Source organism: Shimazuella sp. NTD250 (assembly GCF_059510375.1).
Genome location: NZ_JCAJZS010000002.1, coordinates 461,371 through 519,041, shown reverse-complemented (window position 1 = coordinate 519,041; position 57,671 = coordinate 461,371). Strand labels below are relative to the sequence as shown.

Genomic DNA, 57,671 nt, shown 5'->3' with positions numbered 1-57,671 from the left:
TTTTGGCTTAAGAGAGAAATTCCAGTCGCAATCACTACAAATAACTCTCCTAGAGCAGTAGAAACATTTCTTAGGAGACCAGATGAGAACAGCTACCATCTGTTTGAGCAGAGGATTTTTGGTCGAACAGAAGAGACATTCGATAGGATGAAACCCGATCCGTGTATTCTAAAGATCGCATTGGAGGCTCTCAATGTGGCTCCAAAAGATACACTGATGATCGGGAATGCGGTAACAGACTTTCAGGCTGCGCAAAGGGCGGGAACTGCTTTTCTCGGGTATGCACAAACAGATACGGAGTATGTAGACCTGAAGGAAGCAGGGGCTCCAGTCATCATTCCTAGCTATGCTTGGGTGTTCCAAGCGCTTGGCATGTCATATCCAAGTATGCTAATTTTGGATGATGTCGAGAAGTATTACTAGGGTTGATTGGACACCATTTGAAAATAAAATGGTGTCCAATTCATTTTTGGTTACAAAAAAGCATACCTCTAAAGAGAGATATGCTTTCAGGATTAAAAGGACAACCATTTTTTAAACATATGTTTTGTTGCTTCACGATTCATCGTTGCGATCGCTGTGGTTAAAGGAATACCTTTTGGACAAGCTTGAACACAGTTTTGGGAGTTTCCGCATTGTTGCAATCCACCATCAGAGATCAATGCTTCTGTACGTTCTCCTTTATTGAGAGAACCAGTTGGGTGAGCATTAAATAAGGTTACTTGTCCTACTGCAAATGGACCTATGAAGGCAGAGTTATCATTTACGTTTGGACAAGCTTCTAGGCAGACACCACAAGTCATACATTTGGAAAGCTCATAACGCCATTGTTGCTCGGTAGCAGATTGGCGAGGTGCAGGACCTAGGTCGTGAGTACCATCTACAGGAATCCATGCTTTTACTTTCTTCAAAGCATCGAACATCCGACCGCGATTGACGACAAGGTCACGTATAACAGGGAAAGTGCTCATGGGACCGATACGAATAGGTTGTTCAAGTTTGTCAACTAGAGCAGTACATGCTTGTCGTGGCTTTCCATTGATAACCATTGAGCAAGCTCCGCAAACTTCTTCTAGACAGTTGGATTCCCACTGGATTGGTGCAACTTTTTCCCCTTTTGCATTTACTGGATTACGCTGAATTTCCATCATTGCAGAGATGACGTTCATGTTTTTCCGATAAGGGACATGGAATTCTTCATTGTATGGCTTGCTATCTGGACCATCTTGTCGAGTAAAAATCAAGTGAACCGTTTTTTGTTGTTCCGTTGTAGCTGTTTGTTCACTCATTTCTTGTCACTTCCTTTCGCGACATCATAACGACGAGGGCGTGGTTTGATTAATGAAGTATCGACATCTTCATAGGATAATTCTGGTCCTTCTGGGGTAAAGCGAGCTTTTGTTGTTTTTAGGAAATCTTCATCGTTACGATCAGGAAACTCTGGCTTGTAGTGGGCTCCACGGCTTTCATTACGATTTAACGCTCCTAAAGTGATGACACGAGCCAGTTGCAGCATGTTCCACAAATGGCGAGTAAATGGTGCAGCAGAGTTACTCCATCTGCTGGTGTCTACCATGTCGATTTTTTTGTAGCGTTCTATTAGTTCTTGGATTTTTTCATCTGTTTGTTGGAGACGATCGTTGTAACGTACAACTGTTACGTTATCGGTCATCCATTCCCCAAGCTCACGATGGATGACATAAGCATTTTCTGTCCCCTCCATTTTGAGCGTGTTTTCATATTTGTCTTCTTGTACTTTTCGTTGGGATTCAGTGAAGTCAGGATCAAAATCTACTACAGATTTATCTAATCCACGAATATATTCAATTGCTTTTGGTCCTGTGATCAATCCACCATAAATACAGGAAAGCAGAGAATTAGCACCGAGTCGATTGGCGCCATGATATTGATACTCACATTCTCCAGCAGCAAATAATCCAGGAATATTTGTCATTTGATCAAAGTCTACCCATAGTCCACCCATCGAATAGTGCACAGCAGGGAAGATTTTCATTGGAACTTTGCGTGGGTCTTCGCCGATAAATTTCTCATATATCTCGATGATTCCACCAAGTTTGATGTCCAATTCTTTGGGGTCTTTATGAGATAGATCAAGGTAAACCATGTTTTCTCCGTTAACCCCAAGTTTTAAGTCTACACATACTTTGAAAATCTCACGAGTTGCGATGTCACGAGGAACGAGGTTTCCGTATGCAGGATATTTTTCTTCTAAGAAATACCAAGGTTTTCCATCTTTGTATGTCCAAACTCGTCCACCTTCACCACGTGCAGATTCGGACATGAGTCGAAGTTTATCGTCTCCAGGAATCGCAGTTGGGTGAACTTGAATAAATTCACCATTTGCATAGTAAGCTCCTTGCTGATAAACCGCACTTGCAGCAGTACCCGTGTTGATCATAGAGTTGGTAGATTTACCAAATATAATACCAGGACCACCAGTAGCTAAAATAACAGCATCAGCAGAAAAAGCTTTAATTTCTGTACTGCGCATATCTTGTGCTACGATACCACGGCATTTTCCTTCATCATCTTGCACGATGGAAAGGAATTCCCATTGTTCATACTTGACTACTTTTCCTTCTACTTCATAGCGACGAACTTGTTCATCTAAAGCATAAAGAAGCTGCTGTCCGGTGGTAGCACCAGCGAACGCAGTACGGTGGTGTTTGGTTCCACCAAAGCGGCGGAAATCAATCAAACCTTCTGGTGTACGGTTGAATGGTACTCCCATACGGTCCATCAAATAAATGATTCCAGGAGCTGCTTCACACATTGCTTTTACTGGAGGTTGGTTTGCGAGGAAGTCTCCTCCATAGATGGTGTCATCAAAGTGTTCCCAAGGAGAATCTCCTTCTCCTTTGGTATTTACCGCTCCATTGATCCCGCCTTGTGCACATACGGAGTGGGAGCGTTTTACAGGTACGATGGAGAAAAGTTCTACCGTAGCTCCTGCTTCAGCAGAACGCAGTGCAGCAGCAAGTCCTGCCAAACCGCCCCCAACGATAATTATTTTTTCGTTCATTCGGTATAGCTCCCTTCTATTGCAACGCTGACACGTTATTTGCAAAGTTTGGATCGTGGAATGCAACAATAGAACTGATGCCAAAGTAGGAAATGACAACAAAAGCTACAATCCATACCCATGTTGAGACAAGTTGAGCGCGTGGTCCGATTGTGACACCCCAACTGACGAGGAATGACCACATACCATTACAGAAGTGGAATACGGTGGAAATAACACCAATTCCATATAAAATAGCTGTTACATCATTTGATAGGAGACTAGCGGTATGAGCAGCTAACTCATTTGCTGTTGGTGTAGGATCAAATAATACTTGTACTCGAGTTTCCCATACATGCCAAAGAATAAAAATAAGTGTAATAACGCCTGTAATTCGTTGAATTACAAACATGTAGTTCCGGAAGGTACCAAATTGACTGACATTATTTTTCGCACGAAAAACAATGTATAGGCCATAAAATGCGTGGTACAGCAGAGGAATAAAGATAAAAAAGATTTCAAGGACAGGCAAAATAGGGATACCCCATAGAAAATTTACTGCTTCTACAAATGCGTCTGCGCCTTGGGTTGCATGATAGTTCGTATAAAAGTGTTCGAGCAAAAAAAAGCCAACCGGTATCACACCTAGTAGGGAGTGAAGCCGCCGGTTGAGAAAATCAGTCTGATTGCTCACAACTAAGCCTCCATTTCTCATTACCGTTATTGAATGTTTTCACAGGGTCTTTAACGTTTCTTATTGTACTCTCATAACTATGGAGCGTCAAGAAATCGACAGAGTTACTTATGCACATAAGAGAGTGATTTGCTAAAAATATTTTGATAGATAGGCTGGAATGCTTCACCTGTGAGTACCGTAATTCGGTTTTTTAAAAAAGATAAGTAAAATTAAAAAATGAAAGGAATATACAGAAAAAGTGTATGAATTACGATCGATGGATTTTCCTTTAGATCTGATATAATAAAAGAAAGATAAATTCGCCCTATTTCATATGTGAGGACATCATGACCCGTGATTTTCCAGACAATCTGCATAATCTCCATCTCTCATCAGACAATGGCAGAATTGTGTTGAAGGTCTACTCTCTTGAATATCTTCCAGAAATCACAAAGGTACTTCAAGAAAGGGGAGAAGAACCTACTTTCCCTTTCAATGGAGTGAGAGCTAAGCTGTCAGAAGAGGCTGATGTTCGCAGTCGCGTTGAGAATTCACTAGAAGGTATAACAAAAAAAGAGAAAATTCCTTTCGTAATTTTCGTTGACGGTCATCTTAGAGGAGTTGTTCAACTTGGGGGAGTAGACCTCATTGATAGTCGTGCTACCATTGAGGGATTGGTTATTGATCCTGAATTTCAAGGTCAGGGTATTGCACCACAAGCAGTCCGGCTTTTGGTGGGTTGGGCAATGAGTACCATAGGATTTGACATTCTTTTGGTACAAATTGCAAAAGGGAACGAGCCGAGTCGCAAGGTATTTCGGAGGTGTAATTTCCGATACGCAGGAGAAACAGATGACTTTTATTTGGATGTTTGTGGTCGGAAAAATACACTGGTGAATTATCAAGTCACTCAGCAGACTTGGAATAAGCGACCACCTTGGTATGAAATTCTCAGGGAATATCTCATTTCCTACGTTCTCAACTGAGAATGTAAATTAGGTCAGGCATTTCATGCCTGACCTGACTGACGTTTAAAGGTATTAAGAAATTTATAGATTTTGTCTCTCCGGAACAACCGTTTCCCGTTCGCTTTTCGTAATGCGGTGGAGTAACGATATCGAAGCAGGTAGAACCATCGGCAGCAGGACAAAAGCTAACAATAGCAATGCAATAATCACTACTGTAGCAATTTGTACTAAGGTAGTAACCCCTGAGGGATACATAGCAGCAAAAGTACCGGCTAAAATGATCGCCGCAGATATTACGACACTCCCTGTTCGTTCAACAGCTTTTAAAATTGCTACGACCATTCCTAGGTGTTTGTACTCTTTGTATCGCATCATGACAAATATACTGTAGTCTACTCCTAGAGCGATGACCATGATAAACGAGAAAAATGGAATGGTCCAAGACAAGCCAGTAACATCAAAATACCCGATAAAAATGTTCTCTGATATCGTGAGTGAGAAATAATAAGCGAGGATCAAAATTCCAAGTATCGTAACGGTAATCCATACAGATCGATACAAAATCAGTAATAGGACGCCGATTCCAGCCAACATAAGGATGATAGTAAGAGAGAAATCTTTATCTGAAATATGTTGGAGGTCATAGTTGGCAGAAGATACACCACCAGTACCGATTTGCAAATTGTTATATGGCGTATGGGAAATTGTTTCCCGAATCGTTGTGTCGATCTCATGAGCGATCTTCATCGCATCTTTGGAATAAGGGTCCACAGATAAAGGTATTGTCCATGTTACAATCTTACGATCTTTGGACATGTAAAGATTCAGAGCAGTTTGAAACGGTTTGCTGTTTCTCACTTCTTTAGGAACAAAGAAAGTACCATATGGCGATCCTTCCCCTGTGACTTCTGTTAAGTAATTATTTGCAGTTGATAAGCCATTATTGATCTTATTTAGACCCGTAGCACTTTGCGACAATCCTTGTTGCAGCTCTTTCATCTTGGACTCAAAGTCATTTAATCCAGCTAATACTTGTCTTTGACCATTGGTAATAGCTGAAAGTCCATCATTCATCGAAGGGATAGACGAAATTACTTCTGATTGACCGGATGCCCCTTGTTGCAATCCTTTTTCTAACTGACCTGCTCCTATTTTTAACTTGGTCGTACCTGTTGCTATTTGCGTCTGTGCATTTGATATTTGAGACAGGCCTTTGTTAGCAGAGGAAAGACTGCTGTTTAATGTAGCTAAAGAGCTATTTAATTGTGTGATCGTTTGCTGCATAGTAGGCAGTGCTTTGGCCATATTATCACTTGTATTTTTTATGGTTGTATAGTTCTCATCATCTGCAAGTTCTGGATGGCTAGTGCCCAACGCTTCTATCGCTGTTTGCATTGTACTATTTAGAGTACTCAAGCTCGAGATTCCTGAAGCAATCCCTTGATATCCAGTAGATAATTTTCCAAAACTAGTGCTAATTTTTGCATATCCAGTCAGTAACTGTTTGGTAGAAGTATTCAACTTCTCTAAGGAACTCTCTAAGCTGGCTAAACCAGATTTGATTTGTCCAGCTCCTCCAGCCCCTTGTTTGATACCTGAGTTAATTTGGGATAACGCAGTTTGTACTTGCCCTAGACCGGAACGAACAGTAACAGTTCCCTCAATTAGTTTGTTGATATCAGTTAAATCACCAGATGTTGAAGTTTTAATTTTATCCGATGCAGTAGATAAACCTTGAGATATTTTCCCCAGTCCATTACTAGACTGATCAATCCCCGAACTTACCCCTTTCGTTTGTTTGTTGAGGTATAGGTCGTTGATATATTCTCCATTTGGTCTAGTTGGGCCATATACATCTTTTACCCCTTTTATTTGGGTTAATCGCTCATGTAATTGATCTAAAAAAGCAAGACCATCAGCCGTATCCATTGGTGTTTTAGATTTAATTACCAAAGTGGTAGGCAGGGTTTGACCTGATCCAAACGATTGAGCCACAATATTAAATCCTTTCACAGAAGGAGAATCTGGGCCAATTTCTTTTAAATTATCGAATGAAAGTTGATTTTTATAAAATAAAAAGATAGGGACAGAGAGGACTACGACTAACAGGATACTGATGGATACACGGATTACAGAAAAATGCCCCAATCGAGACCATAGTCGATTTTGCCCATGTCCTTCAAATTTCTTTAACGGCCAGAACAAGCGATTTGCTAGAATGAACATCACGATAGGATTGAGTGTAAACAGAGCAGCCAGTAAGAAGATAACACCGATTGCTACTGCGACAGCAGATTGATAAACCGAGAAGTTGGAAAAACCGATCATGGTAAACCCGATTAATACAGCTAAACCACTGAATAATACTGTTTTTCCAGCTGTTTTGTATGTTTCCACAATAGCGGTGAGCAATGGTTTTCCTTGGCCTAATTCTTCTTTAAATCGCATAAAAAGCAAGATATTATAGTCAGTACCTACTCCAAAGAGCACTAAGATAAGGAATATTTGTGTTGTATTGGCAAACGGAAAATTAAAGTATTCTACCAATAATCCAACTGTACCTTGGGCGATAAGATAGGCAACAGCCACAATGAGTAGAGAGATAACTGGTGTGATAGGAGAGCGAAAGACTAGGATAAGAACCAGTACGATAAATATTACTGTAAATAGTTCCGTCTTTTTTACCCCATCAATCGAGTTTTGTGCATAATCTTCTTCAATGTAACCATCACCAGTTAAATAGGTTTGGATTCCATCCATCTTCATTTGTTGTTCGAATTGAGCTCGAATTTGTGGAATGGTTTGTGTTGTTTTTTCTACACTAGCAATTGCCATTATCGTTTTTTGATCAGCTGAGAACAGTCTCTTTTCTGCGTCTTTGCTGTCAAATGGACTCAAAATGGATTGTATATGTAAATTTTTGTTTTGTTCCATCTGATCGATTTTCAGCTTGATTTGCTTTTTTTCCTCTGCTTGAAATCCTTTTGGATCATGGAATACTAAGATGGTATCGAGATTTTTACCACCTTTATCACTCTTATGGAATTCAGCTAGTAATTTGGAAGCAGTACTAGATGAATAAGTGCCATTCAGATTAGGCTGGCCTTTTTCACGTATTAATGTATCCATGGAAGGCATGGTAAGTAGGATCACTCCTAAGATCGCAATCCAAATCACTAGCCAAAACCATTTCAATCGAATAATACTGCGCATAACTGTATATCACCGCCAGTAGGATGTATTTTGAGTACGAATAAAATTATTATACCATTGCTTTTGGTTGCAAAAAGTAAAAACACAAGAATGGTACAAGCAGTATAGTTGATGAAAAATTATTTTTTGTAATACGCTCTTCGTTTTTAAAAGAATTGCCGTGCATTCAAGTCAGACAATTTTTTTATTGCTAGTAATAAAGTCGCAAGACCGGAAGCAATTTTTTCGGATGGGACATTGGAAATTTTCACTTGCAGTAGATGATCCTTGGGATGGTGATGCAGATAGTATTTTTCACCCGAACTGATGAGTATATGATGTAGCTGCATGATTTGTTGAAGTTTTTCGATCGAGACAGGTCTTTTAAGCAAGAGATGTGTATGTGTTCCTGTTTGAACAGCAGGAAAAGTAATGTACTCTTCCATATCCATTGATATAAGAGTTTCATACATGATCTGCATTCGTTTGCTATAGGAGGATCGTATTTTTTTTAGGTGGTAGTTGTACATGCCGTTATTAATATAAATTTCTAAGCCTGCCTGAGATAATATGGAGCTGTCAATATCTTGGGTTTTTTTGTAACGCCGAAAGAGAGAGATCAATTCAGTTGGTAGAATCGTCACCCCCACTCTTAGTCCGGGAAATATAACTTTCGAAAAGCTTTTGAGATAAATGATATGACCATTTTGATTGGAGTAAATCGGATCTGCTTTTGTGTCCATTTCCAAATCTAGCAAGTAATCATCTTCTACAATATATACATCATATCGCTTCGCTAACTCTGCTATTGATTTTTTCTCTTTTTGATGGAGCGATGTTCCTAAAGGATTTTGAAAACGGGGCATGGTATAAAAAAATTTAATCTGCTTTGTGCGAAAGAGCTGTTCAAGTAAGTTCAGATCAAGTCCGTCTTCTGTTCGGCGAATCCCGATGACGGGTTTTTGAAGTAACTCAAGCATTTGAATAAATAGGTGATAACTTGGTTGCTCAATAAGAATGGTTTCTTTTCCATTTGGAAAAGGCATCAATGTTAGTATGGATAACGCCTGTTGTACACCAGAAGTAATAACAAATTGTTCACTGTGTGCGAATACTTGATGATCTGCTAGTTGTTTTTGTAACACATTAATCAATGAAGGCAGCCCTTGTGGTATGCCATAGAGGAATAATTCATTTTGATAACGATCGATCGCTTGATTTAGACAGTGTTGAAAATCTCGATAGGGAAATAAAGCTGGGTCTGGGGAGGCCGAAGCGAAGTCGATGATAGGATTTGCATTTTGAATCTGTTGATTTGAGTGTTTCACTACATAATAACCGCTTTGAGGTATCGCATAAATCAAATGCTGCCGTTCTAATTCTGCATATGCGCGAATGATTGTACTCTTGCTGCATTGATATTGCTCAGCTAGTTGTCGGATAGATGGTAAGCTTTGTCCCTCTCTGAAGATGCCATTGATTAATTTTTCTTGTAGATTTTGTATTACTTCTTCATATTTATACATATCGATCATCCTTTTTGTACCGGTACAGTATAGAGAACATAATATTTTCATTAAAAATTTATTTGCGTATAGTAATCTTGAACGGCTGGCCAGCCAAATAATTTATTAGAATGATAGGAGGTTCCCGTAATGAGAACAGGAACCAAAATGGCGTATGCCGCTGCTATTACCTATTCGATACTCATTGGGTTTTCGTTTATGTTTGTGAAATTAATCGTTCATACTGCTTCAGCCTTTGATATTCTGGCTGCTAGGTTTCTACTTGCTTTGGTGATGCTGACTATCCCTATTTTATTTGGATGGATAAAGCTCCAAATAAAGTTTAAAGATATCTTTCAGCTCATTCCGTTAGCAATTTTGTATCCCATTCTTTTTTTTACTTTTCAGACATGGGGATTGTTAGGAGCAACTTCTGCTGAAGGTGGTATCATTCAAGCAACTGCACCAATCTTTACCGCTATTCTAGCCGCTTTTGTTCTAAAAGAAAAAACTAACTTATGGCAGAAATTGTTTTTATTTCTCTCTGTAGGAGGAGTAATTTTTATCTTTGTCATGCAAGGAAACTCGCTTTCGATCGAACATCTCGGCAGTATTGGATTTTTGCTTTTGTCTATTTTTTCTTTTGCAGTATACACCATATTGGTGCGTCGTACTGGTCAAACCTACAATTCATACGATTTGAGTTATGTGATCATCATGCTAGCTTCTATCTGTTTTATCATCATTAGTATTGTGGGGCACGTTTTAAGTGGAACAGTGGATGAGCTAGTCAAGCCATTATATCAGCCTATATATCTATACAGCATTTTTTACTTAGCAGTTTTTAGCAGTGTTTTCTCAATTTTGCTTTCCAATTATGCCCTTTCCAAATTAGAAGCTTACAAAGTGAGTGTGTTTAATAACTTGAGTACATTAGTCTCCATTTTAGCAGGAGTTGTATTTCTCGATGAACCGATCACTTCTGTTCATGTAATTGGTGCCATCATGATCATAGTAGGGGTTATTGGAACCAATTTAGCAGGTCAATGGACTAGGTTATCGAAAAAAAAAGGTTCATATGTATAGATAGAAAAAGAACCATCCTTGATTTTCTCTAGGATGGTTCTTTTTCTATCTGTAATTATTGCCGAGAAGAAGAAGAGGTAAAGAAATTACCAATTGTACTAAAGAGACTTCCAAGCCATTCAAAGATGGTATCAAAGAATCCTTGAGGGTTAACACTCAATACATCACTAAGACTACCGCGTAGTTTGGAAATCTGATCGCTCAATTGGCTATAGTCGATATCAAGGGTAGAAAATGCTTGCCCGTATTGAACCAATTGGTTGATGGTAGTTTGATTTAGGTTAATATTTAAGTCACCTGCAACATTGACAATAATATCTCTATATTCTTGTGGAGTTGATGGTTTTTGTGTTGCAATTTCTTGTTTTAAGTTGTTCATGAACTGAGCAGCTTGGTTACCTGCAGTTTGTGAATTACCACCGATATCTTTTGCGACATCTTGGGTTCTTACAATCTCTTGGTTTGCTACTTGTTTCTGATTTTCACTGATTTGTTTGCCGGTTGCTTTTTCAAATGCTTTAATGATTCCAGTAAGAGCAGCAGTACCAGACACTCGGATTGGAGCAGTTACATAAATGTCTGCATCTTTTACTCCAGCTGTAATCGCAGCATTTGCGTACATCGCATCGGTGATCGAAGTAATATTATTTGTTTTTACGGATATTCCTGACCCGTTAGCAGCGATTGTAATTTTCGCTGAGGATAAGGCACGTGTTCCAATGGTTGCAGCAGACATATATTTTCCAAGGTATTGGTGTTCTTCTTGGTTTGTAACATAAATTTTGCTTACATTGCTAGGTACTTGCATTTCCGCCAAAATACTATCCTGTTGTTGTAAAGTTAGGTCTTTCCCTAATGTTACAACCGTATCTCCTTCAACTGCATCGGCAAAGGCTCCAGTAGGAAGAGCAATCGTAAATGCGGTCAAAACAGAAAGTGTTACCAAAGAAAGCTTTGATAAAAGTTTCAAAGTCAAACCTCCTTAAAAAGTAAGAGACAAGTACAAAAAGGGCTTACAGTCCCTCTTCATTTTACCGTTTTGTGTCTCGGAAGTGAACAGAAATTTATTTAAATACAGGTTCTTTGTACTGTGCTAGTTTTTCAAGAGATGTCTTATCAACATCAGCGTGCAAACTATTGCCATGAGAATCCATCGTCACAATAGCAGCAAAATTTTCCACATTTAAATGCCACATTGCTTCTGGTACCCCAAAATTTAAGAAATCTGCCCCTTCTACGTCTTTGATACACTCTGCATAGTATTGTGCAGCTCCACCGATGGCATTGAGGTAAACAGCGCCATGTTCCTGTAGACCTTTTAACGTTCTTGCGCCCATTCCACCTTTTCCGATGACTACTTTCATGCCAAATTTTTTGATGAGATCCGATTGATATGGTTCTTCTCGGATACTAGTGGTTGGACCAGCCGCTTTTACATGCCATTTTCCTTCCTCATCCTTGAGCATAACAGGTCCACAGTGATAAATAACACTTCCTTCTAGATCAACAGGAGAATCATGATCCATCAAATATTTATGAAGTGCGTCTCGACCTGTATGAATCAAACCATTTATCACCACAACATCTCCAACTTTGAGATCGCGAATTTGTTCTTCGGTGATAGGGGTAGTAAGTACTACTTGGCGATTTGAACTCTTAGATTCTTCTTGGATTTTTGGCTTTCCTTGTACTTTTGGTCTTTCTTCTTTGTATAACCAGTTTTGGATTTCTCCCGTTGCCGGATCGATCGCAACTCCTTGTCGGCGAAAAGCCCAACAATTATATGCAACCGAAACAAAGAAACTCGCTGGTAGACGGTTCATAACACCGATTTTACAACCAAGTAAAGTGGTATTTCCACCAAATCCCATGGTACCAATGCCTAATGTATTTCCTTTTTCTAAAATATAATTTTCTAATTTAGCAAGGTCTTCGATTGGATTTACATCGTCCACATGTCGGAATAATTGCTGCTTTGCAAGTTCGTAACCAGTGGTACGATCCCCACCAATCCCAACTCCAATAAAACCGGCACTGCACCCTTGTCCTTGAGCTTGGTAAATACTGTGCAAGATACACTTGCGAATTCCATCTAGATCTCTTCCTGCACGACCTAATCCTTCTAATTCAGTTGGAAGGCTGTATTGAATGTTTTTATTCTCACAGCCTCCTCCTTTTAAAATAAGCCGAACATCAATGTAATCTTTTTCCCATTGATGAAAGTGAATAACAGGTGTTCCAGGTCCCAAATTGTCCCCCGTATTTGCTCCGGTTAAGGAATCAACAGAGTTAGAGCGAAGTTTTCCTTGTTTGGTAGCTGTTGCAATAGCATTTTTGATTGCTTTTTCCATCTCTAATTGATTGGCACCTATTGGTACATGAAGGATAAAAGTCGGCATACCTGTATCTTGGCAGATAGGAGACACTTTTTCCTCTGCCATTTGAATGTTTTCCGTAATTCTTGCAAGTGCCAATGCTGATCGAGTCCCACTGTCTTCTTGTGCAGTTGCTTTGTCGATTGCTTCCCTTACATCTGGTGACAATTGGGTAGATGTATCTGTGATCAGGGTAAGCATGGATTGTTCAAATGATTGCATGTCAAAAACCTCTCTTTTTTCGCCACAAAGTCAACTTTATTTTAACATACTCGTGCAAGATGTCTTTTGGAAAAACAATGATGCTTCTATAGGAAAATAAATTGATTTAAACTTTTTTTATTAAATTACAAAATTATCATATGGCTTTATGAGTTGTAATCGTTTTGAGGGTATCAGCCGGTGCGAACTTATGAATTTTGAATATATAAAAAGTATGCAGAGCGAAGATGAGAGGTGCGAGAAATGAAGAAGAGAAAAAAGTCTAATGTAGAAAACCAAATTTATTCAAATAGAGTTCTTCGATCTGAATTCGATAGAAATTGGAAGACTAGACTGACAAGAAATGGATATGTAGAATATATTGCTACTGCAAATAGAGCTAAAGTTATTGTACTTTTGGCAGGTGGATTACAAAAACAACTCATTTTCCCCAGAGGCGGGAGAATCTTAGTCGGCGGTGGAGGAACAAGCCACTATAGTAAACCACATAAAGCTGTATCCATTTAAGAGTATACAGAGGAGATGGAAAGATGAATCTACTGGTGAGACATTAAGATAACGAAAAAACTCCCTATTTAGAAAGGGAGTTTTAAATCCATTCATGTGCCCAATTTTCGATCGAGTCGAGTACGGGTTGTAAGGCTTTTCCTTTTTCCGTAAGTGTATATTCAATGCGGACAGGTGTCTCGGGATAAACTTGCCGATTGATTAGTCCAGACGCCTCTAATTCTTTTAGGCGTTCAGCTAACATCCGTTCGCTCATCTGCGGTATATGCTCCCGGATATCACGAAAACGGCGTTTTTCCTCCATGAGAACCCGCAAGATAAGACCCGTCCATTTTTTTGCTAAAATTTCAATTGCAGCTTCAAATTTAGGACAGATGCAGCTTTCCACCGAATTCCCTCCACTTCTTAACAGTTAGCGACTTATTTTTTATTTATTATAGCATAGTATGTACGCTTCGTGTCTTGAAAACACTCTCTAATTTGTGTATTGGAATATCCTTTTGTTAATAAATAACGAAATTGATCAAGAAGCAACGGGGACCAATTTAAACCAAGTGCGGTTTGTGTAAAGGAATGGGCAGCTATCTCACGTAGTCTCAAAAGAGACCGTTTTACTAAAAATGGCCCTCTCTGTTTCAGGACAACAGGTCGGAACTTTTCATCTGTTCTTCCGATTGTTGTTTCTTCCAAATGGTGAAACCATTCATGGTAAGCATGTAATGCGATTAAATCAATTTGGAGAATGTTTCCGATTTCTTTTGATATAAATTGTTGAATTTCTCTCATTGAATTTTTATAGATGAAAATGGTTTGCTTTTTTTTATGATATTGTGCTCGAATGGTAGATTGCTCAGGATGTTGATCTAGTAAACGAATACGAATATCTTCTTTTAGCACATGATTAAAAAAATCGAGATGATTCATGTCCATATATCGCTTTGCTGTTTGTTCTCCTATATGAATAGCTTTCTGAAGATAGTCTTCCAACTCTTCCTCAGGTAAAAAAGAGTAGTAAGGATCACGTTCTAACTCTAAAAAGGACAGGTAAAGAGGAGATAGATATGGCCAATATTTCTCCCAATCGAATTGAATATTACTTTTGGTTTGTAAAATAGACATAAAAACTCCCCGTTTCCTGTTTTTTTACATTTATGAACGGGGAGGCTTGGCTCATTCCTGTAACAATTTAAGAAACCATTTTTTTAAGTCAATAAGGCGTAGGTGTTCTGGTTGATGATCCATGCCTGTTACAATCATAGGTACAAGGGAATCTAAATGATGTAAGGAACCATGGGAAGCTCCTTTATGTTTAGGTGAGGCTTTTCCTATTAACTCGTAACCGGGAGATATGGTAATAATTACATTTCGACTTGCAGGGTCCATTGCTCCCGCTAAACGGGATAATGCGTCAGGATAGAGACCATACTGGATTTGATGATCATCCAGTGTCAAGTCTAAAATAGAAATATCTCCTTCAAGCTGCCATTTTTGATTATATTCATCTGTGTAATCTCCATCTGGTCGGAAGCTTAAAGCTCCATCGGTTTGTCCGCTTACTACATGGATCCATTTATCTTCTGACTGCCATGCAATTACATCTAATTTTTTTTCGGTCTTACATAAACGGACTATGTCTTGATAAGATATTTTATCATCCAAAATAGTTATATAACTCATTCGCTCATTTACACAAGTGATGAGTTGGTCTTGCGGTTTTGGTGTATCTCTTGAAAGTGGCATAATCGAATAAGGTTGTAGTGTTTTTCGTAGGTCTACATAAGTATCTTTTTTCATCATGTTGGTCTGACCACTATCCCCTAGAACGATGAAATTACATTTTTGAATAGCTTCTTCCCATGAACCAAAGGCATTTAAAATGGGACTGATCTCTTCATCGACTTTTTTTATCCCTTTTCCTTCAGATGTTCCTTTTTTATGTACAATCGTGTCATTTCCTGGGAAATAAACGAGAGAAAGGGGTGGTAATTTGTCTTCTTCGATTAGGGAGATAATTTCTATCGATGAAAAATGATCATTCATACCAAATTTAGACAATGGGGTTTTTGGAAGCGGCTTTTTTGTTATGTTGAAAAGAGAGCCGAATGAGAAATATGATGGTACAGATGCTTCCACATTTCTAGGTAGCAAACCAAACAGCCATGCTAACCAAGGCGTTTTTAGTGTTGCGGGTTGGTTGCCGCGGTAAATCATTGAATTAATAGAAGCAGTAGGCTTTTCTGTTGCTTCGTGAATAGTTTCCACATCTCTGCTTATTAATTTTTGATTTAATTGCATGATTGCAGCATGGAGCACACGTTTCAGTCCGAAAAATAAAATTTCTTTTGGGCCAGTACCAAAGTTGAACACTTTTTTTTGCTGGGAATGATAATAGGTAAGACCATAAATTCCATGTTTGTTGGGAGGTTCACCTGTTAACATGGTAGTATCAATAGACACAGACATTGTAGGAAATGTACTGACTACTCTAGGAAAATAAGTTCCATTATCACGTAGAAACTGTAGAGTGGGAGCCCGACCCGCTTGGATTTCTTCTTGTAACGGGGTGTCCATTAAGGTGTCGATTAACAAGCATATAATTGGTTTATGTATAATGAAAGTTCCCTCCTTCATCTGTTCAACCATATAATTATCTTTCCACCAAAAAATTCCTTCTATGTAAAGGGTGATTGTAATGGATTTTCTTACAAAAATTTCTAAAAAAGAAATAACTACTCGAATCGAGTGTTTACAATCGGGACTACGCAAGCATGAAATTCCGGCAGCTCTTATTACACAAAATGTAGACCTTTTCTACTACACAGGATCTATGCAAAACGGTTTACTCTATGTTCCTGATTCAGAAGATCCTGTGTTTTATGTGAAAAAAAGCGTTGTTCGTGCAACAGAGGAAAGTTCTATTGAAGTGGAGCCATTAGGGAGAATGAGAACATTAGGAGAGCGTATACAGGCTCGTTTTGGTAAACCTAATACATTAGGATTGGAACTTGATGTGTTACCTTATCAGTTAGGTGTTCGTTATCAGCAGATGCTAGATACAGAAATCAAAGACATCTCTCCTATTATTCGCTTGCAGCGTGCAGTAAAATCAAACTACGAGCTAGCGCAGATTCAGCAGGCTGCTATATTAGTAGATGAAGTTATTCAACAATTGCCTGCTTGGATATCAATAGGTATGACAGAAGTACAATTAGCAGCGAAAATGGAGCAATATTTACGAGTACGTGGAAATATAAATCTCAATCGAATGCGAGGTTACAACCAAGAGTTGTCACTGGGGATGGTAGCTTCTGGTGCGGCAGCAGCAACCCCGACTTATTTTGATGGTCCTGCTGGCGGCTTAGGATTGACAGTTGCTAGTCCACAAGGTGCAAGTTTCAAAAAATTAGCTCAAAACGAACCAATTTTACTCGACTTTAGCACAGTAGTAGAAGGCTATATGATTGATCAAACTCGAATAGCTGTCATTGGTACACTTGAAGACGATCTGGTACAAGCATATGAAGTAAGTCGAAACCTTTTGCGTGCTGTAGAACAGTTAGGAAAACCAGGAGTTACATGGGAGAGTTTATATCAGCATGCTTTAAAAATAGTGGAAGATGCTGGTTTACAAGCTCATTTTATGGGATTTGGGGAAGATCAAGCGAAATTTTTGGGACATGGAGTAGGTTTGGAAATTGACGAGTTCCCCATTTTGGCAAAAGGATTTCAACAACCCTTACAAGAGAATATGGTCATTGCAATCGAGCCTAAATTCACGTTTCCTGGCAGGGGTGTTGTCGGAATAGAAAATACATATGTCGTCAAAAGTAATGGATTAGTATCTCTATCCATTTCTAGCGAAGATGTCATCACTATTTAAAAAGGCTTTGACTGCAAGGAAATAGTATTTTTAACCCAATAACTAGACATCCAATCATGGATAGGGTTGTAGCTGCCTATCCATGATTTCTATAGATAGATGATTATTTCACCAACATTGATAGAAAAGTAATATATATGATAAAATTAGTTTGATAAAAATAAATAAATATTATATTTAAAGATTTTCTCTTATCAAGAGTGGCGGAGGGACTGGCCCGATGAAGCCCGGCAACCAATTGATCTTGATCAATAAGGTGCCAAATCCTGCAGGAATTCCTGGAAGATAAGAGAAGAAGCGGTGTCGAAAACCAGCCTCTTCTCTTAGGAGAAGAGGTTTTTTATGTGAGGAAATGGGTCAGGAGGATGAACAAATGAAAAAAATGGAGACGGAATTAGCGCAGATAGGCTGTAGAAAGGAACCGAAGACAGGAGCTATTAATTTTCCAGTTTATTTTGCAACTGCTTATGAACACGTTGGTGGGGTAAGTACAGGTTATGACTATACGCGGACAGCTAATCCGACCCGAGATGTGCTGCAAGAAAGCATTGCAAGATTAGAACAAGGAGATGAAGGTTTTGCTTGTAGTTCAGGAATGGCAGCCATTCAAACGGTAATGGGATTGTTTTCACAAGGAGATCATTTGATCGTCTCTCTTGATCTTTATGGAGGAACTTATCGATTGTTTGAAGAAAACCTTCGACGCTTCGGTTTGGACTTCACTTATGTAGATTTGCGTAATCTTGAGGATGTAGAAAGTTCCATCCAGGCCAACACACGAGCTATTTTTATCGAAACACCTACCAACCCATTGATGCAGGTCGCTGATATACAAGCGCTTTGCAGCCTAGCTCGCAGACATCAGATCATAACTATTGTGGATAACACTTTTTTGACCCCATACTACCAACGTCCGATTGAATTAGGTGCTGATATCGTCATTCATAGTGCAACGAAGTATTTAGGTGGTCATAATGATGTACTCGCTGGTCTGATCGTGACAAAAGGATCTGAATTATCAGAGCGTGTAAGATACTTGCATAACGCCATAGGGGCAAGTTTAGGACCTCATGACTGCTACTTGTTGATGAGGGGGATGAAAACACTCGCTTTACGGATGGATCGTCATGAAGAAAATGCTCTACAGTTAGCACATTTTCTTCGTGAGCATCCGTTGATCAAGGGAGAAGTATATTATCCAGCTCTCGATGAAAAGGGAAAAGATACACACCTAAAACAAGCTAGTGGATTTGGAGGTATGCTGTCCTTTCGACTAGCTGATGCTAATCTTATCCGACCGTTTTTGCATCACTTGAAATTGATTACTTTTGCAGAAAGCTTAGGTGGGGTAGAGAGCCTAATTACTTATCCAGCGACACAAACACATGCAGATATACCAGAGGAAATTCGGCTAAAAGTAGGAGTTTGTGATCGATTACTTCGTTTATCAGTAGGAATAGAGCATATAGATGATTTGCGTGCAGATTTGGAACAAGCCTTATCGCATGCTAATGAATATCATTCTTGAACAATGACATAATATACTCTATTAGACGTATAATAGACACAAAAAAATGATAAATTTCATATTAATCTGAATTATGATAAAAGAGACACCAGATGAGAGGAATACAACCTACATGAAAAAATTATTAACATATGGTTTGGCTTTAGGGCTTATCATTGCTTTCTCTGCTTCTACTACATTAGTTGATGCAAAAACAACTGTTAAAGTATATAAAAACTGTACAGAGTTGAACAAAATATATAAAGGTGGAGTTGCACGCTATTCCACCACAAAAAATAAAGGCGGAAAAACGTATTATAAACCATATGTATCAAAAGTCATCTATGACGCAAACAAAAGATTAGATCGCGATAAAGATTTAATCGCATGTGAACGATAAACAAGTGCCACTCATCATGAGTGGCATTTTCGATGCTTAACACCCATTTTTGCTTAAAATCCCTTTTTTGCTCTCACCTATAGGTATATGGTCTCATAAGATAACTTGACTGTATCCCTGACCCTCATATCTAATTGCTCGAGCAAGGAAGGGTGGCATAGAAGTTGCACAATCAGAAGGGGAAAACCCTGCTTACCAATCGGGAGAGGGAAGTATTTGAGTTATTGGTTCAGGATAAGACCACCAAAGACATCGCCGGTCAATTGTTTATCAGTGAGAAAACCGTTCGCAACCACATCAGTAATGTCATATGTACCTTTTGCAAAATGATACAAACAATTTGGAGTTTGTGTTTATGGTTGTAGCTGATAAAAGGTAAAAGAGCCAAAAAATAGGCGACTGTTTCACCGTCTCAGTGGTGGATACCAAGAGATAGTGAATCCGTCTTGGGGATGAAGATTGGTCAATTTTGACTCTGGCCTCCCTTGTCATGTGCCTCTGCGAGAGTGATCCCCTTGTGTTCGTCGAGAACATTCATCGCTTTGGTGACAGCGGGATGGTTTTCGGAACCAGGAAAGTTGGAAACGATCCCAAGAAGCTCGCGTGTACCACTGGCATAGTCCTTAGCTTGGTCTTCACTCGATTTCATGTTCTGCTTTCCTGTCCTTGGGTATAAGGAAAAACCTTTAATAAATTATAGAAGAAAGATAGGGGATATAATTCTTGCGGGTTCTCTTTTGGGGTAAATCAATTTCACAATACATTTTTAACGTAAATTCACACAAGGATTCACGTTTTTTATTTTTGTCTAAATTATAAGTATATTTCAATAACAATAATAACATAATAAAAAGCGATATTAATTTATTGTAGAACGATAAATTACGTGCTAAAATCATGTTGTCATAAAAATAAGTGAGGTGTTTATTTTGAGAGAAGTCACTACATTGTTTTTAAAAATAGCTGTTTTTATTATAGGACTACTGGTTCTTACTTTATGTATATTTTTAGTGCCCAATATGGCGAATTTCGCAGCAAAATTGTATCCAAATATTGCCCCAATGAAATATCTCGTTTTCATCGTGATGTATGGAGCGGCTGTGCCTTTTTACTTTGCTCTCTATCAGGCTTTCAATCTTTTACGGTACATTGACGAGAACACGGCGTTCTCGGAATTATCTGTAAAGGCGTTGAAGAACATAAAGTGCTGTGCGATTACAATCAGTGGTTTTTACGTATTAGGCTTGCCGCTCTTTCATTATATAGCGAAGAAAGTTGACCCTCCTATTGGATTATTGGGATTCATCATCATTTTTGCTTCGTTGGTTGTCGCCGTTTTTGCTGCCATCCTTCAACGGCTTCTACAAGAAGCGATTAACATAAAATCAGAAAATGATTTGACGGTCTGAGGTGGAGGATATGACTATTATTATTAATATTGATGTGATGTTAGCAAAACGAAAAATGAGCGTAACGGAGCTTTCGGAGAGGGTTGGGATTACTATGGCGAATCTTTCTATTCTGAAAAATGGGAAAGCAAGAGCGGTTCGTTTTACAACATTAGGAGCGATATGTAAGACTCTGGATTGTAAGCCAGGTGATATTTTGGAGTACAAAAGCGACGAATACACTCATTAAAAACAGACAACAAATTTATTTATCGGGAGTCGATAGAAAATTAAGGGATAGCCATTAGGCTATCCCTTCTTTGGGTTTATTGATGTTATTTACTCAGAGAATTCCAAAGTAATGCTTCATGTTCTTTTGCGGGTTTATTATCTGCTTTGACTATTCTAATGTTATGAGCGGAATTTTCTCCATTATTCGCAACGTATATTTCATCCCAATTAATTCAAGTGATCTTGATATAGATCAATATACAGTTGATTATTTGTACCAAGTATCATGTAATTGACATCTTGGTGTACCAATTTTCGTTTAACCAACTCTTTTTCTAACCACTTCATTGTCAGATTTTTTCCTGTTAAATTTTCGAATATGACTTCTCCATCTACAATCAATTCTATTGGATAGGAAAGGTCAGATTTTTGCAATGCTAGATCTTTTCTAGTTACTGGAAGATACATGGATTTTTTTAAAACGGATAGTCCACCATCCATTTCCAGCACTGCGCATTCTACCTCATTCATATCAAAAATATCTTTTTTTCTTAGATTTTCAGTCAAAACTTCTAAGCTCATATTGATTTTAGATAGATTTTTTTCAAGAATTTTTCCTTTATCGATAAGGGTAATAGGTTTTCCAATAATCCATTTTTTTAAAGTACGACTCTTTAAGGAAAGATGAGACAACAGAACAGAAATGACTACAAAGATGACAAAAGAAACGGTTAGATTAAAAAAGTTGAGATTTGTTTCAAAAGCGAGGTTAGCTGCAATTGAACCTAAAGAGATACTAGTAATATAATGTAAATAGGTCATACGAGAAATGAGTTGTTTTCCAACTATATGAATGCTTATCATGAGTAAGAATACAGATAATATGGTTCTTATAGTAGTTTCTAATAGATCAGACATCATTCACCCCATATAAAAGGACGAGTATTTAACACTTCTTTATTTTCTCATATTCCCCAGTATCCTATACCAGATAATATCTAATCCAAAACGTTCTAATAACTCATCTAGGCTCCAATTCCGCTTCATCAGGTATTTCCCTTCGTCGTTTGGCTCCCTTACCTCACCTTTCACTTGATCAAAAATGGTGTTTTTGGGCATATTCTTAGTTATGGCTAAACAGGTATCATAAAATAACCATGGTTTGTTTTTATCACAGTTATTTAATGAAATAAAATGATGAGATTTTATCGTTCCATCCGAATTCTTTTAGATTAGGGGCTTTTGAGTTTCCAGAAGCTTTTTCTAAAATTATATAATCTCCTTTATAATTAGGGTATTGAAATAGCTTTATTCCTTTGTGTTTAGTAGTTTTAAGTGAAGAAGTTATGTTATCAAAATTATATGTTCTTAAATCTTTCACGTTATTGCAAAATGTTTTTGACTTTCCTTTAAAGTTGATATGTTGATACAGAGTGATACAAGATTTTGACGCAGCAAAGGATGGAAAGGGAAATAGAATACTACCTAGTAATACTAGTGAAAAAACTGACATCATAAATTTTTTCATTACAATAACCTCTCTTATTATTATTTATTCCATTTTCAATATCATAATATAAAACGAATAATGTGTAAATTCGATAAAATCAATTTCATAAAGGATATCCTGTTGTTTTTTGTCAGGAATATTGTGATAAAGTACAATAAATTTCTTTTGGAGTAGTAAAAAACCAATGTTGAGGATAAACAACCTTTGCATTGGTTTAAAATCGTTTTATTTACTTTTTTTATGGGATATCCAGAGATACAGATATCTTTTCCGAACTTTTCTATTGAGATATTTTCCAGCTGAACTGCTTTCACCCCGTGTTCAATTAAGCTGTCTTTCTTTTTCCTATCTGCGATGATCTTTGTTGGATTTTTGCTAAACCTAAATCATTTTGTAGGAAAAGCCAGTTATTAAAAGTCTGAATATTCTTTCTGTTATATTCGATGCAAATTTTAAATAAGACATGCTTTTATGCATTGAATGTCTGCATACATTGAATGGAAGGGGTGATTAGTTTGAAGAAGTCCAAACTAAGCGTAGGCAAGGAAATATACGGAACAAAAGATATCAAACAAGCTTTCTATGAAGCATTTGCTCCTTATTTCGAACAAAACAATATGCACCCTGCAAGGTTTGTAAGTTGGATTACACAAGAGCCCAAAAAACGTGTGGGGAGTGGTTAGCCCCTTTTTTGTTAGAGATTTGGACAAGCAGAGGAAGGATAATGTATGAAATGGCATGATCCAGAAATAGTAAGCCAAGAATTTTCTAAATGATTTATTGGCGGATTGATCCTCTAGGAAGATTTGGCGGGACACGGAATTCATAAAATTCCATTACCACTAATATTCTTCGAAAACATTCGGCAAGATCAAGTAGTTCTACAAGTCTAAGTAATCAAATATAGATTGGTTCTCAGTTGGATCATCTTTAGATTCTGAAGCAGTTCGATTGATATCTTCTTTATCTAAAGTTTCGGGAAGATCAAGCAATTGTTGTAGTCTGGTTTTATTTTGTTTTAAGTTATCCAATTGTTTCACCTCATAGAATGCAAATTACAAAAATTGAAAATTATTCCTATTTTAGCAAAGGTAATGGGTATAATCAAGGAGGAAACATCATGACAAAGCTGTTTGAATCGATAGGAAGGCTTTCAATTCAAACAACTGAAATAAAATAGACAAGTAGAAATGCACCTTGATTTATTAATTATGTATCAACTTCTTGTTAATTATGGTAAACTATTCGGAAAAAAGATAAGGAATCTGTATAAAATGAAAAATTATTTATTTAGAAATTTACTGATTTCTACCCTTTTCTGGTTAATAAGCATTACAATGGTGTCAAGCTTGGAAATGATCCTGTTATTTTACATTTTTCTTTTGGTACCCACTTCGATTTCACTTGTCCCCACTGTTAAAAGAAATGGAAATAGCTCACGTTATCATACTTTACTGTTGAAAAGTTATCCGTATTTTGCAATAACCATTGGAATTGCATTGTTATTTCCTGCTGGAAGCGTTTACTCTGAAATATTTTCATTAATTTGGACAATCTATACATTTGTTTTATTTGGTTATGGAGTTAGACGTTTTATGGAACGTGGCTGGTATCAGCTTGAAGAGAATGCTGTTGATGCAAGTTTTCTATATGCTTTCATTGGTGGAATTACACTCAGCATCTATTGCTTTTCTACCAATCCTATCATCTCATATCATTATTTAAACACCACTGTCCATCTTTATTTTACTGCTATCTTTTCTACACTCTTCGTAGGATTGACAGGAAGGGTACTTTCCATTGATCTAAAACTTGGAAATGCTTTCCGCTGGGCTGTTAATGGTACAATTATAAGCCCTCTCATTATTGGAATCGGTATCATAAACAATCCCTGGGTCCAAAACGCAGGATTATGGATTTATACTTTATGCATCATTGCTTATAGTTTTTTTGTTTTCTGTATGGAAAAAAAGAATTCGATTACCAGTCTTTGTATTCAATTATCTGCAATTATATTAGTAGCAACCTCTATTTTTTCTATTATAGAAGGTATATTCCAATTACAAGGACATACATGGATACATACAGGACAGTGGCTATGGTATCATGACATTCCAATTGCTTTTGCATTTGCATTGGGAACATTTGGGTGGTATTACCAAAAACCGATAGAGCAAATCAACTTATATCAGCTTCCTCAAACGAATATAAATGGAGGATCATTTATTGGTTCCGATTTCTTAGAACGAAATGGATACCAAGATAGTATCGCTTCTCATGCTGGTATTGTAACTAAGCTAGAAAAGTTCAAAAGAAATGATTTTATTATAGATCTACTGCATCCAAAAGTAATATCTTTTGCTGAAAATACATCATTATATGATGTTACCATTCAAGCCAACTGGTCCAAAAGTTCTTGGCTGTTGGAAAAATGTCTTAAACTATATTCAAATAAAATACAACAAGCAAATATCCCATCTAATGATGAGGGTGTAAGATCGCTAAACAGCAAAATTATTAGTATTATTAACCATGAGCAATATTGGAATAGGAAATTAAATGCTTGGATTTGTAGCTTTAAGGACACACTGGAGACTTACATTGTGGGTATTTGGTCTGATCATAAACATAATGGACAACGTTATATGCACTTCACGATGCCAATACCGAAATACAATCGTGCGACAATCTATCAACTGGAGCATGGTATAAATGGATCTCTCCGAGTAACTTCTATACCGAGAAGAGGCGGCGGTGGCGATGAGGGTCATTATCTCATGACAAAAAACTTTTCTATTCGTATACCTTATAATGAAAATCTCATCATCTGGATTGATGAATATGGTAGAATACAAATGACCCACCGGCTTTGGATATTTGGTTTGGAAGTCCTTACTTTGGAATATGAAGTGATTGCAAAATAATATCCGCAAGTAAAGAAATCTATATAAAATCGAATAATTCAATAAAAACTATCCCTGATCAATTAGCCAGGGATAGTTTTTATTGATGAAAATGGAAATCAAGCGATGATTCGTATTCAATATATTTCAACATACGTCAACTGTCATCACAGTTTAGTAATAAGTTGTTTTCACATTAGGCTCTTTGAGTAATTGTTGTTTAATATATGATGTTCATGAAAATAAATATATTGAAAACCATATTTAAATTAGAAAATCAATGCTTTCACTTGTTGTAGGTACCTACTTGAATCCTTTAAATATTAAGCGGATTTGAACAATGTTATGAAGTTGCGCATTTGAAGTTATATATAAATAGACGATTAGGAGAGTAGTAATGAAAAAACAAGTTTATATTATACATGGAGGTTATGCTTCACCAGCTAAACATTGGTTCCCATGGTTAAAAGAAAAATTAGTAGCAGATGGTAATCAAGCTTCGGTTCTTCATATGCCAAACTCGTCTGACCCAAAGAAAGAAGAATGGGTGAGGGCATTAGCTGATGAAATAAAGTTCTTAGATACCAACACTTATTTTGTAACACATAGTTTAGCGTGTATTACACTATTGAACTATTTAGATGGACTAGATCCATTAACAAACTTTGGAGGCTTTATTCTTGTATCTGGCTTTTCTGAACCATTAGCATCCTTTCCTACACTAGATCCTTTTACAGCGAAAAAAGTGGATTATAGAAAAATAATTTCTGTAACTAATTCACGTGCTGTTATTGCCGCAAAAGATGATTATATGTGTCCTTTCGAACTAACTAAAAAGTTATCAAAACAATTGGATGCATCATTTCATCCTGTTGAGAAGGGCGGTCATTTTCGAGATGTTGATAATTTCATTACTTTTCCATTGGTTTATGATATTTTAAATAAAATGATGCAAACTTATAAATAATGATTACTCGATTTATGTAAACTCGCTAACATGGAAGCCGTCGTCCACTGTTAGGAGTTAGGAGATGCGGGAAGGTCACCCCGCCTAAATTCTCTCTATCAAGAAAAGATGTAATGGCATTTGTTGCTGTTACATCTTTTTGATTTATAATGTAGGGAAATGCAGCCTTTTGGCTAATTAGTAGGCAGAAGGTATAGTTCTATTGGATAACGACATACGGTCGCATCATTTCATAATCCTCATGCTCAAGAATATGACAATGCCACACATATAGACCGGTATAAGGACCAAATTTCATGATTATTCGCGTTACCTGTTTAGGATTCGCTCTAACTGTATCCTTCCAACCTCTTTCTTGTGGTTCAGGTGGGATCGGTGGACCAGTGTAATGAATCACTTTCTCCTTTTTATATTTTTCCACATCAAAACTTCTTCGGTCTATTATTTGAAAATCAATTAAGTGAAGATGAATAGGATGTGAATCGTTCGTTAAGTTGACTAGAGACCATATTTCAGTTGACTCTAATTTTGGATCTTCTGTTATGGGATCATTCCATCTTTTACGATCTAATAACATAAACTCACGACCGTACGTATCCATAATATTATTTAATGTCAAATATCTGATTTTGCAAACTGATCTTTTTCTTAATTTGTGAAAAGAAGACAGATGGGACGGTGTTACACTTGTATCAATGCTAGAAAGAGGAAGGGTTACTCGAAATTGCATCACAGTACCTACTGTATCTGGATTTGGCAAATCGCCGCCAGGAAAAGGAGCGGGAGCATCATTTGTCATGATAATATTTTTCCCCTCTTGATTGGCAAAATCTATGATGACATCTGCTCGTTCTGCAGGAGCCAACATAATTTCTTGGACTCCTATTGGGTATTCCATCAATCCTCCATCCGTCCCGATTTGATATAGAAGTTGCTTCGAATCCAGTTTAAGTCGATAAAAGCGAGAGTTCGATGCATTTAACAACCTAAATCGATATCTACGAGGTTCTACTTCTAAATATGGCCATACTTTTCCATTCACAAGATTTGTTTTTCCTACAAATTCAGGAACGATTGATGTTTCTAATTCTGGAACTGGTTTTTTCGGTTGCTTAGGGTAATAAAGAGAACCATCTTGATGAAAAGATTTGTCTTGTATCATAAGCGGAATTTCATACTTTCCACATGGTAAATGTAAGGAGCGTTCATTTTGATCTCTTACTAAGTAATATCCTGCCAACCCTGCATATAGATTGAGTCGCGTGATCCCAAGTGTATGATCATGATACCAGAGGGTACAAGCTCTCATGTAATTATCATATTGATATACTTTCTTTGTATAATATGCACCAACTTGTTTAAATCCCTGTGTAAACCAAGCTTCTGGATGACCATCGCTTTCCGGTTCAACGCTCGCCCCATGGACATGTACTACTGTTCTTACATCTGGTACATCTAATTGGGCACCATGTACCGTATGGTCTATTGGAAAAAGATGCTTCTTGGGAAGATTATTGATCCATTTAATAAATACTTTTTCTCCACTTTCCACTTCAATGGTTGGTCCAGGACAACTGTTTTCATATCCCCAAATGGTTGTATCTTGTAACTCACTATGAAGGGATTGCTTAAATTCTGTCATATTTACTTCGTAATAGGAGTGATACCAATCTTTCCGGACAGGTTTTAAAACAGGAAGAATGGGAAGTCTATCTACAAATTTAGAGAGAATCATATTTCTTCTCCTTTACAACTTTCTCCTTCACCATTACTTATTTTTAAAAAAACTAAATATAACAATAATATCAATATTGGATCTCCAGAGAGTGCATTTTCGTTCAATAGTTGGAACAGAACTAGTAACCGGCGATTGAGGGACGATTTAACAATATAATGGAACCTGACCTACCCGACACCCCAGTTAGGCGATCAACCTTGCTACAAGGAAAGCGATACCGGCTGCTAATCCACCTACTAAGGTTGTTTGAAAAGCACTTTTTATCGCACTTGCCCCAGTCAATCTCCCTTTGATAAAACCAAAGACGAAAAGGGCAATCAACGTCAAGATCACGGAAACGGTTAACGCAACCAAGTTATTGCGAAGGAACATATATGGAGCTAATGGAATAATTCCGCCAATAATATAAGACATTCCAATAGTAAAAGAACTTTTGCTTGCTCGTTTTGGGTCTGGCTCTTCTAATCCCAATTCATATTTCATCATAAAATCAACCCAACGTTTCTCATCGCTACTGATAGTTTCAACAGCTGATTGAACCGATTTTTCTTCCAAACCCCATTCATTTAAAATATCAGCTACTTCTTGTTTTTCTTGATCTGGAAGATCGATAATTTCCCTTTTTTCCCTCTCCAATTCAGAAAAATAATGTTCTCTTTCTGTACGGGCTGCCAAATATCCACCGAGTCCCATTGCGATAGAACCAGCGGCAATTTCTGCTAATCCAGCTACAACAACAAGAGATGTGGTTGAGAGAGTACCAGATAAACCTGCTGCAAGTGCAAATGGTACAGTGAGACCATCGGCCATACCGATGACAACATCTCGAACGACTTCGGAAGCCATAAAATGTTTTTCTTCATGTGAATGTGTTGTTTTGTTATCCATAAATTCACCTTTTCTCAGCGATTCATTCATTTTTAAGTATTACCATATCCTTCAAGCTAAAACAAAATAATCCCCAAATCAGAACTAAGTCCATCTTGTTCCATCCCACTTAAATGTCAAGATGTTTTACACGAATCCGTATTCTCAATTCGACCACCTTTCAGGTACTTGGGCCAGATTGATACCCGCACTGGCGCATCTTTCTAATTCAAGTAAAAGGTATCTCAAAGATAATTCAAATGTTTGCCTTGTATACTTGAACATATTTCTGAATCAAGCTAAACAAGGGGCGGATATGATGGCAGTTAAAATGGGAAATAAGCTTGTCCTTTTGTGTTCGACTGCGATTGGACTTATCTATTCAGCTGGATATATAGTAACGGAGACATCTGCAAAACAGAACTCTTTGGAAACACAATCTTACGTTATGTACCAACAAAATAAAAATATAAATAATCAGATAAATAATCCCTATCAGCAAAATAATAGTTCACAAGTTAGTTCCACTACTAAAAAACAAGGAAAATATCGAGATGGTACTTATAATGGGTCAGGAAGTAATTCTATCGGATCTGTAGAAGTAGCAGTAACGATTAAAAATAGCAAGATTTCATCAGTTGAAATTACCAACAGTACTACTTCTTATCCACAAAGTGATATTGATGGTTTACCTCAGCAAGTAGTTCAACGTCAAAGCTCTAATGTTGACTTTTTCACCGGCGCAACTTTAAGTTCAGAGGATTTTCATGCAGCAATAAAAGAAGCATTACAAAAAGCTCAAAACACATAAGGAGGAATCAGCGATGACCAAAAAAAGGATGAGATCCTCCCTGTATATGGATACGGTTGTATCTCTTAAGGTGACTACTGCTCGGTCAGAAGATGAAGTGGATGAGAGCATGATTCGTGCATTTGATAAATTTCGTTTAGTAGAAGATGTATGTAGTCGATTTGATCATCAAAGTGAATTGATGTGTCTAATCAGTCAAGTAGGAACGCCAGTAAAGGTAAGTGACCTATTATTTGAGGTGTTACGTTTTAGCTGGGAAGTGGCAGACCTCACCCATGGTGTTTTTGACCCTACCATAGGCCGTCAGCTAGAAACATATGGATTTCAGCGCCATTATCTTACAGGAGAAATAATAGACTCTGGCAATTCTTTTGCAAATTCAGTTTGTTACCAAGATATTATTCTAAATAAAGAGACACGAACAGTATGCCTCCAAAAGCCACTTGTCTTAGATCTAGGAGCAGTAGCAAAAGGATTAGCAGTTGATCTTGCGGCAAAAGAACTAAGCCGATTTGAAGGATTTGTAATTGATGCTGGTGGAGATATATATGCAGGAGGGCAAAATGAGCGAGTAAAACCTTGGGTGATTGGTATTCAACATCCGCTAAATAAAATGGAAACGATCTGCTCCTTTTGCTTATCTGATGCTGCTATTTGTACCTCTGGAAGTTATGAACGGGTTAGCCCGTTGCAGAAACAGATACATCATTTGATTCTTCCACAGAGTGGAGAATCTTCGTCGGCACTTGTAAGTTGTACCGTTTTAGCTCCATTTGCGATGATGGCAGATGCTTTTTCTACTGCAGCTTTTTTACTGGGACCAAATATTGGTCTAGCTCTACTAGAACAAGTTGGGCTAGATGGTGTCCTAATCACGCCATCGTTAGATGTACACATGACGAAGGGGATGGAGGCTTATTTGCTATGAATACAATAGGAAAACGAAGTGACCGCATTCGTCAACAACAAAAGAAACAACAGCCCAATGTCTTCAAAACACCGAAGGGATATGTGCTGCTTATTTTGTCTATTCTGATGATGATAGCAGGTATTTATACCAAAAATACTAGTGCTTTTATCCATGCAGGGCTAGCGGTTGTAATAGCTATTATTTTAGAAATCATATTTGGGATTTGGCAACAACATAAACGAATTTATCCAGATGGAGCTACTATAACGGGGCTTATCATTGCGCTTGTGTTAGGTACGACGGTTCCATGGTACTTGATCGCGTTTACAACTATTGTAGCTCTAGCTTCTAAACATTTAGTAAAGATAAAGAAAAGACTTATCTTTAATCCAGCCGCCTTTGGATTATTAGTCTCTTCTGTGTTTTTTTCAACGGAACAAAGTTGGTGGGGTAGTTTATCAACATTGCCTGTTATCTTTGTGGTTATTTTGCTCATAGTGGGCTATTTGGTAACCAAACGGGTACACAAATTTATACAGGTTTTTGTTTTCTTGGGTGTTTATTTCTTGTTACTATTTTTAATGGGTTCACTCCACATAGAAAATGCAAGTGCTGCTTTTCGTGTACCTTATATCAACACAGCACTGTTCTTGGCATTTTTCATGCTAACTGATCCACCTACGTCACCTGCAAAAGATGTAGATCAGATGTGGTTCGGCATGATTGCTGCTATCGTGAGCGTTTCGATTTATGCTAAGTTTGGTGGATTAACCTTTCCATTGATCGGATTACTTGTAGCGAATGTGTGGACAGCTTGGAAAAAATCCAGAAAACAATCAGAAAAGCGGTCTCTTGTTCGAAAAACATCATCAAAGGAATATCAGGATGTATCCAATAGACCAAATACTAGTGCTGAATTTAATTGGTAAGGAAAGTCGGGCACTTTGACCGACTGTTCTTTTTGAAGCTTAAAAGGAGTAGTGATTATGCGAATATTGGTAGTAGAAGACGATCTTCCATTACTCAAGGTCGTCAGAACAGTACTGGAAGATGAATCCTTTGAAGTAGATACAGCTACGACAGGGAATGAAGGATTAGTGGTGGCAGAATTAGGAATACATGATCTATTTGTTTTTGATATTATGCTGCCTCAAATGAGTGGACTTACCATGCTAAAAAAGTTGAAGGCTAAGTCAAATAACACACCAACTCTATTTTTAACAGCTAAAGATAGCATCGAGTCAAAAGTACAAGGCTTAAATGCTGGTGCAGATGATTATCTTGTCAAACCTTTTGCAGTAGAGGAACTACTGGCTAGAGTTCGCTCCCTATTGCGTAGAGCTGGTAAATTGGAAGTAGAAGGTCAATTCAGGTATGGTCTTATTACCCTATTCATTCATGAGCGGGATGCATATATCGGTGATAGTCGATTAAATTTAACGACAAAGGAATTTGAGTTATTGCTGTATCTGGTTCAAAATCGTGAACAAATTTTGACACGGGAACAAATTTTCAATCGAATATGGGGTGTTGATTCAGATGCAGGTGATTCGGTGGTAGATCTCTACATTCACTATTTACGAAAGAAGTTATTTTTACATGATTGTGAGCAGGTTATTCGTACGATCCGTGGAGCTGGTTATATGTTGAAGGAGAATTAAGATGTTTAAACGAACGAAAATCCGGCTTGTCCTCTTTAATTCTCTGGTTCTCTTGGTTATTTTAAATGGTTTCGGAGCAGTTATGTATCTCTATACACAACAACGGTTATATCATTCGGTAGATGAGGAATTAAAGGCTGCTATGATTCATCTCGAACAGGAACATTTGACGAAAGTACTGCTTGAGAAAGATTCGGAACGGGAAGTAGACAGTCAAATCTTTTATCTTTTTTGGGATAGTAGAGGGAAATTAGCAAAACAAATTCCTAATGATGCCTTTGATAGTGAGATGGTGCAAAAATTACATTCTAAATCCATAGTAAAGCTACCACAAACAATCATTTTGAATGGTCATTATTATCGAACTTTGATGATTCCTACTGATAAATTTCAGAACGAAGGACAAACGAGTCGAATAAAAGCTGGTCAAATCGTTTACTCGATGCAGCCAGAAAAAGAAGTATTGGGACATTTACTTATTGTCATGGAAGTAGGGGCATTATTAAGTGTTGCTATAGCATTCAGCGCTGGTTTTTATTTGGCTAATCGTTCGCTTATCCCCATTCAGTTGGCGTGGAACAAACAACAACAATTTGTAGCAGATGCTTCTCACGAGTTACGAACACCGCTGGCTGTTATTCGGTTACATCTAGAGCGATTGTTTCGCCATCCCAACCGAACAATTGAACAAGAGAGTGAACATATTTCTGAAGTAATTCATGAAACAAATCGAATTAGTAAGATGGTTTCTGATCTACTGCTTTTGGCTCGTTCTGATTCTAGTGAAATCCAATTGGATTTTCAGATCGTTAAATTGGATAACATATTAAGTCATGTTATTCCTCAGTTCCAAGATATGGCTATGATTAAAAATATTAAGATCGTAACATCGATTGAATCTTCGATTGAAATGATTGGGGATAAAGAACGCCTTCATCAATTAATTGTCATACTACTAGATAATGCGTTAAAGTACACAAAAGAACAAGGGATAGTTACCGTGGTTGTTAAGAAGGTTGGTTCTTATGTTAATTTATCGATTTCCGACACGGGGATTGGGATTACCCAAGAGGATCTTCCATATATATTTGATCGTTTTTATCGTGGGGATAAAGCCCGAACTAGAACACTCGCAGGGACGGGACTTGGATTATCTATTGCTAAATGGATTGTGCAAGAACATGGGGGAGAAATACGTGTCGAGAGTAAGCTAGGGATAGGAACTAGTTTTATTATCATGTTACCGAGGAAAGAGAAGGCTTAAAGGGGGACGGCCAGTTAGAGATGATAGGAATGGTAATTTGCTAACTGTATGAACTACTGAAAAGTGTTCTTTGACCTTTGCTAATACGCTATCCTTCTCTCTCCTGTATAAAATTATCATATATATAAGAATAGGGTTAATGAATAGACATGAACCAACATATGTGTCCTTGAAACACTGCACAGTGATTGACTTATGTACACTAGGATAACCTTGAATCATATGGTAAGTTACACTGGCAGTGTAGAGGTCAGTGGTTCGATCCTGTTATTCTCCATCACCCAAACCCTTTGTATTTCAAGGGTTTTTTTATTGTCAGAGATTAGGATAAGATGTTAAAACAGGCATTTCCACAAAGAGTAATTACATAATCTTTGTTATTTGAAAAGCTCAGGATCAATCACATTAGAAGTTTTGATGAAAGATATACTTTCTTTTTTAGCTACTTTTCACTTTTTTTGAATAAATCTATGTGCGTGACGAATGGGACACCTACGTGTCGATTCAGCAGTACGAACCGTGGTATTCAAAATTACTATCGCTTCGTAGACAACTTTGCTAAAATAAGCCGTATTCAATTGTACAGAAAGAGGTTAACAATATGCATAAAAGGAAAAGAAAGAGCAACACAAATCAAACTCAGGCTCCAATCAAACGATACACAGTTAAAGAACCAACGGAGTTGCTTGTTTTTTTATTGAATACTTTATCAAATATTGGCCGGAACTCCGTTAAATCCCTATTGAGCCATGGACAAGTATTGGTAAACGATCAAGCCGTGACGAAATACAACTTTCCGCTACAGCCTGGACAAACTGTGTCCATTCGTAAGATAAAAACTGTAAATACACCACTCATGGCAGGAGTTATTATTTTACATGAAGATGAGGATATCATCGTAATTGAGAAGGAAGCTGGATTGTTATCAGTTTCTTCTTCTAAAGAAAACGAATTAACAGCCTATCGACAGCTCATGGATCATGTTCGTAGAGGGAATCCTGAAAACCGGATTTTTGTCGTGCATCGTTTGGATCGAGACACATCTGGGGTGATGATGTTTGCCAAAAGCAAAGATGTACAGCAAATCATGCAAAATTCATGGAAAGACATTGTACAGGAGCGTCTTTATATTGCCCTTGTTGAAGGATCGGTAAAGAAATCGGAGGGTACTATTTCATCTTGGTTGAAAGAGACGAAAACATTCAAAACGTATTCAAGTCCTCGTCCAAATGATGGGAAACTCGCTGTGACACATTACAAAGTAATTAAATCCAATCAAAGCTTTTCCTTATTGAAAGTGAATCTCGATACTGGACGAAAAAATCAAATTCGTGTACATATGCAAGATATAGGGCATTCCATAGTAGGCGATAAGAAATATGGGTCACATATGAAACCAATTGGTCGACTTGGACTCCATGCTCAGGTCTTGTCGTTTGTACATCCCACAACTGGTCTCCTGCTACGTTTTGAAACTAAAATTCCTAAGTCGTTTTTAAGTCCTTTTCGAAGCACACCTATCAAATAAACGAACTGTGAGAATACATGGATGTTTATTTCTGTAACTTCCTAAAAGGGAAGGTAACTTTATGGCGGGACCCCAAACGGAGAAGGAGAGATTAAAAAAGCCCGGTGCGGAAAATCCACACGCCGGGTTCTGTGGGGTTTAGGCCCCCGATTGGTCGGCCGTTCTACCCAGAGGAGTTGATGCGCCTTCAGCGCTCGGCTCCTTACTTCACCTGTCATTACCGATAAGAGACCAGCTCTTGCACCATTCTTCCTTTTGTTAATAAGGACTATCTTCTTGATTTCACTACTTCCAGTGAGATTGTATTAATCATATCAATCTCTTCGGGTTTCAAAGTAAAACTCATCGCTTGAACATTTTCCTCAGCATGATGAACTTTCGATGCACCAGGAATAGCAAATACAGTTTCACCATTTGCATAAATCATCCAATTTAGTGCAATCTGTGTGGGAGATGCATTATATTTTTGTGCCAAATTTTCGAGTGTATCTATAAGGGGTTTTGACTTTTGCAAACCTGATGGCTGGAATGCTGGTGCCCATTTACGCGGACCAGTAAGCGACTTCACAAGTGCAGGATTTTTATGAAACTTCCCACTTAAAATGCCTTGCTCAAGCGGTGACCAAGCAATAATTGCGACCCCAAGCTCTTTGGCTGTATCCAATATATCATTTTGTTCTATTCTCCGATCCAATAGACTATATTTTACTTGATTCGATACTAGTCGTAATCCGTTTTCTCGCAATACACGGTCTGCTTCACGCATTTTTTTTGCGGAAAAGTTACTCACTCCTACATTCTTTATCTTCCCTTGTTTGACCAGCTTTTCCATTTCTCTCATCTGGCTTGCTACTGAAGAAAAAGAATAAGGCTGGTGAATCTGATAAAGATGGATAGTTCGATGATCAAGCATTTGCATCCGCTCTTCTATTGTGTTGGAAATACTTTTAGCAGTACGAAAAACAGGCCACCATTTCGTTGCAATATGTGCTTTGTCTGCTAAACTTCCTACTTCTTTTAAAGCTTTTGCAAGCATTTGTTCCGATTGCCCTTTACCGTATACTTCTGCAGTATCGAACCAATTAATACCTCCTTGTAAACTTGTCCGAACAATTTGCACCACATCTTCCTGATGAAGCACAGGCCAAAACTTTCCTACTATTCCATTTCCATTACTAAATTGCCAACAGCCGAGACCGAGCGGGGAAAGTTCTAAATCCGAATTCCCCAACTTTCGTAACTTGAATGATGTTTCCTGTACAACCACAATATCACCCTTCTCTATTTACTTTATTTTAATAAGAAGAATTTTGATTTTCATACCTGATCAACAGGAGAATTATCCTGAACTTTCGGTTATAAATAATTCAATGCTATCGAAAAGCCGTTTCACTTTAAAGATGGCACTATTTGCTCCATTTAGGGAATAGTAATTTTTTGTACCTACTCGATCTACTTCGATGATATTGGCATCTTTCAACACTTTTAAGTGGTGTGATACTGCTGGACGTGATAAGTGTGTCTTTTTCGTAATCTCACCAACCCTTATCCCTTGTTCACAACCACATTCAATTAGAGCAATTATAATGGCTTGACGTGTTTCATCCCCAACCGCAGTTAGTACTTTTTGGCATTCGCTGAATTCATTGAGCAATCTTTTTAAACCTTCTTGTTTATCCATATTCAGCACCTTTGTTTTAATGGTTTAATCATATAAACGATAGTAGCATAAATCATACATGAAAAGTTATTGGGAAAGTAAATCGAGACGAATAAGCCAACGAACCTTCAAGCTATATCATTTATTTCGTTGATAGGGTTTCTAAGTCACAATCGAAATAGGGGGTCTTAATAACAAAATAATCTAAGTAATGTCTTACCAAATAAAGTCGATTTCTTTGTCAAATAATTGGGAACCAAAGATCAAGCACTGGTATTACTCTTAGCAAAACAAGTGACGAGTGGGAAACCATTTGAGAAGAGGACCTACTAGAGAACGAACGGACTTATCAGACAAATGAAAAACACATGATCTCTAAGTGCAGAGGTCATGTGTTTTCTATTGCTATTTACTAATATGGAGAGAGGAAACAACATCATTCCATGATCTATTCTTGTCTAGTTTTTTCTTGGTGAAATCAGAGTAATTTCCAGGTTTCAGCTTCCATTTTTGACCTTTGTAATTGATGTGCTCATATAATACGACTCCATCTCCACCAGAAACTTTTGCAGATGACGCTAGGTCATTCCAATTGTTGTCCACTAGTGTACTGTCATCGGAGCAGAATTTGATGGATCGACCTTTAAAATTAATATGCTCATACAGCGTTACACAAGAATGATGTTTTTTGTGATGGTTGTGAGCAAATGCAGCGGCTGGAATAAGCGAACAAGCAAGCACTACAGCAGAGGAAACAATGGAAATACTCTTTTTCATTCAAACATCTCCAATTACAATTTTTTGGGAATTCACCCTTTTGTATTATCTCCTAAAAATTGTAAATTATCAACTGGAAGAACTCGATTGCTGGTCATGATAGATAAATAAAAAGGCGGGATTCCCGCCTTTGTTTATGTTGTATCTCATATTAAATCACCGTTTTGCTTGTTCGTATTTCATCGTCTCACAACGTCTATGCGGGTTTATCCGTTTTTGATAGTTTTGAGTGCGATACGTGAATAATGCGTTGTTATTCCCTTATTTTTCATCTCTTTATATGTTGGAAATCTTCCCAGCTCATCGGTTAATTCTTTCGCTGTTTGTATAGCTTTGCTTCGTGCCTCTGTGTTTGGTTGAAAAAGATGATCTTGTTTCTTCTTCTCTTGATAAAATCCGATTTGACGCTTAAACGGTATGACGTGGGTTTCTTGTACTTCCTTCTGATCATCCGTTATTGGAGTGACGACTATCTCTTGTAATGACTCCGGTTCTCTTCTGAAATACTCTGGAAGACCTTCTTCTATTATCTCCTTACGTTGCTCCTCTGATTTTCGAACTTCTTTTATCAATCGTAAGTCCGGCTTACGAGATTCCCATTTCATCCATTCCATTTTCTGAATTATTTTCTCTTCGTTGATATCTTTTTTAGCTTGTTTTAAGCGTTCTTTAACGCTTTTTACATGTGGTTCGTGGCTTCTTGTCCAAAGCCATACGAGCGTATTCTCCATGAGCCACATAGCTCCGCTTATGGCTACCCCAACAACGGAGCCGACTATTAAATTTTTTTGTGCTAGTCCATACATATTTACTGCTGTCACAAATCCTAAACTGGTGAAATATCCAATTCCCAAAAAAATGGGGACATTTCGTTGTAAAGCTCGTTGTCTTCCTCGTATAAGTAGCAAGGATGCAAAGAGTATCTCCACAAGTCCTGCTGTTAGATATGGATTTAACCCTAATCCTCTAGATAACTTTGTTGTGTTCTGAAAAGATAATGCGACGACGATTAACGCAATCACTACTACGATCCCTAGGACAACAATGTCCAATGTTGTTCGTTTTTTCATGTTGTGTACCTCCAGTTAGATCTAAACTTTCGCATTTCCATAAATTGGGTTATGATGCTATAATTATAACATGCTACCTAACTATGCAATAAGTTGGAATTATAATAATTTACCATACTATTTAAGAGGTGACGACATGTCATTGAAACAAATTAGTATTCGACTTGAAGAAGAGATGATAAGAGAATTAAAGGTGGAATGTGCAAAAAAAGGGATTACTCTACAGAAAGCAGTAACAGAAGCTTTGAATGTGTGGCTTGAGCAAAAAGAAGAGAACGGAAAATAATTATTTACTCCAGTTGAGGAAATTCACTAACATTTTATTCCAAACCCGCTCGATATGCATGTCTTCCGCGTCTGTTGTAAAGAGCAACAAAGGACGCTACAGCCAAGCATATCTTCGCTGGGATTATTTGTATCTATTTTTGCTCAAGTAGAGTTATTTACATAGAAAAGCCATCTCAAATGGTGAACATGTGTTATCCTGTGAGCTTTTTGAAGAAAATTGCGGAATACCAAGAAAGAGAAGGGATTCCCATACAATCACAAGTTATACAAGAGCTGATAAGAAGAGGTTTGAAAGTTGCCAACAAAGAAAACGGAGCATGATTTTTAAATGAAGCAACAAGTTATAATGCTGAGATTGTAAGGTAAAGGGAGCATTGAACAATGAACGAAAAATATGCATGTTATGTTCGTGTTTCTACTGATCGAGATGAACAGGTGTCTTCTGTTGAAAACCAAATCGATATATGTCATAACTGGTTAGAGAGACAGGGATATGTATGGAATGAGAACAGTGTGTATAAGGACGAAGGGATCAGTGGAACCATTTTTAAAGATCGCCCAGCGATTCAATTACTTTTAGAGAAAGCAAAGAAAAAAGAAATCAATATGGTGTTGTTCAAATCGATCAGCAGGCTTGCTAGGGATTTGAAGGATGCTTTGGAAATAAGAGAGATATTTTTATCTCGAAATGTCCGAATAATATCGATTGAAGAAGGCTATGATTCAGATGTTGCTGGAAAAAACGACATGAGTTTTGAAATGGCTTCCATGTTCGCGGATCACTACAGCAGAATGCTATCAGGGAGTATTTCATCTGCACTGGCTGCGAAGGTTAGACGAGGTGAGCATATCGGAAAGATACCATTTGGTTATACTCGTGAAGCCGGAAAATTGCAGATCAAGGAAGATGAAGCCGAAATTGTGAGGATGATCTTTGACTGGTATGTAAATGAAGGATTGGGATTTAAAGCGATCACTCATAAGTTAAATCAGTTGAGCTTGAAACCGAAAGAAATACAGAAATGGCAAGTAACGAGTGTGCAAACGATCATTCGGAATCGTATATATTGTGGGGATTTTGTGCTAAATAGATACACCACGATGAAAGTAGAAGGAAAAAAGAAACAAATACAAAATCCGGAAAGTCGCTGGATTATTTTTCACGAACATCATGAACCTATTGTTAGTCGTGAGTGGTGGGAGAAGGCGAACTCCAATCTTACCAAGACGAAGAAGAAAATATCTGTTTGGAATGATCTTCGTGGGATTCTGAAATGTAGCGAATGCGGGTCAAGTATAGTTCCTTTGTTATCGTGGAGATTGCTTGCAAATGGAGAAAAAAAAGACTATCGTTACATGAAATGCAGCAAATATCGTCGTATGGGAGAAGCTGGTTGTGTAAATCACAGTCCGATATTATATGAGGATATAAAGGCATTTTTGATTAAACAGTTATTAGAAAAAAGCTACATGCTCCAATTTTCATTTGAGGATAGCTTTCAAGGCCAAAAACATGATCGTCTCACTGTGATAAAAAAAGAAATCGAAGATCTCAAAAATAAAGGGACGAAATTAATCGATCTGCATTTGGAGCAGATTATCACCAAAGAAGAATTTAGACAAAAACGTGATGAATTAGATTGGAAAATGAAAAATCTGGAAAATGAACAAATTGATTTGTCCAATCAGGGTTATGCAACGAAGAAAATCGAGAGCATAGAGCAGGCGTTTGAATTGTTGAGCAACGATAGTCAAAATTTACACCATGCGTTTAGAACGTTACTTGAAAGAGTTGTGATACATCCCAAGGGGGAAATGGATATATACTATACATTTAATGTTGAGTAGTTTTTTTATTCTTTATCTGTTTTCTTTTGGAATGCATTGTGAGCTATCTATTAATGTACCATTTCGAGGTATTGTGGCAAAAATACCCACTATGGTATAATATTTTAGCAATATCCAACTGGACTCTAGGAGTGAAGGATGCCTCAGAATCCTGATGATAAAAAATTGGCCGAGCTATGGGATAAAGGGGATGCAGCCGCAACAGAAGCTGCAGCTACCGGAGACCGGACGGAACTCGATGAGGTTCTCGATGAGATCGGGGATCTGAACCAGTAGTCATTCCCTAACAAACCCTCTGGTGATAGATAGAGAAACTCTACCTCCAGAGGGCACCACAGAAATGACGTGTGTGAAAAACAGATCAATTTGAAGTTGATATTCGTCTATCTACAAGTTGAAAGATATGCCATTTCAAATTATGTGGAATAGCTTGTTGGAGTGTGTATTATTTTTCTATTGGTACGCATAGCAAATGTCATGCAGAAGTTGGCAGTAAAAGGTCGTTCTCAAGCAGTCGTGGAATTAGTCCGTTTAGGAGAGCTCAAAATATAAGGAAAAATCCCTACCCCCCAATTTGCTTGGAAGGTAGGGTTTTTATTATATGCATTGCTTCGTCATTTGCCAATATACTGCTGCCGGTATTCGTGATCCAGTATGCTCATGATAATGGAGTCGTGATACTGGTGATCATAAAATAATGATTCCCGTTGAACACCTTCTTTTTTGAACCCCAATTTTTCGTATACATGTATCGCCTTTTGATTATAAGAAAAAACATTTAGTTCTACTCGATGTAAATTCAATATACCAAATGCATAATCGAGCATGAGTCTCATCGCTTCTGTCCCATAGCCCTTCCCTTGGTGTGCATTATTTTCGATGGAGATACGAATAGAACAGTTTCGATTGATTGTATCGATATCGAGTAATTGAATATCGCCTATGATATGATCGTTTTCTTGTGATCCAATTAATAAAAGAATACTTGACTGATCTTGCGATTTGGATTCGATGTAATGTCGTACACCTTCTCTTGTGAAGCTTTTTTGTGTGCCTCAAGTGGTATGGGTGTGTTAGGTTTTGTTTGCTGCTGTTTCAGTGTCAGGGTACTCTTTCGAAATAAGACCGAGTTTCTCTAGACGAGAACGGATGCCGCCATTTTGTCTTCCTAGTGTCTGAGCGATCTGGGGAATATCTAGACCTTGTTTAAATAAGGTTTCTAACTGTTCTTCTTCCTCTTTTGTCCATGGTGTATACGCTTTGGGATGTGTTTTTTGAATCTCTGTTAATGTGGAAGTGGTTTTTGGTTTATATTGTTGTAATAATTCCAGAAACGCATCGCCAAAACGGTTTTGTCTACTTTCACCCCAGCCTTTTATCCGCAACATCGCAGCTTCATCTTGCGGGATGTAGGTAGTCATTTCGCGGAGGGTAGCATCGTTGCAGATGACATATGGTGGAACATTTTCTTCTTCGGCGATTTGTCTGCGCAATTGTCGTAACGCTTCAAAAATAGGATTATCTTCGTTGATCGTATTTGCCGCAGGCACTGGTTCATCTGCTAGATGTAATGCAACTTCTTCTTCCCCCTTCAACACAGCAACTGCGGATATATCCAATTTCGCTACAGGATACATTCCTTCCGATAATGGTTCTAGCCTTATATATCCTTCATCTACTAACGATTTGCATATCTGCATGACTCTTTTTTCACTCTGTTCTTTCATCAAGCCATATGTAGATAGACGATCATAACGAAAGTCTGTAATTTTTTTACTCCTCGAGCCTCTTAATATTTTGGTGAGAAAAGTTAGCCCTACTTTTTCGTTTACTCTACGTATACAGGAAAAAATCATTTGTGCTTCTGTAGTGATATCCACCGTATTTTTGGCCTTATTTGGGTCACAGTTATCACACATTTGGCAGGGCTCGCTATCTAATTCGCCAAAGTATTGTACAATTGTTTTAGAACGGCATTGATTTGTTCGGCAGTAATAGATCATAGCCTGTAATTTTTTGTTGTCTAACGCCTGTCGATCAGGATTGGATTGTTCAATGAAATACTTTTGCAAATATATATCACTAGGTTCATAGAGTAGAATACAATTGCTGTTTTCACCATCTCTGCCAGCTCGCCCAGCTTCTTGGTAGTAAGCTTCTAGATTTTTTGGTAGATTATAATGAATAACAAACCGAACATTACTTTTATCAATCCCCATACCAAAGGCATTTGTCGCTACAATGATAGGTGTACGATCATAAGAAAAAGCTTCTTGGGCAATATTCCGTTCTTCTTCGCTCATTCCAGCATGGTATTTGCCCACATTGTATTTTTGCTTAAGTAAAAATTGATAGAGCATATCGACATCTTTTCGAGTACCGGCATAGATGATACCCGAAAGATTGGGATGAGTACGCAAATATTGAAGGATGAAATCTTTTTTATTTACATTTTTTTGCACCGTAAAATGCAAGTTATCTCGCAGAAATGTAGTACGGTAAGTGTTCTCAACAGGAATTTGCAAAAGATGGAGAATATCGTCTTGTACTTGCTTCGTAGCTGTAGCAGTCAAAGCTAAAATGATTGGTTTTTTTGAGAGAGTACGGATCGCCTGTGGTATCAATTGATAACTAGGACGAAAATCATGTCCCCATGTAGAAATACAATGTGCTTCATCAATCGCAAGTAATGCTACTGGTAATTGGCGAAACAGCGATAAGAAGTACTCCGTTTCCAGTCGTTCTGGTGCTACATAAATGATTTTATATGTATGTTGATGAATCTCCTTGATTCTTTCGCGTAGTTCTGCAGCGGTCAATGAACTGTTAATATAAGTAGCGGAAATCCCTGTTTGTTTGAGTGAATCTACTTGATCTTTCATCAATGAAATAAGAGGCGAAACAACCACAGTTATTCCATCAAGTAACAAAGCAGGTATTTGATAACAGATCGATTTACCTCCACCTGTAGGTAAAATGCCAAATGTATCAAGACCTGCTAATACACTTTCCACAATTTGCTGTTGTCCGTTGCGGAAGGTAGAATAGCCAAAATATTTTTGTAAATAAGGTTGAGCTTGTGAGATATTCATCGGAAACCTCCTGACAAGCTATATTGTAATCGAAGCATATGGGAATAGGAAGACATTAGGAGAGGATTGCTCATGATTGTAGAGTTGAGAAATGTTTCATGGCGCCGCGATAAGCGTTTGATTTTAGATCAGATTAATTGGGAGATACAAAAAGGGGAGCATTGGTGCCTAGTAGGACTAAATGGATCTGGTAAAACGAGTATCCTTGATTTGATTAATGGCTACCATTGGCCAACAAGTGGAGAGATATCAGTATTGGATCAACGTTTTGGAGAAACAGACCTTAGGGAGTTGCGAAAGAAAATTGGTTGGGTAAGTACTTCTATGCAGCAAAGATTACATGGTTATGAAACAATTGAAAACGTTGTACTAAGTGGAAAGTTTGCATCTGTAGGAGTTTATGAGAATCCAACAGAAGAAGATTATGAACAAGTAAACACATTGCTCCAAGAATGGAAATGTGGTCATTTATTAGGGAGAATCTATCAAACATTGTCCCAAGGGGAAAAACAAAAAGTATTGATAGGAAGGGCATTGATGGCTTCTCCAGAGTTACTGATTTTAGATGAACCTTGTACAGGACTAGATATTTTTGCCAGGGAGCAAGTACTCCAGATGATTGATCAAATTGCTAAAAACCCTAATGCACCAACTCTTATTTATGTAACACACCATATTGAAGAAATACTTCCGTGTTTTACCCATACGCTTTTGTTAAAACAAGGACAGGTTGCACAAAAAGGACAAACCAAGGATGTACTGACAGAGCAAAAATTGAGTGACTTCTTTCAAACCTCGTTATCAGTGGAGCAAAAAAATGGACGAAGTTGGTTAATGCTGACATAACAATTCGAGGACAAATAAATCGTGGAAAGAAAAGAGGGTTCATAGGATGACCGATCCAAAATTCCAATTGCAAGATGTAATCGATAATCTTTCCAGAACACCACAAGTATTACGTTCCATGCTAGAAGGACTTTCGAATAGTTGGATACACCACAACGAAGGAGAAAATACTTGGTCAGCTTTTGATGTTGTAGGGCATCTGATTCATGGGGAAAAAACGGACTGGGTGAATCGGATTCAAATGATACTCGATTATGGAGATACGAAGGAATTTGAACCTTTTGACCGACAAGCACATTTAAAAGAGAATCAACAAAAATCACTTGATCTGTTATTAGATGAATTTGAAGCGATACGTCAAGAGAATATAAAACTCGTGTCTGAATTAGTAACAAAAAGCGATTTGGATCGAAAAGGGAAGCATCCGGACTTTGGAATTGTGTCACTTCAAGAGTTGTTAGCTACTTGGACCGTACATGATTTCAATCATATCGGTCAGATCTCCAGAGTGCTAGCTAGATACTATGAAGATGAAGTAGGGCCGTGGCAAAGCGTATCTTGGAATTTTGCAACCTAGAAAATAAAAATCTGTGTACTTTATACTTCTAGAGTAGTTGGTATATTCAAACTTCTATCAGATTGATAAGCAATATCTTGATTAGAAGATACACATATGAGAGGCTAGGGATAGAACAGTACTGATAGAAGGGATAGGACATATGAGACAAACTGCAACTTATACGGTAGATGTTACTGCTGAATTTGTCTTTGAATGGTTATTGCATGGCAACTTCTTGCTCGCAGGATTAGACCTCCAATCCTTCCAGTTTGATGAATTAGATGAGGGTGGCAGGTTTCTCGCATACGAGGAGATCAATGATCATAGATTTGTGCCGATTAAAGGGAAGTTTTTAGCTTTAAAAAGGCCTCAACGTTTTCAGTTAGAAGTGTATTTTCCTGGCGGAGAGCAAATTGTAGATTATCGAATTTCAGAAGAAGAGCGTACTTCTATAATAGAAGTATCGTATACAAACCAATACCGTTCACTGATGACTGGCTGGTGGAGCAAAGCTTTTCCAAAGAAATCAGAATCCCTTTTTTCGCAGGCTTTGGAAACAGAAAAGGCTAAGTTGCAAGAGGCGTTCCATTTCAACCGTCTAAATACAAGAATCTCAGGAGTTAAAATAGATCAATATGAGATGGAGGAGAAATGGAAAGTGTTCTCCCCAAGTAATCCATATTTGAGATGGGTTCGACCAGAGGTTTAAAATAATTTTTTATTTTATTCTCATCGAGTTACCTATTGCTTACTACAAAAACACAACACGAAAAATGATTTAAAGTCTAAAGAGTCTTCATTTGAAGACTCTTTGCTTTATTTTGATTCTACTAAGTTTTTCAATGCAGTCAATACCGATGATTCATAATTGTTTGATTCCTGAGAGGGAGTCTCTGGTCTATTATCTTGTTGTTCAGCAATTTTTTTCAATGTATTATTTAATAATTTGTTTCTAGTCTTAATGTTGATGCAAGTAACAGAAAAAAGTTTAGACGAGTTATTGTTTTTTTGTAAGAGATACCCTACAATAAACGTAGTGAATATTCACTACGTTTATTAGGAGTGAAATATTATGAATCATGAAAATCGCAAGCGGGCACCGGGCATGAGTACAGAAAAACGGAGAGCCATGATTGTACAAGCAGCATTGCCTTTATTGGTGGAGATTGGTCCTCATGTGACAACAGCGCAAATTTCCCGAGCAGCTGGGATCAGTGAACCAGCTATTTATCGAGTGTTTGCAGATAAAAAAGAAGTTCTAGCTGCTTGCTTAGAAGAAGCGATGAATCCGGATTATGTTGTGAATGAGTTAGAAACGATAGACAGCGATGATGCAATGACAAAGCGGTTATCTTCCCTTATTGAAATAGTACGAGCAAATGGTGAGCGAACACTTGCAGTTATGCAAGCTATACGAATGGCGCATTCACCCAAGCCAAAAGATCTGAAGGCGATATCTGAACAAGAAAGACAACGATTAAAAGAGGAACGCAGTTCAGGATATTTAAAAATCCATGCCGCTGTATGTAATTCATTAGAGGGAGACCAGAAAAATTTACGGTTTTCTGTTTCTGATGCCGCCACCCTTATTCTCACCATTGTTATGTCGATTAGTGGGACAAGAAGGTGGGATGTTGGTGTGTCAACGGAGAAAATCGTAGATCTCATTCTTAATGGCATAACAAAATGAAAAAATTTTCACCAAAGGTGGCACATTTGATATTCATTCTGCAACAGGTCATGAAATATAAAAGCCAAGAATGTGAAAAAAAGTCGTATGATCAAGATGAAGTATTTTTTTAAAAGAGGTGTACCAATGGAAAGATCGGAAGAAAAAAAATACCGCTTAAACCTTATGAAATTTCTCGGAGAACATAGGCGGATGATGATGCTCAGTATGATAGTCATGCTGATTACGACAGGATTAGGCGTTGTTACGCCTTGGCTGATGTCATTTTTGGTAGATAAAGCACTGCCAAAACGAGATGCAAATTTATTGATTCTATGTGTTGCCGGAATTGCTGTTATTCCCATATTAAATATGCTGATTTCTGCTTTAGAAAATGTATATAAAAGTAATGTACAAACCCAAATAACTGTAAAACTGCGGTTTCAACTATTAGAGAAGTTGCTAAAACTTTCTCCTATTACGTTGAGTAAATATCAACAAGGAGATATCACAGGCAGGTTGGTTCGAACTTGCGATGATATTTCAGGATTTGTTACAAAACTGCTCAATGGATTTAATAGTGTGATCTCGTTTTTATTTATTGGTGTAGTTATGCTGATGATGAACTGGAAATTATCGGCCATTGTTCTGTTTTTTGCACCATTGATGGTTTATTTTTATTATCGCCGAATCCGTTTTTGGCGGACCACTTACAAAGATATCAGTGTGGCCCAAAAAGAATACGATGTTTTTATTACCGAAGTTGTACCTGGGTTAAAAACGGTTCAGACCTTTCAACAAGAAAATCATGAAATAGCTCATGGTCAAGAGCTCAATCGAAAGTATCGAGATTTGCAAAATCAACTACAAAAACAGCGGAGTTTTCAAGGACGCTTATTTTGGGAATTACAAGATTCTTTAAGCACTAGTCTCGTTTATGCAGCCGGTATATATTTTATTTTTCATCAACAGATGACTATTGGACAGTTATTAGCATTTGCGGTTTATGTGCCTAAATTTTATGGAGCAATCAATTCTCTGTTTGTGCTCTATATGGATCGAGATCAATTGAAACCAGAAATTGATCGGTACGAAGAGATGATGGAGTTTCCAGATGAGAATATAGATGATGCAAAGGCAATAACTTTGGAGCAAACGAATGGAAAAATTGAATTTCAAAATGTTTCCTTTGGTTACTCGGATGAAAGGGAAATCTTACAAGATGTGTCGTTTTCCATCCAACCTGGTGAATTTATTGGGGTTGTAGGAGCAACAGGTGGTGGGAAATCGACCATTATCGATTTGCTGCTTCGATTTGGCAAGCCTCATTCTGGTCAAATACTTATAGATGGACTTCCTTTATCTTCGTATCGTTTAGAAGATTATCGCAAGCATGTAGGTTTGGTTCCTCAAGATATCTTTTTGTGGAATCGAACCATTCGAGAAAACTTGCTCTATGTCAATCCGTCAGCTTCGGAAGAGGAAATGTTAAAAGCAGCAGAACAAGCACAAATGATGAATTTGATTGAAAATTTACCTGAAGGATGGGATACATTAATCGGGGACCGTGGTGTGCGCTTGTCTGGCGGGGAAAAGCAACGGTTGGCAATTGCTCGAACATTATTGCGTAAACCATCCATTTTATTGTTAGATGAACCAACTTCTGCATTAGATGCAAAAACGGAATCTTTACTGCAAGCGTGTTTGGAAGAAGTGTATAGAGATAAGACGATTATTGTAGTAGCCCATCGTTTGGCGACTATTCGCAATGCGGATCGCATTTTGGTGGTCAACAAAGGCCGGATAGAAGAAGCAGGTTCGCACGAAGAGCTGATGAATAAGCAAGGTTATTATTATGAGTTGGCAAAGCAGCAATTGGGAGTGTCTACCTTAGTTGGTTAGGTTGAAAAAAATATCAGTGTTGAAAAAGCCTTGATTCTAAATAAGGCTTTTTAAGCATGAAAGACCATGCATCGACATTTGAGGAAAAATTCCTAGGAGAAAGACAATAGACAGCGTAGTAATGACATGATATAGTGAATTTCCTTATACAAATATCCAGCCATGAACTTACTGCAACTAGCTGTAATCATGGTTTATTTTTTTGGAAACGAAACGGGGGTGCATCTTATGGATTCGATTGAATGGGAAGAAAAAAGATTAAAGCAGACATTAGAAAAATTGGAGGATATTCGATTCGCTCTGCAAAAAATACCTCGTTATTATGGTCAAGATATTGTGGAGCAACTTCTGGATGATCAGCGGCAACAACAGTTGAAAAACATGGAAATCGCTCAAGCAGAGCCTTATTTTGGGCGGCTTGATTTTGAGGAAGCAGGAGATAAACCGATTACTCCGCTCTATATCGGTAAGGCAGGTATTCAAGATGACGATACGAATGAGCTTATTGTTATAGACTGGCGTGCTCCTGTTTCTAGTATGTTTTATTCTTTTACTGGATCAGATGACCCAATCTCATTTGAATCTCCAGATGGGGAAGTGTGGGGTAAGATACATCTCAAACGAAATATCGCTATTCGCAACCAAGTGTTACAGCGTGTGGTAGACAGCTATGTTCGAGGCGTGGAGAACTTGGGTGTAACAGATGAATTCCTCCTCTATCGGTTGAGTGATAACAAGGATAGTAGATTGAGAGATATCGTTTCCACAATCCAACAAGAACAAGATTTGATCATTCGAGCTGACTATGATCGAGTCCTTCTCATTCAAGGAGTTGCTGGTAGTGGGAAAACGACAGTAGCACTTCATCGATTAGCGTATTTATTGTATCAATATCAAAATAAAATCAATCCTCAAAAAATTATCATTTTTGCTCCTAACCACATGTTTTTGGATTACATATCAGAGGTACTTCCTGAATTGGGTGTTGGAGAAATCCAGCAAACAACTTTTGAAGACTGGGCTTTGACGGTATTGAAGGAAAATATCACTTTAAAAGATCGTCATCTGGAGCTGGTAGAGTGGTTTGACCCTAATATGGATCATCAAACCAAAAACCCAAAAGGGAGTTATTTCTTTTTGCAAGAGATAGAAGACCAGTTAATAAGTTATGAGACCAATTTTTTCCCTCACAAGGGGTTTACTGCATGGGAAAACAAACATCTTTCTGCTGAGGAAATAGGCCACTGGTTTTTTGAGGAGTATAAACATTATCCGTTGATAAAAAGAAAAGAGCGGGTGATGGCACGGATAAAACGATGGATAGAAATGGAACACAAAGAAATTCGCGGGCGTGATCCTAAAGGATTAAAGAAGAAACAAGCAAACAAACTGTTTGCAGCTTATAAAAAAACATGGCCCAATCATTCGGTGCTTGAATGGTACCGTTTATTTATTCAAAAATCCAATTTTTTAACAGGAAAGCACCAAGAAAAAGGAAAAAAGCGGGAAGTTGCTTATGAGGACTTAGCACCATTGGTTTATATTCATGATCGCTTATATGGAATAGAAGGAGACCAGAAGTATGATCATATTGTGATCGATGAAGCACAAGATTTTTCTCCTGTACAAGTAGCAGTATTACAAAAGCATTGCCCTAGTAATTCTTTCACCATCTTAGGTGATATCATGCAAAATATATATTCTTTTCAAGGAATAGGGCAGTGGGATGATTTTTCTACTTTGTTCGACAGTAAAAAACTCCGTTTTCATCAATTAGAGAGAAGTTATCGTTCCACGATGGAGATCATTCATTTTGCAAATGGAGTATTAGGTCAGTATTCGGGGGATGTAAAACAAGCAGAACCCGTTTTTCGAAGTGGTCAAGCGGTTCAATTTATGCAAGTGGAAAAAGAGAAGAGAATCGATTGGATCAAAGAGACAGTCGAGAAGTTAGAAAGGGATCATGTACAAACGATTGCTTTGGTTACGAGAGATGAAGCGACTTGCTCTATCATCCATGAATCGCTCCAAAACATTGGGATTTCTGTCAATCGGATAACAGCTGACCAAAAAGTATACTTGGGAGGCATTTCCATTGCTCCTGTATATTTGACGAAAGGAATGGAGTTTGACTCCGTTATTTTATTAGATGTGGATAAAGAACAATACCTCGATGATGCTCTGCATGCGAAATTATTATATGTAGGTTGTTCACGTGCGTTGCATCAACTCTTTCTTACTTATGGCGAGTCGATGTCTCCTCTTGTAGAAAGAGTCTCACCGGAGTTATATCAGGCAAAAGCCTATGCAAAGTAAAGAAGAGAACGCGCGCCCCAGAGAGATGATGATTCTCTGGGGCGCTTGATTCAGCGGGAGATCCACACTTCTTTCTTACAAGTGAGGAGAGCCCAAATCCGAATCATGGAAAACAACAGAACATGCACAGGGTAGAGCAGGGAAAAGCGCAGCCGATCTTTGCCCTCTGAAGTTGCTTTCCTCCAAGCTGTGACAGCGTCAAACGCCATCATCAACAGGAGGAAGAGTGTCCCCTGTATTGCGGGAGTGACAGCTTCGATTGTTCCATACCACATACAACTTGCTGCCGTGAACAAAAGCAGCAGAGGGGAGAAGAGTTCTACCGCCATGTTGAACAGCAGAATGCCCTTCTTGCGGTTGAACAGGAGCCGAAAGTTTTTCCCGATGTACAGGCAATCCGATCGAAGCCACCGGACTTGTTGATCAATCAGATCCTTCGGCGAATCCGGCACATCCGTCTTAGCGATAGTCGGTACGATCGAAGTGCCATAGTTCGCCTGGAGAGCCAGATACGAGAGCGTGTTTTCATCGCCTGTTGCCGGTCCATTGAGATAGGATTCGAAGATCTCAACGATCACTTCCCACTTCCACATGGAACAGGCACCTGAGACTACGGTCACTGTCTTATACGAGCTTTCGAGTACCTTCGTCTGGTAGGTTTCGTTGTACTCCTCGATGATGAACTTGGTAACCCAACTATCGTCAGGATTAGCGACACCAAGCCGGGCTCCTACACCTCCGATCTTTGGATCTTCGAGGGCAGCAACTAGGCTTGCAACCGCATCGCGATCGGCTAGGTAAGAGTCCGCATCAAAGAACAGAACAAGATCGTTCTTTTTCCATTTGCGACTTTCGATTGCTGTCTGCTGTGCTTTCTTTTTTCCAGTGTCTCCTTTAACTCGTTTCTTGTAGAGGAAGGTCCAACCAAGTTGATCTTCGTACTCACTGTACCTTTCTTTCTTGAGCTCCTCTTGGTTGGGGGAACCATCGTCCACCACAATCACTTCCATAGACATGTTGTCTGGGATTTGTTGATTTGCGATGGAGTCAAAACAGTATGGGTGCACACTCTTATAGCTGCTGACGATTATTACAACCTTTCGCTCTGGCAAAAGCGTGCCAGCCAAGTTGCTCGATTTTTCCAGCCACTCACTGGCTCGATGGGAGCTCATCCGATCTCGGATTGCTCTTGTCACTGTGTAGAACAACACAATGACAATCCCCATCATATTTCCTTCAAATACTTGATAGGAAAACACAAAAACCCCAAACTCATTGGTCTCAAACGGTTGAGACTGCTGTTCTGGAGCATAAATATAACATATTTGTTTTAGTGAGAAAAGGGTGAGGAAGTAATGTTAGGAAGATTTATGTAAGATAAGAACAAAAAAGCAAGAATTGGCAAAAATAAAAATGCATAATGTAAAAAGCCCCTATTTTTGAATAGGGATGAACTATGATCTTTTAATCTTATAAAATAAAAAACTAAACACAAGTGAAAGGAGTGAAAATAACACAGCAATACTGGAAAAAGCGAGCAGATATGCGTTGTATTCCGTAAATTGTCTGATCATGCTGTACGTATCCACTTGATAGAGCGGGGCAATCAAGTTAATCAAGATGAGAACAGATAAAAGGCTGAGTAAACCTTGAGATGAATTTTCAATGTCTGGTTTACTTAATGCAATATGAGAAGAGATACAAACTGCCAAAATAACAAATATCCAAAACGTCGGTCGAGTGAAATTCTCAGTGGTAAATAAACTCTCACCCATCAGAACTACAGCTTTACCTAATGTTTGGAACATCTGTAAATCTAGCGTTTGATTGGCAATAGAGTTATGTTGAATTTGACTTTGCAAAGCAGCAAAAGATTGAGGTACAAGCAGATACATCGCTAATATAATGGTGCCGATCCCACTGATGATCGGTCCTATGCCAATGAAAAAATTTCCAATTCTCTGATATACGCTGTTGGGATTGTACTGATGCTCGACATATCCTAATACTCCATTAGGATCTTTTGTTTGTAATAGTTTGACCGACTTTACTTTATGTAACCAAATGACACACTGAATCCAGTGTCCTATTTCATGGATAGGAGTTCCGATCCATGCAGTGAGCAAAATCCCACGTCTTCCAAACGTTTTGGTCAGATAGATTTGGGATTGCTTCTCCAAGATTCCTAAAATAAAGCCGATTACAATTAACACACCAACCAAGTAAATCAATTCCACTATGCTTACGTATAAAGCATTCCAAAGAAATGTGAGCAACGCCATAAATGATATCCTTTCATACTTTTTAAATATATAGAACGAAATTAGCATCAGTATGAAAATAGTAAGGAAATAATTTCAGAATGGTAATTCACAGTTTTGGTTTCTCTGTCATGTTCTTTCATTGGGAGGAGACTCTTATATTTTATTATTTGAATTGCTATTATGTCTACTATTCTTTGGAGGCGACTGCGCCTCTCCCAATTAAAAAGGAAGAGGCGCATGGTGGCCTACTAGGAGATCAGGTTTAGTGCACACCAATTCTTGTAGGCTACATCAAGTTGTTCTATTTCTCTTTCGATGATTTCTTGATCTGAAGGTTCCAGCACCCTCAAGATCTGCACAGCTTCAAGAAACTGCTGCACCTTTTTAGCATGTTCTCCCACTGGCAATGGGCGTTCTATTTCGAGAGCGGAGCGTGGAATCTTGGCGTTCCAGCGAAGCAGATTTGTTTGTTCGAGTTCTGCCTGAAACTCCTGAACGGTGTCTTCAGGATTCCACCAATCCAAATGGGAGTAAACAAGGGAGCTGTCACATAGCTTTGCTCGTTCGATTTCCTTCAAAAGATGTGTCAGCTTCCTCCGAAGCATTCGGATCAGCTTTATATTAGCCTTTTGGAAATCATAACTGCATTCTCCTGTATTTCTTGCTACTACCAAGAAACAAAGAGCTAATGCTACATTTTTTGTCTTTAGCACCAGCACTTCAGGATCGCCTAGATATCGCTTTTTCTGAATTCGTGCTACCGTCAGGTAGTGTTGGATATGCATCAATTTGTCTTCGATACCAGAAGTGACATACCCGGTATCTGGCGATTCCCTGTAATTTGGAGGGAGTCTAGTCTTCGTATTGCCGATAGCGACATCCTGAGCAGCCTTATACATGGTGTTCAATAGGTCACTTTTCAGTTGAATGGCAATACTCGTTTTTTCTTTGCGTACTCTTGATCGAATCCAATAGAGCAGTGTTCCTGAGGTCAGCAGGAAGGGAATCAAGGAGATCCACATATTAGGACCCAAGATCCCCCACATCCACCCAGAGTAACTGGTGCCAACGACTCCACCAAGTTGCCTTAGAAAGTTAGAGGTTGCAAATCCAGCACCGAGTAGTCTATGGTTTACTCGTTGATGGACTTCTTCTGAAATGCTCTGCGCACTTCCTGCAACTGCAATCCCCATCATGACCCCAGCTACCAAAAGAAGCCAGAATGGACCACTAGTCCAGATCAAGATCAGGCTTACCGTTAGGATCAAGATACTTGACCCCATGATGAATGGATATCCTTTGCTCACCACTGCTTTGGGAAGGATAGTGATGGAGACGATCCCATTGGCAATAGTCGATGTGAGGAGGATTACACCTGCTTTTTCTGTCCCTACATAGAGAGCAAAGTAAGTCAGGAATGCAAAGTAACTAGCAGAGATGCCCATTCCAGGAAGGGTGATAAAAAAGGCATCTCGTTCGATCAATCTCTTTGTATTTTGAAGAGAAGCAAAAAAGGCCCCTTTGACCAGCGCTATCGCTTTTTGCCTCCATGTCCTCTCCGGTTCGTGAACAAGCTTAATTCCCCAGTAAACCAAGACCATCGCTCCTGCAATGGTTCCTGTTACTGTGAACCAAAGGAGAGAAGGGGAGTTCACGAGCTTAAGCCCAAGGTACATTGCAAGTCCTGAACCGAGATAGTTACTTGCTAGACGGTAGCCATTGACTTGTGCTTGAACTTTGGGATCGGAAGGAGTACTCCTCCGCATCAACACGACGAAAGCATTTCCCAGCAAAGAATATACGATAGCGACCAAAACTTGAATGATCACATATTCTTTCGTCGTGTGAGCTAGGGGATAAAGGGAGATCGTTCCCAGAAGGATAGGGAGGAAAAAGAGTACCAACCTTTTCGCTCCAAACCGATCAACCACCTCTCCAAAGAGGAGTCCGCAAATCAATCCGGTCAATGAGAAGCTGGTCATAATCAACCCGATGGACAGCCCTTGCTGATCGAGTAGAATATGCAATGCTTGACTGATTAGGCTAGTGATCGTCACAATGACGAACATTTGCCCGAGAGTTAGAGGTGCTAGTCTCAACCAGTACATGGAAAATCCTTTGATTATAGTCGAGGACGATACTTTATATATTTTACATAATTTTCAGTTATATAGCAATTGAAAGAGGTAGTTTTTATAATTGATTCTAATAAATATTAACTTTTTATCATATGATATTAGACAGAGACAAATAAAGCTATTCCCTACTCAAATTAGTCATTTTCAATCATGTGTGTTTTTATAAAAGTATAAGATTCTTCGTTTTAAGATTGATATATGAAAAAGTTAAAACGATGAAAGGAAGAGGTAACTTGCAAAAGCGATTACTGATTATTTTAACTAGTTTAATTCTCTTCGTATCTGGATTTGTGTCTGGTGTTTTTTTCTTTCAAAGGTCTGATGCAGGCACTTATCAAAATACCCAAAAATCTCGGTTGGATCACACCATCGCTAAAGGTAAAATTCGTGTAGGAACGACAGGGGACTACAGGCCATTTACGTATTGGAACCCAACAACCAAACAATACGAAGGCTATGATATCGATGCAGCTAAGATGTTAGCAAATGATCTAGGGGTAAAAGTAGAATTCGTCAAAACGACTTGGTCAACGATGATGCAAGACTTGCAAAACAATAAATTTGATATTGCGATGGGCGGAATTACAAGAACGTTGCTGCGCCAAAAGACTGCTAATCTTTCAGAGCCTTACATTCAAGATGGGAAATCACCATTGATTCGAAGCAGTGATAAGGGTAAATTCAAAACATTAGCTGATATCGATAAACCTGATGTGAAGATTGCTGTAAATCCTGGAGGTACGAACGAAAAATTTGTGAAAGAAAATATCAAAAATGCACAAATTATTACTGTCCAAAATAATTTGGAAATTCCGAAGATGGTAGCCGAAGGACAAGCAGATGTAATGATTACCGATACTACTGAAGCTCGATACTATGCTGGTCAAGATAAGCGGCTACTTGCAATCTTAACAAAAAATCCTTTCAACCTTGATGAAAAGGGATACTTGATGCAAAGAGGCGACTTAGATTTTCAAAATTGGATTAACTTGTGGATGGATGAAATGAAGTTACATGGAAAATTTAAAGAGTTAGAAAAGAAATGGATTTTTGGGTAAGTGCTCACTTAAAGCATGAAACATAAAAAACGCTCGATCCTTGAATTTTAGGATTGAGCGTTTTTTATTCAAGCAGTTATCCAGTTTTTTTGCAGACAGTAATCCATCCTTGAACTACATTGCTCCCATGTCCCTGGTGATTTATGCCATATACCGTAAACCAATAAGCGAGATTGCGACAGAGATTTTCATAATCATAGGTATTCCGAAATTTTCCATGGAGTACGACAAGTGAAGGTCCTTTTCCAATAACACGACAAGGAATATTAGTTCCATTCAGAACTACTACATTATCTTTTTCTAACATACCGTATGATTTTCGTTCCGAGTTGTGGCATACTCTTTTTTCTATCAACAGATATTCCTCCCTATCACATGGTTGCTTTTTCGATGTACAACGAACAAACTTTCTTGTTTTATTCTACCTATTTAATGAATATAAATCAAACGTATGTTCCTTTTTTGTCGATAGTTCAAGATAGGCACATTGCCCCCTTTTTATCATATTGATAATAAAAACGTGGAGGGCAGGTAGGGAGATGTCATATGAAGAAATACCACAGCCCATAAGAAGAGATGGAGCTGGTGGTCCTGATTTTGGGCCAAGAGATGTGTGGAGGGATATTGAAAATCCCGATTTGCTGGTTCCCCCTAAGACAGATAATGGACTTATTCCAAACCTAAAGTTTTCGTTTTCAGATACCCATATGCAGTTGAATCATGGGGGATGGTCTAGAGAAATCACGAAGAGAGACTTACCCATAGCGACTACTTTGGCAGGAGTAAATATGAGTTTGACGCCAGGTGGAGTGAGGGAGCTGCACTGGCATCAGCAAGCAGAGTGGTCTTATATGATTTTAGGAAAAGCAAGAATCACTGCTGTTGATCAAAATGGACGAAATTTTATTGCGGATGTAGGTCCTGGTGATCTGTGGTATTTTCCACCTGGAATTCCACATTCGATTCAGGGATTAGAAGAAGGTTGTGAGTTTTTATTAGTATTTGATGATGGGAATTTTTCAGATTTAAATACATTATCGATTTCCGATTGGTTTGCACATACTCC

At 38.2% G+C, this 57,671-nt stretch carries 55 protein-coding genes, 2 pseudogenes and 1 riboswitch (2 of these 58 only partly in view); of the genes and pseudogenes, 31 read left to right on the top strand and 26 right to left on the bottom strand.

Annotation, left to right across the window (positions count from 1 at the left end):
• Positions 1–423, top strand: the 3' portion of a protein-coding gene (locus AC5WOF_RS07485) for an HAD family hydrolase (RefSeq protein WP_496049318.1). 351 nt of this gene lie to the left of the window's left edge; the window shows 423 of its 774 coding nt (coding positions 352–774); the start codon falls outside the window, past its left edge; its stop codon occupies positions 421–423.
• A gap of 92 nt (positions 424–515) precedes the next feature.
• Here AC5WOF_RS07485 and sdhB read toward each other — a convergent pair whose 3' ends face one another.
• From sdhB to AC5WOF_RS07470, 3 genes are read right to left on the bottom strand one after another with little or no spacing between them, the layout of a single operon-like run.
• Positions 516–1,289 carry a succinate dehydrogenase iron-sulfur subunit gene (sdhB, locus tag AC5WOF_RS07480; RefSeq protein WP_496049317.1) on the bottom strand — a complete coding sequence of 258 codons (774 nt, stop codon included), beginning with the start codon at positions 1,287–1,289 and terminating at the stop codon, positions 516–518.
• The gene (gene sdhA / locus AC5WOF_RS07475; RefSeq protein ID WP_496049316.1) at positions 1,286–3,043 is read right to left on the bottom strand and encodes a succinate dehydrogenase flavoprotein subunit; all 1,758 of its coding nucleotides are present in this window, start codon (positions 3,041–3,043) and stop codon (positions 1,286–1,288) included. Before sdhA ends, sdhB begins: the two co-directional genes overlap by 4 nt.
• A 16-nt stretch (positions 3,044–3,059) precedes the next feature.
• Positions 3,060–3,716 carry a succinate dehydrogenase cytochrome b558 subunit gene (locus AC5WOF_RS07470; protein ID WP_496049315.1) on the bottom strand — a complete coding sequence of 219 codons (657 nt, stop codon included), beginning with the start codon at positions 3,714–3,716 and terminating at the stop codon, positions 3,060–3,062.
• A 329-nt stretch (positions 3,717–4,045) separates the two neighbouring features.
• Here AC5WOF_RS07470 and AC5WOF_RS07465 point away from each other — a divergent pair, with 329 nt between their 5' ends.
• Positions 4,046–4,684 (top strand): GNAT family N-acetyltransferase, encoded by a 639-nt coding sequence (locus AC5WOF_RS07465; protein WP_496049314.1) that lies wholly within the window; start codon positions 4,046–4,048, stop codon positions 4,682–4,684.
• 63 nt (positions 4,685–4,747) lie between these two features.
• On the opposite strand, the gene AC5WOF_RS07460 is transcribed toward AC5WOF_RS07465, so the two are convergent.
• The gene (locus tag AC5WOF_RS07460; protein WP_496049313.1) at positions 4,748–7,879 is read right to left on the bottom strand and encodes an MMPL family transporter; all 3,132 of its coding nucleotides are present in this window, start codon (positions 7,877–7,879) and stop codon (positions 4,748–4,750) included.
• Positions 7,880–8,025: 146 nt separating this feature from the next.
• Positions 8,026–9,384 (bottom strand): aminotransferase-like domain-containing protein, encoded by a 1,359-nt coding sequence (locus AC5WOF_RS07455; RefSeq protein ID WP_496049312.1) that lies wholly within the window; start codon positions 9,382–9,384, stop codon positions 8,026–8,028.
• 129 nt (positions 9,385–9,513) lie between these two features.
• Here AC5WOF_RS07455 and AC5WOF_RS07450 point away from each other — a divergent pair, with 129 nt between their 5' ends.
• Positions 9,514–10,449: a DMT family transporter gene (locus tag AC5WOF_RS07450; RefSeq protein ID WP_496049311.1), complete on the top strand. Its 936-nt coding sequence runs from the start codon at positions 9,514–9,516 to the stop codon at positions 10,447–10,449.
• A gap of 55 nt (positions 10,450–10,504) precedes the next feature.
• Here the strand turns inward: AC5WOF_RS07450 and AC5WOF_RS07445 are convergent, their stop codons facing one another.
• Together AC5WOF_RS07445 and AC5WOF_RS07440 are read right to left on the bottom strand one after the other, a co-directional pair.
• Entirely contained in the window at positions 10,505–11,419 is a 915-nt protein-coding gene (locus tag AC5WOF_RS07445; RefSeq protein ID WP_496049310.1) for a DUF1002 domain-containing protein, read from the bottom strand.
• A gap of 94 nt (positions 11,420–11,513) precedes the next feature.
• Entirely contained in the window at positions 11,514–13,046 is a 1,533-nt protein-coding gene (locus AC5WOF_RS07440) for a fumarate hydratase (RefSeq protein ID WP_496049309.1), read from the bottom strand.
• 243 nt (positions 13,047–13,289) lie between these two features.
• On the opposite strand from AC5WOF_RS07440, the gene AC5WOF_RS07435 reads away from it, so the two are divergent.
• A complete protein-coding gene (locus AC5WOF_RS07435; protein ID WP_496049308.1) occupies positions 13,290–13,553 on the top strand; it encodes a hypothetical protein in 264 nt (87 codons plus the stop codon).
• Between the two features lie 82 nt (positions 13,554–13,635).
• Here AC5WOF_RS07435 and AC5WOF_RS07430 read toward each other — a convergent pair whose 3' ends face one another.
• From AC5WOF_RS07430 to AC5WOF_RS07420, 3 genes are read right to left on the bottom strand one after another with little or no spacing between them, the layout of a single operon-like run.
• The gene (locus tag AC5WOF_RS07430; protein WP_496049307.1) at positions 13,636–13,941 is read right to left on the bottom strand and encodes a winged helix-turn-helix transcriptional regulator; all 306 of its coding nucleotides are present in this window, start codon (positions 13,939–13,941) and stop codon (positions 13,636–13,638) included.
• A gap of 32 nt (positions 13,942–13,973) precedes the next feature.
• Complete coding sequence (locus tag AC5WOF_RS07425) at positions 13,974–14,672, bottom strand: hypothetical protein (RefSeq protein ID WP_496049306.1); 699 nt, start codon at positions 14,670–14,672, stop codon at positions 13,974–13,976.
• Between the two features lie 51 nt (positions 14,673–14,723).
• Positions 14,724–16,196, bottom strand: a complete 1,473-nt coding sequence (locus AC5WOF_RS07420) for an alkaline phosphatase family protein (protein WP_496049305.1) — start codon at positions 16,194–16,196, stop codon at positions 14,724–14,726.
• Positions 16,197–16,245: 49 nt separating this feature from the next.
• On the opposite strand from AC5WOF_RS07420, the gene AC5WOF_RS07415 reads away from it, so the two are divergent.
• The 4 genes from AC5WOF_RS07415 (at position 16,246) to AC5WOF_RS07400 (ending at position 19,705) form a co-directional block, all read left to right on the top strand.
• Entirely contained in the window at positions 16,246–17,433 is a 1,188-nt protein-coding gene (locus AC5WOF_RS07415; protein WP_496049304.1) for a M24 family metallopeptidase, read from the top strand.
• Between the two features lie 188 nt (positions 17,434–17,621).
• A riboswitch (SAM riboswitch) is annotated at positions 17,622–17,725 on the top strand.
• An 81-nt stretch (positions 17,726–17,806) separates the two neighbouring features.
• Positions 17,807–18,961, top strand: a complete 1,155-nt coding sequence (locus AC5WOF_RS07410; RefSeq protein WP_496049303.1) for an aminotransferase class I/II-fold pyridoxal phosphate-dependent enzyme — start codon at positions 17,807–17,809, stop codon at positions 18,959–18,961.
• A gap of 112 nt (positions 18,962–19,073) precedes the next feature.
• The gene (locus AC5WOF_RS07405) at positions 19,074–19,340 is read left to right on the top strand and encodes an excalibur calcium-binding domain-containing protein (protein ID WP_496049302.1); all 267 of its coding nucleotides are present in this window, start codon (positions 19,074–19,076) and stop codon (positions 19,338–19,340) included.
• Between the two features lie 164 nt (positions 19,341–19,504).
• A complete protein-coding gene (locus tag AC5WOF_RS07400) occupies positions 19,505–19,705 on the top strand; it encodes a helix-turn-helix domain-containing protein (protein ID WP_496049301.1) in 201 nt (66 codons plus the stop codon).
• Between the two features lie 98 nt (positions 19,706–19,803).
• On the opposite strand, the gene AC5WOF_RS07395 is transcribed toward AC5WOF_RS07400, so the two are convergent.
• Complete coding sequence (locus AC5WOF_RS07395) at positions 19,804–19,989, bottom strand: hypothetical protein (RefSeq protein WP_496049300.1); 186 nt, start codon at positions 19,987–19,989, stop codon at positions 19,804–19,806.
• A gap of 280 nt (positions 19,990–20,269) precedes the next feature.
• On the opposite strand from AC5WOF_RS07395, the gene AC5WOF_RS07390 reads away from it, so the two are divergent.
• Both AC5WOF_RS07390 and AC5WOF_RS07385 read left to right on the top strand, forming a co-directional pair.
• Positions 20,270–20,749, top strand: a complete 480-nt coding sequence (locus AC5WOF_RS07390; protein WP_496049299.1) for a DUF2975 domain-containing protein — start codon at positions 20,270–20,272, stop codon at positions 20,747–20,749.
• A gap of 10 nt (positions 20,750–20,759) precedes the next feature.
• Positions 20,760–20,978 carry a helix-turn-helix domain-containing protein gene (locus AC5WOF_RS07385; RefSeq protein ID WP_496049298.1) on the top strand — a complete coding sequence of 73 codons (219 nt, stop codon included), beginning with the start codon at positions 20,760–20,762 and terminating at the stop codon, positions 20,976–20,978.
• A 209-nt stretch (positions 20,979–21,187) separates the two neighbouring features.
• Here the strand turns inward: AC5WOF_RS07385 and AC5WOF_RS07380 are convergent, their stop codons facing one another.
• Positions 21,188–21,877 (bottom strand): DUF421 domain-containing protein, encoded by a 690-nt coding sequence (locus AC5WOF_RS07380; protein ID WP_496049297.1) that lies wholly within the window; start codon positions 21,875–21,877, stop codon positions 21,188–21,190.
• A 259-nt stretch (positions 21,878–22,136) separates the two neighbouring features.
• On the bottom strand, positions 22,137–22,487 hold the full coding sequence (locus AC5WOF_RS07375; protein ID WP_496049296.1) for a beta/gamma crystallin-related protein: 351 nt from the start codon (positions 22,485–22,487) through the stop codon (positions 22,137–22,139).
• Between the two features lie 497 nt (positions 22,488–22,984).
• On the opposite strand from AC5WOF_RS07375, the gene AC5WOF_RS07370 reads away from it, so the two are divergent.
• Positions 22,985–23,152, top strand: coding sequence for a hypothetical protein (locus AC5WOF_RS07370; protein WP_496049295.1), 168 nt, complete (start codon positions 22,985–22,987; stop codon positions 23,150–23,152).
• Between the two features lie 198 nt (positions 23,153–23,350).
• Here AC5WOF_RS07370 and AC5WOF_RS07365 read toward each other — a convergent pair whose 3' ends face one another.
• The gene (locus tag AC5WOF_RS07365; RefSeq protein WP_496049294.1) at positions 23,351–23,500 is read right to left on the bottom strand and encodes a hypothetical protein; all 150 of its coding nucleotides are present in this window, start codon (positions 23,498–23,500) and stop codon (positions 23,351–23,353) included.
• A gap of 324 nt (positions 23,501–23,824) precedes the next feature.
• On the opposite strand from AC5WOF_RS07365, the gene AC5WOF_RS07360 reads away from it, so the two are divergent.
• Positions 23,825–25,393, top strand: a complete 1,569-nt coding sequence (locus AC5WOF_RS07360; protein ID WP_496049444.1) for a YndJ family transporter — start codon at positions 23,825–23,827, stop codon at positions 25,391–25,393.
• A 376-nt stretch (positions 25,394–25,769) separates the two neighbouring features.
• Positions 25,770–26,339, top strand: coding sequence for an RBBP9/YdeN family alpha/beta hydrolase (locus AC5WOF_RS07355; protein ID WP_496049293.1), 570 nt, complete (start codon positions 25,770–25,772; stop codon positions 26,337–26,339).
• A 199-nt stretch (positions 26,340–26,538) separates the two neighbouring features.
• Here AC5WOF_RS07355 and AC5WOF_RS07350 read toward each other — a convergent pair whose 3' ends face one another.
• Both AC5WOF_RS07350 and AC5WOF_RS07345 read right to left on the bottom strand, forming a co-directional pair.
• Positions 26,539–28,074: a multicopper oxidase family protein gene (locus AC5WOF_RS07350; RefSeq protein ID WP_496049292.1), complete on the bottom strand. Its 1,536-nt coding sequence runs from the start codon at positions 28,072–28,074 to the stop codon at positions 26,539–26,541.
• Positions 28,075–28,260: 186 nt separating this feature from the next.
• On the bottom strand, positions 28,261–28,965 hold the full coding sequence (locus AC5WOF_RS07345) for a VIT1/CCC1 transporter family protein (protein WP_496049291.1): 705 nt from the start codon (positions 28,963–28,965) through the stop codon (positions 28,261–28,263).
• Between the two features lie 298 nt (positions 28,966–29,263).
• Between AC5WOF_RS07345 and AC5WOF_RS07340 the strand changes: the two genes are divergently transcribed.
• The 6 genes from AC5WOF_RS07340 (at position 29,264) to AC5WOF_RS07315 (ending at position 35,118) form a co-directional block, all read left to right on the top strand.
• Positions 29,264–29,755, top strand: a complete 492-nt coding sequence (locus AC5WOF_RS07340; protein ID WP_496049290.1) for an FMN-binding protein — start codon at positions 29,264–29,266, stop codon at positions 29,753–29,755.
• Positions 29,756–29,768: 13 nt separating this feature from the next.
• On the top strand, positions 29,769–30,683 hold the full coding sequence (locus AC5WOF_RS07335) for an FAD:protein FMN transferase (RefSeq protein WP_496049289.1): 915 nt from the start codon (positions 29,769–29,771) through the stop codon (positions 30,681–30,683).
• Complete coding sequence (locus tag AC5WOF_RS07330; protein ID WP_496049288.1) at positions 30,680–31,594, top strand: RnfABCDGE type electron transport complex subunit D; 915 nt, start codon at positions 30,680–30,682, stop codon at positions 31,592–31,594. The genes AC5WOF_RS07335 and AC5WOF_RS07330 overlap by 4 nt, the downstream gene beginning before the upstream one ends.
• A gap of 57 nt (positions 31,595–31,651) precedes the next feature.
• Positions 31,652–32,326, top strand: coding sequence for a response regulator transcription factor (locus tag AC5WOF_RS07325; RefSeq protein ID WP_496049287.1), 675 nt, complete (start codon positions 31,652–31,654; stop codon positions 32,324–32,326).
• Position 32,327: 1 nt separating this feature from the next.
• Positions 32,328–33,590: a sensor histidine kinase gene (locus AC5WOF_RS07320; RefSeq protein ID WP_496049286.1), complete on the top strand. Its 1,263-nt coding sequence runs from the start codon at positions 32,328–32,330 to the stop codon at positions 33,588–33,590.
• A 601-nt stretch (positions 33,591–34,191) separates the two neighbouring features.
• On the top strand, positions 34,192–35,118 hold the full coding sequence (locus AC5WOF_RS07315; protein ID WP_496049285.1) for an RluA family pseudouridine synthase: 927 nt from the start codon (positions 34,192–34,194) through the stop codon (positions 35,116–35,118).
• A 268-nt stretch (positions 35,119–35,386) separates the two neighbouring features.
• Here the strand turns inward: AC5WOF_RS07315 and AC5WOF_RS07310 are convergent, their stop codons facing one another.
• The 4 genes from AC5WOF_RS07310 to AC5WOF_RS07295 all read right to left on the bottom strand — a co-directional run bounded on the left by AC5WOF_RS07310 (position 35,387) and on the right by AC5WOF_RS07295 (position 38,625).
• The gene (locus tag AC5WOF_RS07310) at positions 35,387–36,385 is read right to left on the bottom strand and encodes an aldo/keto reductase (RefSeq protein WP_496049284.1); all 999 of its coding nucleotides are present in this window, start codon (positions 36,383–36,385) and stop codon (positions 35,387–35,389) included.
• Between the two features lie 72 nt (positions 36,386–36,457).
• On the bottom strand, positions 36,458–36,799 hold the full coding sequence (locus AC5WOF_RS07305; RefSeq protein ID WP_496049283.1) for an ArsR/SmtB family transcription factor: 342 nt from the start codon (positions 36,797–36,799) through the stop codon (positions 36,458–36,460).
• A gap of 384 nt (positions 36,800–37,183) precedes the next feature.
• Entirely contained in the window at positions 37,184–37,555 is a 372-nt protein-coding gene (locus tag AC5WOF_RS07300; protein WP_496049282.1) for a beta/gamma crystallin family protein, read from the bottom strand.
• A gap of 206 nt (positions 37,556–37,761) precedes the next feature.
• A complete protein-coding gene (locus AC5WOF_RS07295) occupies positions 37,762–38,625 on the bottom strand; it encodes a hypothetical protein (RefSeq protein WP_496049281.1) in 864 nt (287 codons plus the stop codon).
• 136 nt (positions 38,626–38,761) lie between these two features.
• On the opposite strand from AC5WOF_RS07295, the gene AC5WOF_RS07290 reads away from it, so the two are divergent.
• From AC5WOF_RS07290 to AC5WOF_RS07275, 4 genes and pseudogenes are all read left to right on the top strand, one after another.
• Positions 38,762–38,911, top strand: a complete 150-nt coding sequence (locus AC5WOF_RS07290; RefSeq protein ID WP_496049280.1) for a hypothetical protein — start codon at positions 38,762–38,764, stop codon at positions 38,909–38,911.
• Positions 38,912–39,294: 383 nt separating this feature from the next.
• Positions 39,295–40,761 (top strand): recombinase family protein, encoded by a 1,467-nt coding sequence (locus AC5WOF_RS07285; RefSeq protein WP_496049279.1) that lies wholly within the window; start codon positions 39,295–39,297, stop codon positions 40,759–40,761.
• Between the two features lie 138 nt (positions 40,762–40,899).
• A complete protein-coding gene (locus AC5WOF_RS07280; RefSeq protein ID WP_496049278.1) occupies positions 40,900–41,037 on the top strand; it encodes a hypothetical protein in 138 nt (45 codons plus the stop codon).
• A gap of 189 nt (positions 41,038–41,226) precedes the next feature.
• Positions 41,227–41,313: pseudogene (locus tag AC5WOF_RS07275) on the top strand (helix-turn-helix transcriptional regulator); the annotation flags it as partial.
• A 62-nt stretch (positions 41,314–41,375) separates the two neighbouring features.
• Here the strand turns inward: AC5WOF_RS07275 and AC5WOF_RS07270 are convergent.
• A pseudogene (locus tag AC5WOF_RS07270) lies at positions 41,376–41,816 on the bottom strand (GNAT family N-acetyltransferase); the annotation flags it as partial.
• 18 nt (positions 41,817–41,834) lie between these two features.
• Complete coding sequence (gene recQ / locus AC5WOF_RS07265; protein WP_496049277.1) at positions 41,835–43,853, bottom strand: DNA helicase RecQ; 2,019 nt, start codon at positions 43,851–43,853, stop codon at positions 41,835–41,837.
• 72 nt (positions 43,854–43,925) lie between these two features.
• Between recQ and AC5WOF_RS07260 the strand changes: the two genes are divergently transcribed.
• The 6 genes from AC5WOF_RS07260 (at position 43,926) to AC5WOF_RS07235 (ending at position 51,145) form a co-directional block, all read left to right on the top strand.
• A complete protein-coding gene (locus AC5WOF_RS07260) occupies positions 43,926–44,699 on the top strand; it encodes an ABC transporter ATP-binding protein (protein WP_496049276.1) in 774 nt (257 codons plus the stop codon).
• Positions 44,700–44,745: 46 nt separating this feature from the next.
• On the top strand, positions 44,746–45,276 hold the full coding sequence (locus tag AC5WOF_RS07255) for a DinB family protein (protein WP_496049275.1): 531 nt from the start codon (positions 44,746–44,748) through the stop codon (positions 45,274–45,276).
• 142 nt (positions 45,277–45,418) lie between these two features.
• Positions 45,419–45,967, top strand: a complete 549-nt coding sequence (locus AC5WOF_RS07250) for a hypothetical protein (RefSeq protein WP_496049274.1) — start codon at positions 45,419–45,421, stop codon at positions 45,965–45,967.
• A 363-nt stretch (positions 45,968–46,330) separates the two neighbouring features.
• A complete protein-coding gene (locus AC5WOF_RS07245; protein ID WP_496049273.1) occupies positions 46,331–46,948 on the top strand; it encodes a TetR/AcrR family transcriptional regulator in 618 nt (205 codons plus the stop codon).
• 126 nt (positions 46,949–47,074) lie between these two features.
• On the top strand, positions 47,075–48,829 hold the full coding sequence (locus AC5WOF_RS07240; protein WP_496049272.1) for an ABC transporter ATP-binding protein: 1,755 nt from the start codon (positions 47,075–47,077) through the stop codon (positions 48,827–48,829).
• A 228-nt stretch (positions 48,830–49,057) separates the two neighbouring features.
• Positions 49,058–51,145, top strand: coding sequence for a HelD family protein (locus tag AC5WOF_RS07235; RefSeq protein ID WP_496049271.1), 2,088 nt, complete (start codon positions 49,058–49,060; stop codon positions 51,143–51,145).
• 50 nt (positions 51,146–51,195) lie between these two features.
• On the opposite strand, the gene AC5WOF_RS07230 is transcribed toward AC5WOF_RS07235, so the two are convergent.
• The 3 genes from AC5WOF_RS07230 to AC5WOF_RS07220 form a co-directional block, all read right to left on the bottom strand.
• Positions 51,196–52,404 (bottom strand): glycosyltransferase family 2 protein, encoded by a 1,209-nt coding sequence (locus AC5WOF_RS07230; RefSeq protein WP_496049270.1) that lies wholly within the window; start codon positions 52,402–52,404, stop codon positions 51,196–51,198.
• 195 nt (positions 52,405–52,599) lie between these two features.
• A complete protein-coding gene (locus AC5WOF_RS07225; RefSeq protein WP_496049269.1) occupies positions 52,600–53,427 on the bottom strand; it encodes a hypothetical protein in 828 nt (275 codons plus the stop codon).
• Positions 53,428–53,657: 230 nt separating this feature from the next.
• Positions 53,658–55,517 (bottom strand): MFS transporter, encoded by a 1,860-nt coding sequence (locus tag AC5WOF_RS07220; protein WP_496049268.1) that lies wholly within the window; start codon positions 55,515–55,517, stop codon positions 53,658–53,660.
• Positions 55,518–55,780: 263 nt separating this feature from the next.
• On the opposite strand from AC5WOF_RS07220, the gene AC5WOF_RS07215 reads away from it, so the two are divergent.
• Positions 55,781–56,605 carry a transporter substrate-binding domain-containing protein gene (locus AC5WOF_RS07215; RefSeq protein ID WP_496049267.1) on the top strand — a complete coding sequence of 275 codons (825 nt, stop codon included), beginning with the start codon at positions 55,781–55,783 and terminating at the stop codon, positions 56,603–56,605.
• 76 nt (positions 56,606–56,681) lie between these two features.
• Here the strand turns inward: AC5WOF_RS07215 and AC5WOF_RS07210 are convergent, their stop codons facing one another.
• A complete protein-coding gene (locus AC5WOF_RS07210) occupies positions 56,682–56,960 on the bottom strand; it encodes an alpha/beta fold hydrolase (RefSeq protein WP_496049266.1) in 279 nt (92 codons plus the stop codon).
• Positions 56,961–57,144: 184 nt separating this feature from the next.
• On the opposite strand from AC5WOF_RS07210, the gene AC5WOF_RS07205 reads away from it, so the two are divergent.
• Positions 57,145–57,671: the 5' end (the start) of an oxalate decarboxylase family bicupin gene (locus AC5WOF_RS07205; RefSeq protein ID WP_496049265.1), read on the top strand. The gene runs 652 nt beyond the window's last position; only the first 527 of its 1,179 coding nucleotides appear in the window; it begins with the start codon at positions 57,145–57,147; its stop codon lies off the right edge, out of view.

Excerpts from the sequence above, each read along its gene's own strand:
- sdhB (WP_496049317.1), bottom strand. The coding sequence starts at position 1,289 with ATGAGTGAACAAACAGCTACAACGGAACAACAAAAAACGGTTCACTTG.
- sdhA (WP_496049316.1), bottom strand. The coding sequence starts at position 3,043 with ATGAACGAAAAAATAATTATCGTTGGGGGCGGTTTGGCAGGACTTGCT.
- AC5WOF_RS07465 (WP_496049314.1), top strand. The coding sequence starts at position 4,046 with ATGACCCGTGATTTTCCAGACAATCTGCATAATCTCCATCTCTCATCA.
- AC5WOF_RS07460 (WP_496049313.1), bottom strand. The coding sequence starts at position 7,879 with ATGCGCAGTATTATTCGATTGAAATGGTTTTGGCTAGTGATTTGGATT.
- AC5WOF_RS07455 (WP_496049312.1), bottom strand. The coding sequence starts at position 9,384 with ATGTATAAATATGAAGAAGTAATACAAAATCTACAAGAAAAATTAATC.
- AC5WOF_RS07450 (WP_496049311.1), top strand. The coding sequence starts at position 9,514 with ATGAGAACAGGAACCAAAATGGCGTATGCCGCTGCTATTACCTATTCG.
- AC5WOF_RS07440 (WP_496049309.1), bottom strand. The coding sequence starts at position 13,046 with ATGCAATCATTTGAACAATCCATGCTTACCCTGATCACAGATACATCT.
- AC5WOF_RS07435 (WP_496049308.1), top strand. The coding sequence starts at position 13,290 with ATGAAGAAGAGAAAAAAGTCTAATGTAGAAAACCAAATTTATTCAAAT.
- AC5WOF_RS07425 (WP_496049306.1), bottom strand. The coding sequence starts at position 14,672 with ATGTCTATTTTACAAACCAAAAGTAATATTCAATTCGATTGGGAGAAA.
- AC5WOF_RS07420 (WP_496049305.1), bottom strand. The coding sequence starts at position 16,196 with ATGGTTGAACAGATGAAGGAGGGAACTTTCATTATACATAAACCAATT.
- AC5WOF_RS07415 (WP_496049304.1), top strand. The coding sequence starts at position 16,246 with ATGGATTTTCTTACAAAAATTTCTAAAAAAGAAATAACTACTCGAATC.
- AC5WOF_RS07410 (WP_496049303.1), top strand. The coding sequence starts at position 17,807 with ATGAAAAAAATGGAGACGGAATTAGCGCAGATAGGCTGTAGAAAGGAA.
- AC5WOF_RS07405 (WP_496049302.1), top strand. The coding sequence starts at position 19,074 with ATGAAAAAATTATTAACATATGGTTTGGCTTTAGGGCTTATCATTGCT.
- AC5WOF_RS07395 (WP_496049300.1), bottom strand. The coding sequence starts at position 19,989 with ATGAAATCGAGTGAAGACCAAGCTAAGGACTATGCCAGTGGTACACGC.
- AC5WOF_RS07385 (WP_496049298.1), top strand. The coding sequence starts at position 20,760 with ATGACTATTATTATTAATATTGATGTGATGTTAGCAAAACGAAAAATG.
- AC5WOF_RS07380 (WP_496049297.1), bottom strand. The coding sequence starts at position 21,877 with ATGTCTGATCTATTAGAAACTACTATAAGAACCATATTATCTGTATTC.
- AC5WOF_RS07375 (WP_496049296.1), bottom strand. The coding sequence starts at position 22,487 with ATGAAAAAATTTATGATGTCAGTTTTTTCACTAGTATTACTAGGTAGT.
- AC5WOF_RS07360 (WP_496049444.1), top strand. The coding sequence starts at position 23,825 with ATGATCCTGTTATTTTACATTTTTCTTTTGGTACCCACTTCGATTTCA.
- AC5WOF_RS07355 (WP_496049293.1), top strand. The coding sequence starts at position 25,770 with ATGAAAAAACAAGTTTATATTATACATGGAGGTTATGCTTCACCAGCT.
- AC5WOF_RS07350 (WP_496049292.1), bottom strand. The coding sequence starts at position 28,074 with ATGATTCTCTCTAAATTTGTAGATAGACTTCCCATTCTTCCTGTTTTA.
- AC5WOF_RS07345 (WP_496049291.1), bottom strand. The coding sequence starts at position 28,965 with ATGGATAACAAAACAACACATTCACATGAAGAAAAACATTTTATGGCT.
- AC5WOF_RS07340 (WP_496049290.1), top strand. The coding sequence starts at position 29,264 with ATGGCAGTTAAAATGGGAAATAAGCTTGTCCTTTTGTGTTCGACTGCG.
- AC5WOF_RS07335 (WP_496049289.1), top strand. The coding sequence starts at position 29,769 with ATGACCAAAAAAAGGATGAGATCCTCCCTGTATATGGATACGGTTGTA.
- AC5WOF_RS07330 (WP_496049288.1), top strand. The coding sequence starts at position 30,680 with ATGAATACAATAGGAAAACGAAGTGACCGCATTCGTCAACAACAAAAG.
- AC5WOF_RS07325 (WP_496049287.1), top strand. The coding sequence starts at position 31,652 with ATGCGAATATTGGTAGTAGAAGACGATCTTCCATTACTCAAGGTCGTC.
- AC5WOF_RS07320 (WP_496049286.1), top strand. The coding sequence starts at position 32,328 with ATGTTTAAACGAACGAAAATCCGGCTTGTCCTCTTTAATTCTCTGGTT.
- AC5WOF_RS07315 (WP_496049285.1), top strand. The coding sequence starts at position 34,192 with ATGCATAAAAGGAAAAGAAAGAGCAACACAAATCAAACTCAGGCTCCA.
- AC5WOF_RS07305 (WP_496049283.1), bottom strand. The coding sequence starts at position 36,799 with ATGGATAAACAAGAAGGTTTAAAAAGATTGCTCAATGAATTCAGCGAA.
- AC5WOF_RS07300 (WP_496049282.1), bottom strand. The coding sequence starts at position 37,555 with ATGAAAAAGAGTATTTCCATTGTTTCCTCTGCTGTAGTGCTTGCTTGT.
- AC5WOF_RS07295 (WP_496049281.1), bottom strand. The coding sequence starts at position 38,625 with ATGAAAAAACGAACAACATTGGACATTGTTGTCCTAGGGATCGTAGTA.
- AC5WOF_RS07290 (WP_496049280.1), top strand. The coding sequence starts at position 38,762 with ATGTCATTGAAACAAATTAGTATTCGACTTGAAGAAGAGATGATAAGA.
- AC5WOF_RS07285 (WP_496049279.1), top strand. The coding sequence starts at position 39,295 with ATGAACGAAAAATATGCATGTTATGTTCGTGTTTCTACTGATCGAGAT.
- AC5WOF_RS07280 (WP_496049278.1), top strand. The coding sequence starts at position 40,900 with ATGCCTCAGAATCCTGATGATAAAAAATTGGCCGAGCTATGGGATAAA.
- recQ (WP_496049277.1), bottom strand. The coding sequence starts at position 43,853 with ATGAATATCTCACAAGCTCAACCTTATTTACAAAAATATTTTGGCTAT.
- AC5WOF_RS07260 (WP_496049276.1), top strand. The coding sequence starts at position 43,926 with ATGATTGTAGAGTTGAGAAATGTTTCATGGCGCCGCGATAAGCGTTTG.
- AC5WOF_RS07255 (WP_496049275.1), top strand. The coding sequence starts at position 44,746 with ATGACCGATCCAAAATTCCAATTGCAAGATGTAATCGATAATCTTTCC.
- AC5WOF_RS07250 (WP_496049274.1), top strand. The coding sequence starts at position 45,419 with ATGAGACAAACTGCAACTTATACGGTAGATGTTACTGCTGAATTTGTC.
- AC5WOF_RS07245 (WP_496049273.1), top strand. The coding sequence starts at position 46,331 with ATGAATCATGAAAATCGCAAGCGGGCACCGGGCATGAGTACAGAAAAA.
- AC5WOF_RS07240 (WP_496049272.1), top strand. The coding sequence starts at position 47,075 with ATGGAAAGATCGGAAGAAAAAAAATACCGCTTAAACCTTATGAAATTT.
- AC5WOF_RS07235 (WP_496049271.1), top strand. The coding sequence starts at position 49,058 with ATGGATTCGATTGAATGGGAAGAAAAAAGATTAAAGCAGACATTAGAA.
- AC5WOF_RS07225 (WP_496049269.1), bottom strand. The coding sequence starts at position 53,427 with ATGGCGTTGCTCACATTTCTTTGGAATGCTTTATACGTAAGCATAGTG.
- AC5WOF_RS07220 (WP_496049268.1), bottom strand. The coding sequence starts at position 55,517 with ATGTACTGGTTGAGACTAGCACCTCTAACTCTCGGGCAAATGTTCGTC.